This window comes from Nonomuraea rubra (genome assembly GCF_014207985.1).
Lineage (GTDB): Bacteria > Actinomycetota > Actinomycetes > Streptosporangiales > Streptosporangiaceae > Nonomuraea > Nonomuraea rubra.
This window is the reverse complement of sequence record NZ_JACHMI010000001.1, coordinates 9145438-9200665: the sequence shown is the minus strand read 5'-3', so window position 1 is coordinate 9200665 and position 55228 is coordinate 9145438. Positions and strand designations below refer to the sequence as shown.

The 55228-nt window shown below is 72.9% G+C and carries 54 protein-coding genes and 1 pseudogene (1 of these 55 cut by a window edge); 25 read left to right on the top strand and 30 right to left on the bottom strand.

Annotated elements, in window-relative coordinates; genetic code table 11:
• Positions 1–1178: the 5' portion of a potassium-transporting ATPase subunit KdpA gene (gene kdpA, locus HD593_RS42025; RefSeq protein ID WP_185108028.1), read on the bottom strand. 484 nt of this gene lie to the left of the window's left edge; the window shows 1178 of its 1662 coding nt (coding positions 1–1178); it begins with the start codon at positions 1176–1178; its stop codon lies beyond the left edge, outside the window.
• Complete coding sequence (kdpF, locus tag HD593_RS62515; protein ID WP_185108026.1) at positions 1178–1267, bottom strand: K(+)-transporting ATPase subunit F; 90 nt, start codon at positions 1265–1267, stop codon at positions 1178–1180. The genes kdpA and kdpF overlap by 1 nt, the downstream gene beginning before the upstream one ends.
• A gap of 268 nt (positions 1268–1535) precedes the next feature.
• Between kdpF and HD593_RS42010 the strand changes: the two genes are divergently transcribed.
• On the top strand, positions 1536–2312 hold the full coding sequence (locus HD593_RS42010; protein WP_185108024.1) for an SDR family NAD(P)-dependent oxidoreductase: 777 nt from the start codon (positions 1536–1538) through the stop codon (positions 2310–2312).
• A 5-nt stretch (positions 2313–2317) separates the two neighbouring features.
• On the opposite strand, the gene HD593_RS42005 is transcribed toward HD593_RS42010, so the two are convergent.
• Complete coding sequence (locus tag HD593_RS42005) at positions 2318–2614, bottom strand: DUF3817 domain-containing protein (protein ID WP_312904105.1); 297 nt, start codon at positions 2612–2614, stop codon at positions 2318–2320.
• Positions 2615–2762: 148 nt separating this feature from the next.
• Between HD593_RS42005 and HD593_RS42000 the strand changes: the two genes are divergently transcribed.
• Both HD593_RS42000 and HD593_RS41995 read left to right on the top strand, forming a co-directional pair.
• Positions 2763–4076 (top strand): cytochrome P450, encoded by a 1314-nt coding sequence (locus tag HD593_RS42000; RefSeq protein ID WP_246547008.1) that lies wholly within the window; start codon positions 2763–2765, stop codon positions 4074–4076.
• Between the two features lie 14 nt (positions 4077–4090).
• A complete protein-coding gene (locus HD593_RS41995) occupies positions 4091–4774 on the top strand; it encodes a TetR/AcrR family transcriptional regulator (RefSeq protein WP_185108022.1) in 684 nt (227 codons plus the stop codon).
• On the opposite strand, the gene tcuA is transcribed toward HD593_RS41995, so the two are convergent.
• Positions 4733–6202, bottom strand: coding sequence for an FAD-dependent tricarballylate dehydrogenase TcuA (gene tcuA / locus HD593_RS41990; protein WP_185108020.1), 1470 nt, complete (start codon positions 6200–6202; stop codon positions 4733–4735). The genes HD593_RS41995 and tcuA overlap by 42 nt on opposite strands.
• Positions 6203–6299: 97 nt before the next feature.
• Here tcuA and HD593_RS41985 point away from each other — a divergent pair, with 97 nt between their 5' ends.
• From HD593_RS41985 to HD593_RS41945, 10 genes and pseudogenes are all read left to right on the top strand, one after another.
• On the top strand, positions 6300–7304 hold the full coding sequence (locus HD593_RS41985) for a Bug family tripartite tricarboxylate transporter substrate binding protein (RefSeq protein WP_185108018.1): 1005 nt from the start codon (positions 6300–6302) through the stop codon (positions 7302–7304).
• The gene (locus tag HD593_RS41980) at positions 7301–7825 is read left to right on the top strand and encodes a tripartite tricarboxylate transporter TctB family protein (protein WP_185108017.1); all 525 of its coding nucleotides are present in this window, start codon (positions 7301–7303) and stop codon (positions 7823–7825) included. Before HD593_RS41985 ends, HD593_RS41980 begins: the two co-directional genes overlap by 4 nt.
• Before the next feature lies 1 nt (position 7826).
• A complete protein-coding gene (locus HD593_RS41975; RefSeq protein ID WP_185108016.1) occupies positions 7827–9344 on the top strand; it encodes a tripartite tricarboxylate transporter permease in 1518 nt (505 codons plus the stop codon).
• A gap of 4 nt (positions 9345–9348) precedes the next feature.
• Positions 9349–9558 (top strand): annotated as a pseudogene (locus HD593_RS65400) (GntR family transcriptional regulator); the annotation flags it as partial.
• A gap of 15 nt (positions 9559–9573) precedes the next feature.
• The gene (locus HD593_RS41970) at positions 9574–10029 is read left to right on the top strand and encodes a GntR family transcriptional regulator (RefSeq protein ID WP_221525256.1); all 456 of its coding nucleotides are present in this window, start codon (positions 9574–9576) and stop codon (positions 10027–10029) included.
• Between the two features lie 435 nt (positions 10030–10464).
• Positions 10465–10920 (top strand): MarR family winged helix-turn-helix transcriptional regulator, encoded by a 456-nt coding sequence (locus HD593_RS41965; RefSeq protein WP_185108015.1) that lies wholly within the window; start codon positions 10465–10467, stop codon positions 10918–10920.
• Positions 10917–11849, top strand: a complete 933-nt coding sequence (locus HD593_RS41960) for an ABC transporter ATP-binding protein (RefSeq protein ID WP_185108014.1) — start codon at positions 10917–10919, stop codon at positions 11847–11849. The genes HD593_RS41965 and HD593_RS41960 overlap by 4 nt, the downstream gene beginning before the upstream one ends.
• The gene (locus HD593_RS41955; protein ID WP_185108013.1) at positions 11809–12669 is read left to right on the top strand and encodes an ABC transporter permease; all 861 of its coding nucleotides are present in this window, start codon (positions 11809–11811) and stop codon (positions 12667–12669) included. Before HD593_RS41960 ends, HD593_RS41955 begins: the two co-directional genes overlap by 41 nt.
• A 77-nt stretch (positions 12670–12746) precedes the next feature.
• Positions 12747–13820: a Gfo/Idh/MocA family protein gene (locus HD593_RS41950; RefSeq protein WP_185108012.1), complete on the top strand. Its 1074-nt coding sequence runs from the start codon at positions 12747–12749 to the stop codon at positions 13818–13820.
• Between the two features lie 16 nt (positions 13821–13836).
• The gene (locus HD593_RS41945; protein ID WP_312904102.1) at positions 13837–14382 is read left to right on the top strand and encodes an NUDIX hydrolase; all 546 of its coding nucleotides are present in this window, start codon (positions 13837–13839) and stop codon (positions 14380–14382) included.
• Here HD593_RS41945 and HD593_RS41940 read toward each other — a convergent pair.
• Both HD593_RS41940 and HD593_RS41935 read right to left on the bottom strand, forming a co-directional pair.
• Positions 14281–14994 (bottom strand): histidine phosphatase family protein, encoded by a 714-nt coding sequence (locus tag HD593_RS41940; RefSeq protein WP_312904100.1) that lies wholly within the window; start codon positions 14992–14994, stop codon positions 14281–14283. The genes HD593_RS41945 and HD593_RS41940 overlap by 102 nt on opposite strands.
• 6 nt (positions 14995–15000) lie before the next feature.
• Positions 15001–15909 carry an SDR family NAD(P)-dependent oxidoreductase gene (locus HD593_RS41935; protein ID WP_185108011.1) on the bottom strand — a complete coding sequence of 303 codons (909 nt, stop codon included), beginning with the start codon at positions 15907–15909 and terminating at the stop codon, positions 15001–15003.
• 60 nt (positions 15910–15969) lie between these two features.
• On the opposite strand from HD593_RS41935, the gene HD593_RS64735 reads away from it, so the two are divergent.
• Positions 15970–16941, top strand: a complete 972-nt coding sequence (locus HD593_RS64735; protein ID WP_185108010.1) for an AraC family transcriptional regulator — start codon at positions 15970–15972, stop codon at positions 16939–16941.
• Here the strand turns inward: HD593_RS64735 and HD593_RS41925 are convergent.
• The 3 genes from HD593_RS41925 to HD593_RS41915 all read right to left on the bottom strand — a co-directional run bounded on the left by HD593_RS41925 (position 16886) and on the right by HD593_RS41915 (position 20097).
• Entirely contained in the window at positions 16886–18334 is a 1449-nt protein-coding gene (locus HD593_RS41925) for an MDR family MFS transporter (RefSeq protein WP_312904098.1), read from the bottom strand. The genes HD593_RS64735 and HD593_RS41925 overlap by 56 nt on opposite strands.
• Before the next feature lie 300 nt (positions 18335–18634).
• Positions 18635–18940, bottom strand: coding sequence for a hypothetical protein (locus HD593_RS41920; protein WP_185108007.1), 306 nt, complete (start codon positions 18938–18940; stop codon positions 18635–18637).
• 134 nt (positions 18941–19074) lie between these two features.
• Complete coding sequence (locus HD593_RS41915) at positions 19075–20097, bottom strand: LacI family DNA-binding transcriptional regulator (RefSeq protein ID WP_185108005.1); 1023 nt, start codon at positions 20095–20097, stop codon at positions 19075–19077.
• 108 nt (positions 20098–20205) lie between these two features.
• On the opposite strand from HD593_RS41915, the gene HD593_RS41910 reads away from it, so the two are divergent.
• Genes HD593_RS41910 through HD593_RS41900 form a run of 3 tightly spaced genes read left to right on the top strand, consistent with a single transcriptional unit; the run spans position 20206 to position 23379 of the window.
• A complete protein-coding gene (locus tag HD593_RS41910) occupies positions 20206–21123 on the top strand; it encodes a carbohydrate ABC transporter permease (RefSeq protein WP_185108003.1) in 918 nt (305 codons plus the stop codon).
• A gap of 1 nt (position 21124) precedes the next feature.
• The gene (locus tag HD593_RS62510) at positions 21125–22021 is read left to right on the top strand and encodes a carbohydrate ABC transporter permease (protein WP_221525255.1); all 897 of its coding nucleotides are present in this window, start codon (positions 21125–21127) and stop codon (positions 22019–22021) included.
• A complete protein-coding gene (locus HD593_RS41900) occupies positions 22021–23379 on the top strand; it encodes an ABC transporter substrate-binding protein (RefSeq protein ID WP_185108002.1) in 1359 nt (452 codons plus the stop codon). The genes HD593_RS62510 and HD593_RS41900 overlap by 1 nt, the downstream gene beginning before the upstream one ends.
• A gap of 9 nt (positions 23380–23388) precedes the next feature.
• On the opposite strand, the gene HD593_RS41895 is transcribed toward HD593_RS41900, so the two are convergent.
• The 4 genes from HD593_RS41895 to HD593_RS62505 all read right to left on the bottom strand — a co-directional run bounded on the left by HD593_RS41895 (position 23389) and on the right by HD593_RS62505 (position 28385).
• On the bottom strand, positions 23389–25602 hold the full coding sequence (locus tag HD593_RS41895) for a serine/threonine-protein kinase (RefSeq protein ID WP_185108000.1): 2214 nt from the start codon (positions 25600–25602) through the stop codon (positions 23389–23391).
• Positions 25603–25715: 113 nt separating this feature from the next.
• Positions 25716–26327, bottom strand: coding sequence for a class I SAM-dependent methyltransferase (locus tag HD593_RS41890; protein ID WP_185107998.1), 612 nt, complete (start codon positions 26325–26327; stop codon positions 25716–25718).
• Entirely contained in the window at positions 26324–26917 is a 594-nt protein-coding gene (locus HD593_RS41885; protein ID WP_246547006.1) for a TIGR04282 family arsenosugar biosynthesis glycosyltransferase, read from the bottom strand. Before HD593_RS41885 ends, HD593_RS41890 begins: the two co-directional genes overlap by 4 nt.
• Positions 26835–28385 (bottom strand): glycosyltransferase 87 family protein, encoded by a 1551-nt coding sequence (locus tag HD593_RS62505; protein WP_312904096.1) that lies wholly within the window; start codon positions 28383–28385, stop codon positions 26835–26837. Before HD593_RS62505 ends, HD593_RS41885 begins: the two co-directional genes overlap by 83 nt.
• 130 nt (positions 28386–28515) lie before the next feature.
• Here HD593_RS62505 and HD593_RS41875 point away from each other — a divergent pair, with 130 nt between their 5' ends.
• The gene (locus tag HD593_RS41875; RefSeq protein WP_312904094.1) at positions 28516–29610 is read left to right on the top strand and encodes an NAD-dependent epimerase/dehydratase family protein; all 1095 of its coding nucleotides are present in this window, start codon (positions 28516–28518) and stop codon (positions 29608–29610) included.
• Complete coding sequence (locus HD593_RS41870) at positions 29607–30257, top strand: glycosyltransferase family 2 protein (RefSeq protein WP_185107996.1); 651 nt, start codon at positions 29607–29609, stop codon at positions 30255–30257. Before HD593_RS41875 ends, HD593_RS41870 begins: the two co-directional genes overlap by 4 nt.
• 42 nt (positions 30258–30299) lie before the next feature.
• Here the strand turns inward: HD593_RS41870 and HD593_RS41865 are convergent, their stop codons facing one another.
• Positions 30300–33059: a helix-turn-helix transcriptional regulator gene (locus HD593_RS41865; RefSeq protein ID WP_185107994.1), complete on the bottom strand. Its 2760-nt coding sequence runs from the start codon at positions 33057–33059 to the stop codon at positions 30300–30302.
• Positions 33060–33219: 160 nt separating this feature from the next.
• On the opposite strand from HD593_RS41865, the gene HD593_RS41860 reads away from it, so the two are divergent.
• The gene (locus HD593_RS41860; RefSeq protein ID WP_185107992.1) at positions 33220–33567 is read left to right on the top strand and encodes a YciI family protein; all 348 of its coding nucleotides are present in this window, start codon (positions 33220–33222) and stop codon (positions 33565–33567) included.
• Between the two features lie 50 nt (positions 33568–33617).
• Here HD593_RS41860 and HD593_RS41855 read toward each other — a convergent pair whose 3' ends face one another.
• On the bottom strand, positions 33618–34667 hold the full coding sequence (locus tag HD593_RS41855; protein WP_185107990.1) for an alpha/beta fold hydrolase: 1050 nt from the start codon (positions 34665–34667) through the stop codon (positions 33618–33620).
• A gap of 267 nt (positions 34668–34934) precedes the next feature.
• Between HD593_RS41855 and HD593_RS41850 the strand changes: the two genes are divergently transcribed.
• From HD593_RS41850 to HD593_RS41840, 3 genes are all read left to right on the top strand, one after another.
• Positions 34935–35474, top strand: a complete 540-nt coding sequence (locus HD593_RS41850; protein ID WP_185107988.1) for a TetR family transcriptional regulator — start codon at positions 34935–34937, stop codon at positions 35472–35474.
• A gap of 284 nt (positions 35475–35758) precedes the next feature.
• Positions 35759–37372, top strand: a complete 1614-nt coding sequence (locus tag HD593_RS41845; protein WP_185107986.1) for an ABC-F family ATP-binding cassette domain-containing protein — start codon at positions 35759–35761, stop codon at positions 37370–37372.
• Positions 37373–37483: 111 nt separating this feature from the next.
• Positions 37484–37642, top strand: coding sequence for a hypothetical protein (locus tag HD593_RS41840; RefSeq protein ID WP_185107984.1), 159 nt, complete (start codon positions 37484–37486; stop codon positions 37640–37642).
• Between the two features lie 115 nt (positions 37643–37757).
• Here the strand turns inward: HD593_RS41840 and HD593_RS41835 are convergent, their stop codons facing one another.
• The 7 genes from HD593_RS41835 to HD593_RS41805 all read right to left on the bottom strand — a co-directional run bounded on the left by HD593_RS41835 (position 37758) and on the right by HD593_RS41805 (position 45906).
• A complete protein-coding gene (locus HD593_RS41835; protein ID WP_185107982.1) occupies positions 37758–38240 on the bottom strand; it encodes a flavin reductase family protein in 483 nt (160 codons plus the stop codon).
• Complete coding sequence (locus HD593_RS41830) at positions 38237–39460, bottom strand: styrene monooxygenase/indole monooxygenase family protein (RefSeq protein WP_185107980.1); 1224 nt, start codon at positions 39458–39460, stop codon at positions 38237–38239. Before HD593_RS41830 ends, HD593_RS41835 begins: the two co-directional genes overlap by 4 nt.
• Before the next feature lie 103 nt (positions 39461–39563).
• Positions 39564–40547 carry an AraC family transcriptional regulator gene (locus tag HD593_RS41825; protein ID WP_185107978.1) on the bottom strand — a complete coding sequence of 328 codons (984 nt, stop codon included), beginning with the start codon at positions 40545–40547 and terminating at the stop codon, positions 39564–39566.
• Between the two features lie 83 nt (positions 40548–40630).
• Positions 40631–41323, bottom strand: a complete 693-nt coding sequence (locus tag HD593_RS41820) for a TetR/AcrR family transcriptional regulator (RefSeq protein WP_185107976.1) — start codon at positions 41321–41323, stop codon at positions 40631–40633.
• Between the two features lie 33 nt (positions 41324–41356).
• Positions 41357–42739 carry an MBL fold metallo-hydrolase gene (locus HD593_RS41815; protein ID WP_185107974.1) on the bottom strand — a complete coding sequence of 461 codons (1383 nt, stop codon included), beginning with the start codon at positions 42737–42739 and terminating at the stop codon, positions 41357–41359.
• Between the two features lie 53 nt (positions 42740–42792).
• On the bottom strand, positions 42793–43941 hold the full coding sequence (locus HD593_RS41810) for a low temperature requirement protein A (RefSeq protein WP_185107972.1): 1149 nt from the start codon (positions 43939–43941) through the stop codon (positions 42793–42795).
• Between the two features lie 141 nt (positions 43942–44082).
• The gene (locus HD593_RS41805) at positions 44083–45906 is read right to left on the bottom strand and encodes a flavin-containing monooxygenase (protein ID WP_185107970.1); all 1824 of its coding nucleotides are present in this window, start codon (positions 45904–45906) and stop codon (positions 44083–44085) included.
• A gap of 155 nt (positions 45907–46061) precedes the next feature.
• Between HD593_RS41805 and HD593_RS41800 the strand changes: the two genes are divergently transcribed.
• Positions 46062–46616, top strand: coding sequence for a TetR/AcrR family transcriptional regulator (locus HD593_RS41800; protein WP_185107968.1), 555 nt, complete (start codon positions 46062–46064; stop codon positions 46614–46616).
• A 143-nt stretch (positions 46617–46759) separates the two neighbouring features.
• On the opposite strand, the gene HD593_RS41795 is transcribed toward HD593_RS41800, so the two are convergent.
• The 4 genes from HD593_RS41795 to HD593_RS41780 form a co-directional block, all read right to left on the bottom strand.
• Positions 46760–47434 (bottom strand): SDR family NAD(P)-dependent oxidoreductase, encoded by a 675-nt coding sequence (locus HD593_RS41795; protein WP_185107966.1) that lies wholly within the window; start codon positions 47432–47434, stop codon positions 46760–46762.
• 69 nt (positions 47435–47503) lie between these two features.
• On the bottom strand, positions 47504–47872 hold the full coding sequence (locus tag HD593_RS41790) for a DUF6223 family protein (protein WP_185107965.1): 369 nt from the start codon (positions 47870–47872) through the stop codon (positions 47504–47506).
• 45 nt (positions 47873–47917) lie between these two features.
• Complete coding sequence (locus tag HD593_RS41785) at positions 47918–49483, bottom strand: ABC transporter permease (RefSeq protein ID WP_185107963.1); 1566 nt, start codon at positions 49481–49483, stop codon at positions 47918–47920.
• Positions 49480–50367 (bottom strand): ABC transporter ATP-binding protein, encoded by an 888-nt coding sequence (locus tag HD593_RS41780; RefSeq protein WP_185107961.1) that lies wholly within the window; start codon positions 50365–50367, stop codon positions 49480–49482. Before HD593_RS41780 ends, HD593_RS41785 begins: the two co-directional genes overlap by 4 nt.
• Positions 50368–50576: 209 nt before the next feature.
• Here HD593_RS41780 and HD593_RS41775 point away from each other — a divergent pair, with 209 nt between their 5' ends.
• A complete protein-coding gene (locus tag HD593_RS41775) occupies positions 50577–51467 on the top strand; it encodes a LysR family transcriptional regulator (RefSeq protein WP_246547004.1) in 891 nt (296 codons plus the stop codon).
• Here HD593_RS41775 and HD593_RS41770 read toward each other — a convergent pair.
• The 4 genes from HD593_RS41770 to HD593_RS41755 are packed head-to-tail and all read right to left on the bottom strand — an operon-like array spanning position 51421 to position 55197.
• Positions 51421–52839, bottom strand: coding sequence for a lanthionine synthetase LanC family protein (locus HD593_RS41770; protein ID WP_185107957.1), 1419 nt, complete (start codon positions 52837–52839; stop codon positions 51421–51423). The two genes, HD593_RS41775 and HD593_RS41770, sit on opposite strands and share 47 nt — an antisense overlap.
• Positions 52836–53810: a T3SS effector HopA1 family protein gene (locus HD593_RS41765; RefSeq protein WP_185107955.1), complete on the bottom strand. Its 975-nt coding sequence runs from the start codon at positions 53808–53810 to the stop codon at positions 52836–52838. The genes HD593_RS41770 and HD593_RS41765 overlap by 4 nt, the downstream gene beginning before the upstream one ends.
• Positions 53803–54930 carry a phosphotransferase family protein gene (locus tag HD593_RS41760; protein WP_185107954.1) on the bottom strand — a complete coding sequence of 376 codons (1128 nt, stop codon included), beginning with the start codon at positions 54928–54930 and terminating at the stop codon, positions 53803–53805. The genes HD593_RS41765 and HD593_RS41760 overlap by 8 nt, the downstream gene beginning before the upstream one ends.
• A gap of 3 nt (positions 54931–54933) precedes the next feature.
• The gene (locus HD593_RS41755) at positions 54934–55197 is read right to left on the bottom strand and encodes a hypothetical protein (RefSeq protein WP_185107952.1); all 264 of its coding nucleotides are present in this window, start codon (positions 55195–55197) and stop codon (positions 54934–54936) included.
• Between the last annotated feature and the right edge of the window lie 31 nt (positions 55198–55228).

Sequence of the window (55228 nt, the reverse complement as noted above, 5' to 3'; positions counted from 1 at the left end):
ATCAGCCCGGCCACGAACACGGTGATCACGGCGAGGATCAGCATGCCGTACAGGCCCGCGCCGACGCCGCCGGGCGCGACCTCGCCCAGCATCATGTTGAACAGCGTCATCATGCCGCCGAACGGGGTGTAGCTGTCGTGGAAGGAGTTCACCGCGCCGGTGCTCGTCAGGGTGGTGGCGGCGCCGAAGGTCGCGGAGTTCGAGACGCCGAAGCGCACCTCCTTGCCCTCCATCGCCGCACCTGCCGCCTGCGGCACCGTCGCGCCGCCGGACAGCTCGAAGGCGTTGGTGAGCAGGACGCTCGCGAGGGCGAGGACGCCCATCACGGCGAGGATCGCGTAGCCCTGCCTGACCTGGCCGACCAGGCGGCCGAACGTGCGCGGCAGCGCGAACGGGATCAGCAGGATCAGGAAGATCTCGAACCAGTTCGTCCAGGTGGCGGCGTTCTCGAAGGGGTGGGCGGAGTTGACGTTGTAGAAGCCGCCGCCGTTCGTGCCCAGCTCCTTGATCACCTCCTGGGAGGCGACGGGGCCCCCGGTGATCGCCTGGGTGCCGCCGGTCAGCGTGGTGACCTCGTGCGGGCCGGCGAGGTTCTGGATCAGCCCGCCCGCGACCAGCACGAGCGCACCGATGAACGCGAGCGGCAGCAGGACGCGGAGCGAGCCGCGGACCAGGTCCACCCAGAAGTTGCCGATCGTGCCCGACTTGCGGCGGGCGAACCCGCGTACCAGGGCGATCGCCACCGCCATGCCCACCGCCGCCGAGACGAAGTTCTGCACGGCGAGGGCGGCCATCTGGGTCAGGTGGCCCATCGTGGACTCGCCCGAGTAGGCCTGCCAGTTGGTGTTCGTGACGAAGCTGATCGCGGTGTTCCAGGCGATGTGGTCGGTGACCGGAGCCATCCCGATGCTGAGGGGCAGCTTGTCCTGGAGGCGCTGGATGCCGTACACGGCCAGGATCGAGATCAGCGAGAACGCCAGCAGGCTGCGCGCGTAGACGCCCCAGCTCTGCTCGGCGTCGGCACGCACGCCGAGCAGCCGGTAGATGCCGCGTTCGACCATGTTGTGCTGCTTCGTGGCGTAGACGCGGTACATGTAGTCGCCGAGCGGCTTGTGCGTCAGGGCGAGCGCGACGATCAGGGAGGCGACGAAGAGCATCCCCGCGGCGGTCGTGCTCATCAGAAGCGCTCCGGGAACAGCAGGGCCGCGACCATGAAGATCACCAGGGCCACGACGACCACGAGTCCGGTGGCGTTCACGGCGCTCACAGCCGCTCCACCGCCTTCACGACCAGCCCGAAGACCACGAAGATCGCGATCGTCAGGGCGACGAAGACGACGTCTGCCATCCCCACTCCTCGGCTCGATGATGAGATCGCCGCCGCGCTCTCGCGGCGGCCGCATCACCAGAAAACGCCGAGATTTGAGGGGTTTTGCCGTTCTTGACGGGTTTCATACGGCGCCAGGCCGAATATTGACGGGCCTGCTACGGGAAGGATGCCGTTGCGATGTTCACGCTGCCCGAACGAGGAGACCCATGTCACGCGTCCTGATCACCGGATCCGCCGACGGGCTCGGCCTGATGGCCGCCCAGCTGCTCATCGGCGAGGGGCACGAGGTCGTGCTGCACGCCAGGAACGCGCGGCGGGCGGCCGACGCCGGAGCCGCCGCCCCGGGTGCCGCCGGGGTGCTGACCGGTGACCTGTCCAGCATCGAGGAGATGCGCTCGGTGGCGCGGCAGGCGAACGAGTCGGGGCCGTTCGACGCGGTGATCCACAACGCGGCCGTCGGGTACCGCGAGCACCACAAGATCACGACGGCCGACGGGCTCAGCCACGTGTTCGCGATCAACGTGCTGGCCCCGTACCTGCTGACCGCGCTGGTCACGCCGCCGCGGCGGCTGGTGTACCTCAGCTCGGGCATGCACCGCAGCGGCGACCCCGACCTGTCCGACCTGCAGTGGGAGAAGCGGGCCTGGGTCCCGGCGCAGGCGTACGCGGACTCCAAGCTGCACGACGTGCTGCTGGCCTTCGCGGTCGCCCGGCACTGGCCGCAGGTGCTCTCGAACGCGGTCACGCCCGGGTGGGTCCCGACGAAGATGGGCGGGCCCGGCGCGCCCGACGACCTGGGCCAGGCGCACCTGACCCAGGCCTGGCTGGCCGTGAGCGGCGAGCCGGCCGCCACGGTGAGCGGCGCGTACCTCTACCACAAGGCCCAGGCCGACACGCATCCCGCGGTCCACTCCCCGGACCTCCAGGACGGCCTGCTCGCGGCCTGCGCCGAGCTGACCGGGACACCGCTCCCGGCCCTCTGATCAGGTCAGGCGAGCTGCCCGGCCGCCGTGCGCGCCGCCATCCGCCGCTCGAACCACAGCGACGTGAACGGCGGCACCGCGCAGGCCAGCCCGAGCACCACCGCGCCCCGGCTCCAGCCCGCCTCCCGGGCCGACAGCAGCACCCCGGCCACGTACAGGACGAACAGCGCCCCGTGGATCGGGCCGAAGATCTTCACGCCGAGCTCGCCGGTCTCGGTCACGTACTTGAAGAACATCCCGACGAGCAGGCCCGCCCACGAGCACGCCTCGGCCACCGCCACAGCCCGGAACCAATGCAGCACGATCCACCCTTTCACCCGGTATCGCGCTCACTCTACAAGCTGTAGAGGACCGCGACTTCATCGGACAAACGTGCACGACATGCATTGATGCGCGTCGTGCACGTTTCGTGTGTAGAGTGGCGGCGACGATCGAGACGAGGACGTGGTGATGGCGATTTCCGACGAGCAGACCGACGGCCGGCGCGTGACGGAGTCCCCGACGGGGATCCGCCGCATGTTGCCGGCGGACCTGGTGGACCGGGGCGGCTGCCCGTTCGACCCGCCGCCCGGCGTACGGCAGCGGCGCGGCCAGGGAGCGGTCCAGCCGCTCCAGCTCCTCAACGGCGCCCCCACCTGGATGGTCACCGGCCTGCACGAGGCCCGCGCCGTCCTGGCCGACCCCCGCTTCAGCGCCGACCGGGTGCGGTACCCCGACGTCACCAAACTGCAGCCGCACGAGGTCGAGCAGCTCGCCGCCGCCTCAGGAAGCGGCGAGGGCGGCACCGCCGTCGCGCCGAAGGTGGACAGCCGCGCCGACGGGATGTTCGTCTTCATGGACCCGCCCGAGCACACGCGCCTGCGGCGGCTGCTGACCGGCCAGTTCACCGTCCGGCGGATGCGCGCGCTGGAGTCACGGCTGCGCGAGATCGCCGTGGAGCACATCGAGGCCATGCGGGCCGACGGCACCGAGGCCGACCTCGTGCCCGCGTACGCGCTGCCGATCCCCTCGCTGGCCATCTGCGAGCTGCTCGGCGTCGACTACGCCGACCGGGCCGAGTTCCAGGAGCGCACCGCCATCGCGCTGAACTCCACCACCCCCGACGACGAGCGGATGCGGGCCGGCCTCGAGCTGTACGGCTTCATCCAGGGCCTGGTGGCGGCCAAGCGGGAGAACCCGGGCGACGACATCCTGTCGGGCCTCGTCCACGACGCCGACCCGCCGCTGACCGACGCCCAGCTCACGGACATGGCCCTGGTGCTGCTCGGCGCCGGCCACGAGACCACCGCCAACATGCTCGGCCTGGGCACCTTCGCGCTGCTGGAGCACCCCGACCAGCTCGCCGCGCTGCGCGCCGACCCGGCGCTGATGGACAACGCGATCGAGGAGCTGCTGAGATACCTGTCCATCATCCAGCTGGGCGTCAGCCGGGTGGCCGTCGAGGACGTCGTGATCGCCGGGGTGAAGATCCCGGCGGGCGCCACGGTGATCATCGCTACGCCCGAGGTCAACCGCGACCCCCGTCACTGGGACGACCCCGACCGCCTGGACGTGCACCGGCCCCGCACCTCGCACCTGGCCTTCGGCCACGGCATCCACCAGTGCCTGGGCCAGCAGCTCGCCCGGGCGGAGATGAAGGTGGGCCTGACCGAGCTGATCACCCGGATGCCGGGCCTGCGCCTTGCCGTGCGCGCCGACCAGGTGCCGCTGCGCAACGAGATGCTCATCTTCGGCGTGCACTCCCTGCCGGTCACGTGGGCCTGAACGAGCCCGTTCCCGTGACCGGGCGCCGGGAGCGCAAGAAGCAGGCGACCAGGGCCGCCCTGCGCGAGGCGGCCCTGCGGCTGGCGCTGCGACACGGCGTGGAGCACGTCACCGTCGAGCAGATCGCCTCCGAGGCCGACATCGCGCTGCGCACGTTCTTCAACTACTTCTCCAGCAAGGAGGAGGCGGTGGTGGCGGCCGCCGCGGCCGGGGCGGAGGCGGTCATCGCCGAGTTCCGCGCCAGGCCCGCCGGCGAGTCGGTGCTGCGGGCGCTGCGCGAGGCGGTGCTCACCGTCGTCGACCGGGACCACGCGGCCGGCCACGACTACATCAGGGCGAGCCGGCTCATCCGCAGGACGCCGTCGCTGCGGCCTCACGAGCTGGCCGTGCTGGCCGCCCAGGAGAAGGCGCTCGCCGACGCCATCACCGGGCGCCTCAGTCCCGCCCCGGCCGGGATCTATCCGGCGCTGTGCGCGGCGACGGCGCTCACGGCGCTGCGCGTGGTGCTGGGCCGGTGGCTGGAGCACGCCGGCGACTCCGAGGAGGCGCCGCCCATGGCCGTCCTGCGCGAGGAGATCGACCAGGCCATCGCCGCCCTCGCGGCCGGCCTGGACCGCCCGGGGAGGCCACCTGAGGGTGACTCTGATGCCTCCGGATCAGGCCAGCGAGCCGGCGCGGCGGCCGAAGACGGCCCCTGAGGTGAGGCCCGTGCCGCCCGGGTAGTTGCCGCTGAACAGGCCGCCGAGCATCTCGCCGCAGACCAGCAGCCCGGGGATGGGGTCGCCGCCGCCGTCGAGCACCCGGCCGTGGGTGTCGGCGTGCAGCCCGCCGAAGGTGAACGTGATGCCGCATGTCACCGGGAACGCGTAGAACGGCGGCACCTCCAGCGGGATGGCCCAGTTCGACTTCGGCGGCGTCGTGGCGGCCGCGCGCCCGTCCAGCACGGACAGGTCGAGCGGCACCGACCGGTCGATCGAGGCGTTGAACTCCTCGACCGTCCCACGCAGCGCCGCCGCGTCCACGCCCATGCCCGCGGCCATCTCCTCGATCGTCTGCCCTGTCACGACGGACGCGCCCGGCATGTCGTACTCCTCGACCCGCAGCTTGGGCCGCGTGGTGGCGTCGAAGAGCTGGAAGGCCACGCCGCCCGGCTGGGCGAGGATGCGCGCGCCGTACTTGGCGTAGGTGAGGTTGCGGAAGTCGGCGCCCTCGTCGAGGAAGCGCCGCCCGTCGGCGTTGACCACGATGCCCAGCGGGTAGCCGCCGCGCGTGAGCCGGTTGGTGAGCTCGCGGTTGCTCTCGTTCTCCGCGTGCCAGGCGTCCCAGGCGACGCTGTGGCAGGTGCCCCAGTCGCCGTGCGTCCCCGCGCCGGCGGCGATCGCCGCCGCCAGCATGTCACCGGTGTTGTACGGCGTGCCCCGCACCTTCGCCCGCTGCCAGCCCTCCCCGAGGTGCTCGCGGCGCATCCCGGCGTCGGCCTCGAACCCGCCGGCCGCGAGCACCACCGACTCCGCGCGCACCACGCCGCCGCGGCCCTCCGCGTCCTCCCAGGTCACACCGGTCACGCGGCCGCCGTCGAGCGTCAGCTCGCGGGCTCGCACGCCGTAGCGGAGCTCCACCCCGGCCTGCCGTGCCGCCCGCGTGTGCTGTTCGATCAGGCCCTTGCCACCGCCGGTGCTGCCGACGGCCAGCCCGCCCCAGAAGATCTGCCGCCCGTCGCCGCCCGGGTACGCCTGCCGCTCGTACATCAGGCGGAAGCGCAACCCCTTGCCGTGCAGCCAGCGCAGCGTCCGGGCGCTCTCGGCGATCAGCACCTCGGTGAGCGCCTTGTCGTTGCGACCACCGGTGACCTTGGCCATGTCCGCCGCGAACTCCGCCGCCGGGTACGCGGGCAGCACGGTGCCGGCGTGCCGGTCGTCGGGGTCGAGCAGGCCGGCGAGGCCGCCGAGCCCGTCGTGCACGACGCGGAACGCTCCTGCGGTGTAGTAGCTGTTGCCGCCCGCCCCCTCCTCGGGGCCCTTCTCCAGCAGGAGAACGCGGCGCCCGCGCTCCGCGGCGGCGTGCGCGGCACTGAACCCGGCGTTGCCCCCGCCGACCACCACCACGTCGAACTCGTCGGGTTGCATCGTGTCCTCCAAAGTCTTGTTCTCAATTGCATGTGAGTGTATACAGTCGTACACCATAAATTCTGACAACGGGATCCGGGGAGCGGTGAAGAGCTTGATGACAGCGATCAGGCGGTGGGCCCCGCTCGTGGTCGCGCTGCTCGCGACCGGTGCGCTCATCGTCACGGCACCGGCGGACGACCAGCGGGCCGGCTCCGCGGTGGCCCGCGCGCTCGACGGCAGGCAACTACGCATCATGGCGCCCGCAGCGCCCGGCGGCGGCTGGGACCAGACCTCGCGGGAGATGCAGGCCGCCCTGCGCGACCTGGCCGGCCGCAGCGAGGTGTACAACGTCGCGGGAGCGGGCGGCACGATCGGCCTCAGCCAGTTCGTCCGGCTGAACGGTGACCCCAGCCAGCTCATGACGACCGGCCTCATCATGATCGGCGCGGTGGAGACCAACGACTCGCCGCACTCGCTCGCCGAGACCGTGCCGCTGGCCCGGCTCACCACCGACTACCAGGTCGTCGTGGTCGCCGCGAACTCCCCGCTCAAGGACATGAAGGCGGCGGCCGAGGCCATGCGCGCCGACCTGCCGGCCGTGTCGATCTCCGGCGGCTCGGCCGGCGGCGTCGAGCAGATCCTCGCCGGGCTGATGGCCAAGGCCGTCGGCGCCGACCCGGCGAAGGTCAGCTACGTCGCCCACTCCGGCGGCGGCGAGGCGCTCACCACCCTGCTCTCCGGCCGCTCGACCCTCGGCATCTCCGGGGTGTCGGAGGTCATGCCGCAGATCAAGGCCGGGCAGGTGCGGGCACTCGCGGTGTCCAGCCCGGACCGGCTGCCCGCGCTGCCCGACGTGCCCACCCTGCGCGAGTCGGGGCTCGACGTGGAGCTGCAGAACTGGCGCGGCGTGGTCGCGCCGAAGGGCATCACGCCCGAGCAGGAACGCGCGCTGGAGCAGCTGCTGCTCGACATGACCCGGACCGACGAGTGGCGTCAGGCGCTCGCCGACCGGGGCTGGGGCGACGCCACCCTGGCAGGCCCGGAGTTCGAGGAGTTCGTCAAGTCGGAGCAGAGCCGGGTGGCGCAGATTCTCAAGGAGATCGGATTGGGGCGATCATGACCACCGGGATGAACGAGCAGGCCACAGCGGCCGCCGAGCCGGAGCCGGACCTGTCCTGCGACAGGAGGACCGCGCTCAGCTCGGCGATCTTCGGCGGCCTCATGGTCGTGGCCGGGCCGGTGATGATCGTGGACGCGCGCCGCCTGCCCGGCGACGGCAGCGCGATGGGCCCCGCCGTGATGCCGTTCGCGCTCGGCGTGCTGCTCGCGCTCACCGGGTTCTGGCTGATGTGGCGTTCCCTGCGCGACCTGCGCTCGGCCGTCCGCGGGCACCCGCTGCGCAGCCACGCCGCGCTGCGGGTGGGCGGGCTGGCCGCCGCGCTCGTGGCCTTCGCCGCGGTGCTCCCGTTCATCGGGTACGTGGCCGCCTCGGCCGCCCTCTTCGTCGTCACGGCCCTGCTGCTCGGCGCGCCGCACGGCTGGCGGCTCTACGCCGGCGGATGGGCGCTGGCGGCCCTGGCCTTCCTGACCTTCGACCGCCTCATCGGGCTCACCCTGCCCACCGGACCCTGGGGGTTCTGACATGGAGCAGATCATGCTCCTCCTGGAGGGCTTCGCCGGCGCGCTGACCCCGATGCACCTGCTGTGGGCGCTGATCGGAGTGACGATCGGCACGGCGGTCGGCGTGCTGCCCGGCATCGGCCCCGCCCTCACCGTGGCGCTGCTGCTGCCGATCACGTTCAGGCTGGAGGCCTCCGCCGCGCTCATCCTCTTCGCCGGCATCTACTACGGCGGCATGTACGGCGGATCCACCACCTCGATCCTGCTCAACACCCCTGGCGAGAGCGCCTCCATCATCGCGGCCATCGAGGGCAACAAGATGGCCCGGGCAGGCCGCGCTGCCGCGGCACTGGCCACGGCGGCGATCGGCAGCTTCGTGGCCGGCACGATCGGCACCGTCGCCCTGACCTTCCTGGCGCCCGCCGTCGCCGGGTTCGCCACCGGCTTCGGCCCGCCCGAGTACGTCGCCCTGATGGCGGTCGCCTTCACCACCGTCAGCGCCCTCCTCGGCCCGAACCTGCTCAAGGGCCTGGCCGGCCTCCTCGTCGGCATCACCATCGGCCTGATCGGCATCGACTCCCAGACCGGGCAGCCCAGGCTGGTGTTCGGGATGGAGTCGCTGCTCGACGGCATCGACGTGGTGATCGTCGTGGTCGCCCTGTTCGCGCTCGGCGAGACGTTCGCCCGCGTCATGACCGGCATCGGCCGCTCCACCGTGCAGCCGCTGCGCGAACGCGCCACGCTCTCCCGCTCCGACCTGCGCCGCTCCTGGCCCGCCTGGCTGCGCGGCACCGCGCTCGGCTTCCCCATCGGCAGCCTGCCCGCCGGCGGCGCCGAGATCCCCACGTTCCTCAGCTACACCGTGGAGAAGCGGCTGTCGCGGCACCGCCAGGAGTTCGGCCGGGGCGCCATCGAAGGGGTCGCCGGGCCCGAGGCGGCCAACAACGCCGCCGCGGCCGGCGTGCTCGTGCCGCTGCTGACGATCGGGCTGCCCACCTCGGCCACCGCCGCGGTGATCCTCACCGCGTTCCAGTCGTACGGGCTGCAGCCGGGGCCCGCGCTGTTCGAGGAGTCGGGGCCGCTGGTGTGGACCCTGATCGCCAGCCTGTACGTCGGCAACGTGATGCTGCTGCTGCTCAACCTCCCGCTGGCGAAGGTCTGGGCCAGGCTGCTCACCATCCCTCCCCACCTGATCTACGCCGCGGTGCTCATGTTCTCCGCCCTCGGCGCGTACGCGGCCGGCGGCACCGCCGCGGACCTCGTCGTCCTGTGCGCGCTCGGCCTGCTCGGGCTGCTCATGCGGGAGGCGGGCATCCCGCCGGCGCCCGCCGTGGTCGGGCTGATCCTCGGGCCGATCGCCGAGCAGCAGCTGCGCCGGGCGCTCATCCTTTCGGAGGGCAACCCGTCCATCCTGGTCTCCGGGCCGATCACGATCGTGCTCTGGATCGCGGCGGCGCTGTCGCTGCTCGTGCCGGTGCTGCTGCCGGTCGTACGCAGGCGGCGCAGCACGCTGGCGCGCGCGGGCGGGGAGCCCAAGTGACTGCATACAACGGTATGCTTCAGCTCCGGTACGGCTGCGAGGTGAGGAGGACACCCTGTCCGAGGTCTACGACCGCCTGAGAGCCGAGATCGTCGACGGCACGCTGGCCCCGGGCGCGTCCCTCGTCGAGCTCACGCTCGCCGAGCGCTACGGCACCAGCCGCACCCCCGTACGCGAGGCACTGCGCCGGCTCCAGCAGGACGGCCTGGTCGAACGCGCGGACCGCGGCATGCGGGTGCGCACCCGCAGCCCCGAGGAGATCCTGGAGATCTACGAGGCGCGCATCGCGCTCGAGGCCACCGCCGCCGCCGGCGCCGCCCAGCGCCGCAGCGACTTCGACCTCGTCCGCCTCGCCCGCGTCCACAAGTCCATGATCGCCACCGCGTCCTCGGACCCGGCGGCCATGGCCGAGGCCAACCGTGCCGTCCACGAGGCGATCTGGGCGGCCAGCCACAACGGGACCATCGTCGACCTCCTCACCCGGCTCAACAACCACCTCACCCGCTACCCGCAGACCACCCTGTCGGCGCCCGGGCGGTGGGACGAGGCGATCGCCGAGCACGCGGAGATCATCGACGCCATCGGGGGGCGGGATGCGGATCGGGCTTATGGGCTGGCGCGCGAGCACATGACCAAGGCCCGCGAACTCCGCCTCCGCATCTACGCCGACACCCCGGACGCCTAACCCACCACCCACCCACCCACCCACCCACCGCGCCGCCCGCTGCCCCACCGCACCGCCACGCCACCTGCCCGGGCCGACCCCGGCCTCGCTGCCCGGCCGGCCTTCTGCCGGCTGCCGCATCCCGCCTACGCGCCTGCCCACCGTCTCACCGCGCCGCCCGCACCGCGCCGCCCGCACCGCGCCGCCCGCACCGCGCCGCCCGCACCGCGCCGCCCGCACCGCGCCGCCCGCACCGCGCCGTACGACGCTGCCCGGCCACTCCCTCCGGCCGCTCGCGCTCCTGCGCCGCTCGCGCTCCTGCGCCGCCCGTGCTGCGCCGCCTGCGGCGCCCCGCATGCTTGCCCGGACCCCATGCGTGTACGGCTTTGGTTCGGGTATATCCGGGCTGACCTGGGCACTTCCCAATACCTCCTAAGCAGAGCTAACATTTCGGATATGAGTGCGGAAGACCTGCCCGACGCTTTTGCCGCCGTCATCGGCGGGCTGAACCGGCTGATCCGGCGCAGGGTGCGCCGGCAGATGGCCGTGCCGCCGCTGCGGGGCGCGCAGGCCGAGCTGCTGAGGCTGGTCGAGTCGAACCCGGGCATCAGCGTCTCGGCCGCGGCCAAGGAGCTCTACCTGGCGGGCAACTCGGTGTCCACGCTGGTCAACCAGCTCACGGCCGCCGGCCTGATGCGCCGCGAGACCCGTAGCGACGACCGCCGCTCGGTCCGGCTGCTGCCCACTCCCGAGGCCGAGGCGCGGCTGCGGGCGTGGCAGGAGCGGCGGGCGGCGATCGTCCGCGAGCACCTGGAGCTGCTCGGCGAGGACGACAGGGCCGCCCTGGCCGCCGCGCTCCCGGCACTGCGAAGGCTGGCCGACAGCCTGCGAGAGGAGGTGACGGCGGAATGAGCGACGACGAGGAGCCGCGCGAGGTCGCGGCGAACGGTGACCAGCCGCACACGGCGGCGGCGAACGGTGACCAGCCGCACAGGGTGGCGGCGAACGGTGACGAGCCGCGCGAGGAGGCGGTCACGGTGACGGGGCTGCGGTACGCGTTCGGCCGGGCGACCGCTGTGGACGGGCTCGACCTGACGGTGGCGGCCGGGGAGGTGTTCGGGCTGCTCGGCCCCAACGGCGCGGGCAAGACCACCGCGATCCGCTGCGTGACCACCCTGCTGCCCGTCCCGCCCGGCATGGTGCGGGTCTTCGGGCACGACGTGACCACCGACCGGATGGCGGTGCGCAGGCTGCTCGGCTACGTTCCCCAGCAGTTGTCCGCCGACAGCAGCCTGACCGGCCGCGAGAACGTCTCGCTCTTCGCCCGCGTCTTCGACGTGCCCCGCCGCGAGCGCGCCGACCGGGTCGCCCAGGCGCTGGAGGCCGTCGGGCTCTCCGAGGCCGCCGACCGGATGGCGGGCACGTACTCCGGCGGCATGGTACGCCGCCTGGAGCTGGCTCAGGCGCTGGTCAGCGCGCCGCGCCTGCTGATACTCGACGAGCCCACGATCGGGCTCGACCCCATCGCCCGCACCGGCGTGTGGGACCACATCATGGCGATCCGCGCCGCCAGCGGGATGACCGTCCTGGTCACCACGCACTACATGGACGAGGCCGACCAGTACTGCGACCGGGTGGCGCTCATGCACCAGGGGCGGGTGCGCGCGCTCGGCACGCCGCGCCGCCTCACCGACGACCTGCGCGCCCGCCTCGGCGACGGCACGTCCCCGACGCTGGAGGACGTCTTCCGCGACGTCGCCGGCGGCAGCCTGGACGATCTCGACAGGGGGGAGTTCCGCGATGTCCGCCGCACCCGCAACACCGCAGCCCGCGTCGGCTAGCGGCCCGGCTCCCGCGGGGCTCGGGCTGCTGCTCGTCCCGCCGCGCTCCCGGCCCGCGTGGCGGCTGATCCCGGCCAGGGTCGCCGCGATGTGCGTGGTGGAGCTGCAGAAGCTGCGCCACGACCGTACCGAGCTGTACACCCGCGCCATCCAGCCCGCGCTGTGGCTGCTGATCTTCGGTGAGACGTTCACCCGCATCAACGTGATCCCGACGGGCGGCATCCCGTACCGCGACTACCTGGCGCCGGGGATCATCGCCCAGTCCACGATGTTCATCGCCATCTTCTACGGCATCCACATCATCTGGGAGCGCGACTCGGGCGTCCTGACCAAGCTCCTGGTCACGCCGACCCCGCGGGCCGCCCTGGTGGCGGGCAAGGCGTTCGCGGCGGGGGTGAAGGCGATCGTGCAGGCCGTGGTGGTGGTGCTCATCGCCGCGCTGCTGGGCGTGGCCCTGGACCTCAACCCGCTGCACCTGCTGGGGGTGCTGGTGGCGGTGCTGCTCGGCTCGGCGTTCTTCTCCTGCCTGTCGGTGACGATCGCCGGCATCGTACGCACCCGCGACCGCCTGCTCGGCATCGGCCAGGCCATCACGATGCCGCTGTTCTTCGCCTCGAACGCGCTCTACCCGACGTCGGCCATGCCGGGCTGGCTGCAGGCCGTCAGCGCGATCAACCCGCTCACCTACGAGGTGGACGCGCTGCGCGGGCTGCTGCTGGGCATCCCCTCGCACCTGCCGCTCGACTTCGCGGTGCTGATCGTGGCCGCGGCCGCCGGCATCACGGCCGCCTCGGCGCTGCTGGGCCGCCTGGCCCGCTGACGCGCTCCCGCGACCCCCGCGGCGTCCGAGTACGCTGCTGCCGAAGCGTTCCGGCTCCCCTAGGAGGTCTGGCCCTGATGACCACGACGTTCGGCGCGATCGGCAGCGGGCGGCGGACCCGGTTCTTCCTGCGGCTGGCCGCGGCGATGCCCGACCGGCTGCGGGTCAGCGGCGTCGTGACCCGCGGCGAGGAGCGGGGCAGTCAGATCACCGCGGAGTGGGGCGTTCCGGCCTTCCGGTCGGTCGGCGAGCTGCTGCGGCACGAGCGGCCCGACTACGTCACCGCCGCGGTGCCGTGGCCCGCGATGCCGGGCGCGATCCGCGCGGTGGTCGAGCACGGGACGCCGGTCCTGGCGGAGACGCCGCCCGCGCCGGACCTGGCCGGGCTGCGCGAGCTGTGGCGCGACGTCGGCGCCACCGGCCTGGTGCAGGTGGCGGAGCAGTACCTGCTGATGCCGGGGCACGCGGCCCGGCTGGCACTCGTGCGCGCGGGCGTGATCGGCGAGCCGACCTCCGTCCAGGTCTCCTCGACCCACCTCTACCACGCCGTGTCCATGATCCGCGGCCTGCTGGGCGTCGGGTTCGAGGCCGCCGAGGTGCGCGCGGGCGCGTTCGAGGCGCCGCTCGCCGACCCGCTGGGGCCCGGCGGCTGGACGGGCGACGGCACGCCGCAGCGGCGCACCACCACCCTCGCCACCCTCGACTTCGGCGGCCGGATGGGCCTGTACGACTTCACCGACAACCAGTGGTGGAACCCGTTGCGGATGCGCCGCATCGTGGTCCGCGGCTCGACCGGCGAGCTGGTCGACGACAGGGTGGTCCGGCTGCTCGACCCGGTGACGCCGGTGGAGTCGCACCTGGTGCGGCGCGACACCGGCGTGGACCTCAGCCTGGAGTTCCGCGACCTCAAGCACATCAGCTTCGACGGCCGCGTGGTCTACCGCAACCCGTTCGACGGCGCGGGCCTGTCCGACGACGACATCGCGGTCGCCGACATCCTGGAGCGTACGGGCGCCTGGGCCCGGCAGGAGGGCCCGGCGCCGTACCCGCTGGCCGAGGCCTGCCAGGACCACCTGATCAGCCTCGCCATCGGGGAGTCGGCCAGGACCGGCGGCCCGGTCACCACCGGCAAGGAGGCGTGGGCGGCGTGAGCGGCGGAGGACACCGGTGAAGAGGCTGCTCGCCCGGCTGTGGCTCGGCATCCGCGGGTCGATGCAGTGGCGGCTGCTCTACCTGTCCCAGGCCAAGTTCATGGTCGGCGTCACGGGCGTCGTCCGCGACCGCGACGGCAACGTGCTGCTGCTGCGGCACCGCTTCTGGCCCGAGCACCGGCAGTGGGGGCTGCCGACGGGCGGGGCCAAGCGCGGGGAGACGTTCGAGCAGACGGTCGTCCGCGAGGTGCGCGAGGAGACCGGCCTGGAGGTGAGCGTGGGGGAGCTGGTGCACCTCAGGAGCGGGTTCAAGCTCAGGATCGAGATCGCGTACGCGGCCGAGTACGCCGGCGGCGGCACCATGCGGCTGAACCCGCTGGAGATCCTGGAGGCCCGCTGGTGCGCCCCCGGCGACCTCCCCGACGGCCTGCTGGAGCCGCACCGCCTGCTGATCGAGTCGTCAGGTGGGCAGCGCGGCCGTGGTGGAGAAGGCCCCGTCGAGGTGCGCGGTGTCGTTGAAGCGGCGCAGGATCCACCGGGCCTCGGCCAGCACCAGGTGTGACATCGACGCGTTGTCGGCGCCGAGGAACGCGAACGGCCGCGACCCGGTGGCCGCGGCCAGCGCCTCGGCGATCACCCCGGCGTGGGTGACCACGACGACCCGCTGGTCGGGGTGGGCGGCGGCGAGCCTGCCGAGCACCTTGCGCACCCGCTCGGCGAACGCCTCGGCCGGCTCGGCGCCCGGGATCACGTCCCAGCGCTCCTCGGCGGCCATGCGCTTGGCGACGGGGTGCCCCTCGGCGACCATGCGCCGGAACAGCCCGCCCTCCCACTCGCCGAGGTGCACCTCGCGCAGCTCGGGGTCCGTCACCGGCGTCAGGCCCAGCCGGGCGGCGAGCGGCGCGGCCGTCTGGGACGTACGCCGCAGCGAGCTGACGTAGATCGCGTCGACGCGCTCGGCGGCCAGCCGCAGCCCCACCCGCTCCGCCTGCTCGTGCCCCTCGGGCGCGAGCCCGGGGTCGCCCTGGCCGTCGACCAGGGGGAACGGCCGGTCGGCGCGGGCAGGCTCGGACTCGCCGTGCCTGACCAGCAGGATCTCGGTGGCCCCTGGCGGCGTACGGAACCGGTTCTGCCGGTACTCGACCGGCCCGCTGTTCTCAGCTCCCACAATCACCGAACATTACTCTAGGCCAGCCTCCCGGGCGTAGTCCCAGAGGCGGTCGGCGGCGGCCGGGTCCACCGACCAGGCGGCGACGCCGGTCATCACGTCGGGGCCGCCGGGCACCACCTCGGCCTCCTGGTTGTCGTGCGTGAAGTAGCGGCCGGTCACCCCGTCCATCAGGGGGGAGGCGGCGAGCAGCACCGCGGTGGCCGCGCCCTGTTCCGGGGTGGTGAAGTAGCCGGGGGTCAGCAGGTTCCCCTCGTCGTCCAGGATGCCCATCGCCCGCTTGGTGCCGTCGTCGAGGTGGCGCTGCAGGCCGGTGTGCACGTAGCCGGGCTCGAAGGCGTTGGCGGCGATGCCGTCGCCGGCCCAGCGGCGGGCGATGCCGACCGCGAGCAGCACGTCGGCGGTCTTCGACTGCGCGTAGGCCACCCACGGGTCGTACGGGCGGCGCTCGAAGTGCGGGTCGTCGAAGTCGAACGGCTCCCGTAGCTGGGCCCCCGAGCTGACCGTGACCACCCGCGCGTCCCCGGCCTGCCGCAGGTTGTCGTGCAGCCCGGTGATCAGCGCGAAGTGCCCGAGGAAGTTCGTCGCCAGTTGCAGCTCCCAGCCGTTGGCGGCGACCTGGCGGTCAGGCAGGGCCATGATCCCGGCGTTCGCCACGATCGCGTGCACCGGCCCGCTCCACCCGGCCACGAACGAGCGCACCGACCCCGGATCGCTCAGGTCCAGTGCCCGCCCGTCGCCGGCCGGGTTCCGGCTGGCGACCGTGACCTCGGCCCCGGCTCCTCGCAGGGCCCGTACGGTCTCCAGGCCGATCCCGGAGGTGCCGCCGGTCACGATGATCCTGCGCCCGGTCAGATCGACCCCGGCGAGGATCTCGGCAGCGGTGGTCTTGGCGTTGAAGGGAGTGGTGATGCGCGTCATTACCACCACCGTAGGGACCCCGATTTGGACTTGGAATACTCGTGAGTCCACCATGGTTGCGTGAACGTCCAGCAAGCCGACCCCCTCGAAGACGTCCTCACGCTCATCGGCACGACCAGCCGCCTGTCGGTCGGGCTGGTCGCCGGTGGCCGGTGGGCGCTGTCGTTCGATCCCCCTGAGGGGATCAAGTTCAACGCGGTACGCCGCGGCCGCTGCCTGCTCACCGTGGACGGCGTGCCGGAGCCGATCCCGCTGGCCGAGGGCGACTGCTTCCTGCTCGTCCAGCCGCGCGCCTTCACCCTGGCCAGCGAGCCGGGGGTGCGCCCGCTCCCGGCCGGCCCCGTCTTCGCCGCCGCCACCGGCGGCGTGGCCCGCGCGGGGGAGGGCGAGGACGTGGTCTTCGTCGGCGGCCGGTTCGGCTTCGGCGAGCGCGCCCGGGAGCTGCTGCTGGACGTGCTGCCGCCGGTGATCCACGTGCCCGGCGGCACTCCCGAGGCCGCGACCGTACGCTGGGCGCTCGACCTGATCGACGCCGAGCTGCGCGAGCGCCCGCTCGCCGCCACCCTGGTCACCGAGCACCTCGCCCTGGTCATGCTGATCCACCTGCTGCGCCTGCACCTGATGACCGCCGGTTCCGGCGGGACGTCCGGCTGGCTGGCGGGGCTCGCCGACCCGGTCGTGGCCCCTGCCCTGCGTGCCATGCACGCCAGGCCCGCCCACGCCTGGACGGTCGCCGAGCTGGCCGGCGTGGCGGCGGTGTCCCGCTCGACGCTGGCCGCCCGGTTCAAGCAGGTCGTCGGGCGGGGGCCGCTGGAGTACCTGACCGGCTGGCGGATCGAGCTGGCCGCCGACCGCCTGCGCCGCGGCGACGAGACGGTGGCGGCGATCGCGAACGACGTGGGATACGGCTCGGTGAGCGCGCTGAGCAACGCGTTCAAGCGGATCGCAGGCGTGTCCCCGCGCGACTACCGCCTCGCTAGCCTTCCGCCTCGGCGGAGTGGTCCGCCCTGGCCGGCAGCAGCAGGGCGGTGACCACCACGGCCACGGACAGCACCGCGCCGATGACGAAGGCCAGCCGCATGCCGCCGAGGCTGGCGAGCGCCTCGGTGACGCCCGAGGACTTCAGCGCGTCGGCCCGCGCGCTCATCACGGTCACCACCAGCGCGGTGCCGAAGGCCGCCGACACCTGCTGCAACGTGCTCAGGATCGAGCTGCCGTGGGAGTAGAGCCGCGGCGGCACCGCCCCGAGCCCGAGAGTGAACACCGGGGTGAACGTCGCGGCCAGGCTCACCATCAGCAGCGCGTGCATCCCGAGAAGCTGCCAGAACGGCGTCGTCATCGAGACCTGGGTGAAGCCGGCCAGCGCGAGCATGATCCCGACCGCGCCGGGGACGACCAGCACCCGCCCGCCGAACTTGTCGAACAGCCGGCCGACGCTCGGGCCGAGCAGCCCCATCGCCAGGCCGCCCGGCATCACCAGCAGCCCGGTCTCCAGCGCGCTGAGCTGGCGCACGTTCTGCAGGTACAGCGGCAGCAGGATCATCGAGCCGAGCATCGACATGAACGCCACCGACATCATGATCAGCGCGACCGTGTAGGTGCGGTGGCGCAGGGTGCGCAGGTCCAGCAGCGGCACGCCGCGCTTCTGCAACGACAGCTGCCGCACCACGAAGACCGCGATGGTGACCACGCCGGCCGCCACGATCGCCGCGGCCATCCGTACGTCGCCGCCCTCGAACCTGCTCAGCCCGTACACCAGGCCGCCGAACCCGGCCGCCGCGGTCACCACGCTGAACCAGTCGATGGTGCCGGTGCGCGGCTCCCCGACATTCTTGAGCCGCCGCAGGCCGCCCCAGGCGATCAGCGCGGCGATGGGCAGCACCACGGCGAACAGCAGGCGCCACGTCCCGAACTGCAGGATCACCCCGGAGACCGTCGGCCCCATCGCGGGCGCGACCGAGATGGCCAGGGTGACGTTGCCCATCACCCGGCCCCGGTCGGACTCGGGCACCACCTGCATCAGCGTGGTCATCAGCAGCGGCATCATCACGGCCGTGCCGGACGCCTGGACGATGCGGGCGCCGAGCAGCACCTCGAACGTGGGCGCCACGATGGCCAGGGCCGTGCCGAGCAGGAACAGGCCCATGGCGGTGACGTACGCGCTGCGGGTGGAGACCCGCTGCAGGAACCAGCCGGTGATCGGGATCACGGCGGCCATGGTCAGCATGAACGCGGTCGAGAGCCACTGCGCGGTCTGCTCCGTGATGTGCAGCGCCGTCATCAGCCGCGGGATCGCGTTGATCATGATCGTCTCGTTGAGGATGACCACGAACGTGGCCAGCACCAGCAACCGGATCACGGGCGGGGTACGACCTGTGGCGGCGGCCTCGGGGTCGGTGGTGGAGTCGAGCTGTGAGCGGGACACGGCACCTCGATCGGGGCTGTCGGACACTATGCGGTCATGGCCGGCCTCGCGGCCTGCGGTCTCATACGAAGTCGTTGTCATACACAGACTGACCGGCACCGCTGACGAAACTCATCGACGACTCCCAACATTGCGGCAAGTGCTGCGAAATGTCACCTCCTTTTCACTCAGAGTGAAAGCCGATCTTCCGGGCATGCGGCGCGTCATCGACCCCCCGGAGGGCCGGGTGCCGGACGCGCTGAAGCCGGCCTGACGCTCGTCCAGGCCGGCTCGTGTATGCGGCGTCCTGCTGACGCCTCGTCACATGAGATCTGAGGTGAGGAAGCCGTTCTTGAGGAATCGGGCCTGCTTTTGTGCCAGCTCGCATTCTTCGGGGGTGAGCCAGCGATGCAAGATATGGGGGAAAAGGTCGATATCAATGGAGCTCGGGCGATACCCGCCGGGGTCGTCCACGCGCCGGTAACACACCTGGGGGAGCGCTGAGCTCACGGTTTCGGCTATTTGGGTGATCATGCAACGCGCGGGCCGTTCGCCATGCTCCGGATCGGATTCCCATTCCAGTGCGTGTTCGAACCATTTGCCCTTTTCGGGGGGTGCGCTATTCACGCTTTTATTATCCCCCCGGGGTGCGCACGACGGACAATGATGCAGATCTGCAATTTTGCTTGCATCTTGGTAACAGCCCGCCACGCCCAGGGCCGGCACCGTCCATGCGATGGGTCCTGGTGCACCTGACGGCATCAGCGGGACGGTGGCCCCACCGACTGCCTGGCGCGCAGTTCCGCCGGCAGCCGGTGCGCCCCGGCCCGTACCCTCTCGGCCAGCAGCAACTCCACCGCCAGCCGCCCGGCGCCGAAGTACGCCAGGTCCACGCTCGACAACCCGGGATGCAGCCACCGGGCGAGGTCGGAGTCGCCGAAGGAGATCACGGACACGTCGTGCGGGATGCTCAGCCCGGCCGCGCCGGCCGCCTGGTAGGCACCCATCGCCACCCGGTCGTTCATCGCGATCAGGGCCGTCGGGCGCACCCCCGTACCGAACAGGTGGGCCAGCGCCGTGCGGGCCTCGTCCGGTGTCCAGTCGCACCGTACGTGGCCGGCCAGCCGCGATCCGGCCGAGCGGAGCTCCGTACGGATGCCGGACAGGCGCCGGGCGCCCGAGCCAGGGAGAGCCTGGCCGGCCAGCCAGATGCCGGTGGTGTGGCCGGCCGCGGTCAACGCGGCCACCGCGGCCCGGCCCGCCTGAGTGTCGTCGGTGAGAACGGCCGGCGGCTGGGCGTCGTCGGCGAGAACCGCCGGGGCCCGGGTGCCGTCGGTGAGGACGGCCGGGGCCTGGGTGTCGTCGGTGAGGACGGCCGGGGTGCGCGGTGCCGGGCCGGCGGTGCGGACCGTGACGAGCCGCCGGCCGCGCAGGGCCAGGGGCGCCGCGTACGCCGCCGTCGCCGTGCTCACGTGAACGAACCCGCGCACACCCCGCGCCGCCAGCGCCTGAGGGCGGTCCGCGCCATGGGCCGCGAGCACCGCGTGCCCGTGGTCGCCGGCCGCGGCGACACAGCCCCGCAGGATCTCGCCGGCGGTGTGGCCGGTGGCGTCGGAGACGACCCCGATCGCCGGGGCTGTGCGGCGGTAGCCGAGGGCTCTGGCCGCCTGGAGCACCCGTTCCTCGGTGGCGGGGGAGATGCGCATGTCGCGGCGGCCCGACAGGACGAAGGACACGGTCGTGGGGGAGACGAGCGCCCGCTCGGCGACGTCCCGCAGGGTCACCCGCGCGCGATTAGCACCTCACGGTAAGTCCGGAGAATCGGTCGAACGCGCAGCACGGGGTAGAAACCGCCCGCCGCAGGGTCTACGGTGACCGGCGAAGGAGGAACCATGGCCACCCCCACCAGGCCGGCGACGATCGGCACCGCCAAGGGAGCGCGAGACGACACGCGGCTGGCGCTCCTGTTCATCCTTCCCGCGCTCATCGGCTTCCTGGTCTTCCTGCTCTGGCCGACGCTGCGGGGCATCTACCTGAGCTTCACCAGGTTCAACCTGCTCACCCCCGCCCGCTGGAACGGGCTCGACAACTACGTGCGCATGGTCCAGGACCCGGTGTTCTGGAACGCGCTGGGCGTGACCGTGTACTACGTGGTCGTCAACATCGCCGTCCAGACGGCGCTGGCGCTGGTCATCGCGGTGATGATGCAGCGGCTGACACGCAGGACGTGGCTGCGCGGCATGGTGCTGACGCCGTACCTGGTCTCGAACGTCGTCGCGGCGCTGGTCTTCCTGTGGATCCTCGACTATCAGCTCGGCATCGGCAACAGGGTGCTGGAGCTGATCGGGATGGACCGGATCGGCTTCCTGGCCGACTCCGCCTGGGTCATCCCGACCATGGCGCTGATCAACGTCTGGCGGCACGTCGGCTACACCGCGCTGCTGATCTTCGCCGGCCTGCAGACGATCCCGGAGACCCTGTACGAGGCCGGCCGCATGGACGGCGCGAGCGAGCTGCGCATGTTCCGCAGCATCACGCTGCCGCTGCTGCGGCCCGTCATGGCGGTGGTGCTGATCATCAGCGTGGTGGGGTCGTTCCAGGTGTTCGACACCGTGGCGATCACCACCAGGGGCGGGCCGGTCGACTCCTCCAGGGTGCTCCAGTACTACATCTACGAGATCGCGTTCAGCCGCTTCCAGTTCGGTTACGCCTCGGCGATGTCCGTGGCGCTGCTCGTCGTACTGATGATCATCACGTTCGTGCAGTACCGGCTCACCCGGGCCGGCACCTCCGACCTGGCGGGAGGGTGACGTGGCGACCACGACCGGGAAACCGCCGTTCGGCGTCCGCCGCACCCTCGCCTGGGCGTTCATGATCCTGGTGATGTTCGCCAGCCTCTTCCCGTTCTACTGGATGTTGCGTACCGCGCTGTCCGACAACAACGCCCTCTACGCGGGCGGCGACAGCCTGCTGCCCGTGCAGTTCTCGTGGGGCGGCTTCGAGCGGGTCTTCGGCCTCCAGACCGGGCAGGAGGCGATCGACGCGGGCGGCGCGGGGCAGCCGATCGCGTTCTGGCGCTACCTGCTCAACTCGGTGCTGGTCGCCACGATGGTCACCGCCGGGCAGGTGTTCTTCTCCGCGATGGCCGCCTACGCCTTCGCCCGGCTGCGCTGGCGGCACCGCGAGAAGGTCTTCGCCGTCTTCCTGGGCGGCCTGATGATCCCGGCGATCTTCACGCTGCTGCCGAACTTCGTGCTCATCAAGGAGCTCGGCCTGATCGACACCGTGCTCGGCATCGCGCTGCCCAGCATGCTGATGACGCCGTTCGCGGTGTTCTTCCTGCGCCAGTTCTTCCTCGGCATCTCGCGCGAGGTCGAGGAGGCCGCGCTGGTCGAGGGCGCCTCGAAGACACGGATCTTCTTCCGGCTCATCCTGCCGATCTCGGCCGCGCCGATCTCCACGCTGTCGATCCTCACCTACATCACCTCCTGGAACGAGTACTTCTGGCCGCTCATGGTCAGCTACACCGACAACTCGCGCGTGCTCACCGTGGCCCTCGGCGTGTTCAAGTCGCAGAAGCCGCAGGCGGGGCCCGACTGGGCCGGCCTGATGGCGGCCACGCTGGTGGCGGCGCTGCCGATGTTGCTGCTGTTCCTCTTCTTCGCGCGCCGCATCGTCAACTCCATCGGCTTCAGCGGGATCAAGTGATGCTCAGACGACTCCTCCTGACCGCGCTCCTGCTGACCACCGCCTGCGGCGGGGGCGGCAGCGGCGGCGCCACCGGCACCATCGAATACTGGCTCTGGGACTCCGCCCAGCAGCCCGGCTACCAGAAGTGCGCGGACGCCTTCCAGCAGCAGAACCCCGGCCTGCGCATCCACATCTCCCAGTACGGCTGGGACGACTACTGGTCCAAGCTGACCGCCAGCTTCATCGCCGACACCGCCCCGGACGTCTTCACCGACCAGCTCGCGAAGTTCCCCCAGTTCGTCGACCTGCAGGTGCTGCGCCCGCTCGACGACCTCGGCCCCACCAGCGACATCAAGGACTCCGACTACCAGCAGGGCCTGGCCGAGCTGTGGAAGGGCAAGGACGGCAAGCGCTACGGCGCCCCGAAGGACTGGGACACCATCGCGATCTTCTACGACGCCGCCGCGCTCAGGGCCGCCGGCATCGACCCCGCCACCCTGGACGAGCTGACCTGGAACCCGCGCGACGGCGGCACCTTCGAGAAGACGATCGCACGCCTGACCATCGACCAGAACGGCGTCCGCGGCGACGAGCCGGGCTTCGACAGGACGCGGGTCAAGACGTACGGGCTGGCCGCGAACGGCAGCGGCGGCGACAACTGGGGACAGACGCAGTGGTCGGCCTTCACCGGCAGCGCCGGCTGGCAGCCCACCGACCAGAACCCCTGGGGCACCCGCTTCAACCTGGACGACCCCGTCGTGCAGGACACCCTGAGCTGGTACTTCGGCCTGGTCCGGAAGGGCTACATGGCCAGTTTCGCCGCGATCGGCGGCAACAACGCGATCACCGCCGACACGCAGATCCAGTCCGGCCTCGCCGCGATGGGCCTGAGCGGCTCGTGGACGATCTCCTCGTTCACCAAGCTCACCGACGCCAGCGGCAACAAGCTCGACATCGGCGTGGCGCCGACCCCGATCGGGCCGACGGGGAAGCGGGCCTCCATGTTCAACGGCCTGGCCGACTCCATCACGACGTTCTCCAAGCAGCCGGAGAACGCCGCGAAGTGGGTGAAATTCCTGTCGGGGGAGGAGTGCCAGAACATCATCGGCCGGACCGGCGTGGTGTTCCCGGCCCGGCCCACGGGCACCGAGCTGGCCATCCAGTACAACCGGACCGAGCGGAACCTGGACGTCTCGGCCTTCACCGACCACATCAGGAACGGCACCACGTTCCCCCTGCCGGTGACCTCGAACGCGGCCGACATCACCGCCCTGATGCGGCCCGCCCTGGACGCCCTCTTCCTCGGCGAGGCCCCCGCCTCCTCGCTCACCGGCCTCAACCAGCAGCTCAACGCGCTGTTCGAGGTGGCGGGATGAGCCGATGGCCTAGGGGGAGGCCGGGCCGAGGCTCCAGGCGGTGATGGTGCCGCCGCGGTCGCCGGCGGCCAGCCAGGTCTCCCCGGCGTCCTCGGCGACCGCCACCGAGTAGACGCGCCCGCCCGGAACCTTCAGCGGGTCGCCGAGCTGCTCGCCGCTGCGCAGGTCCCAGACGCGGATCGTCCCGTCGAACCCGCCCGAGGCGACCACCGCGCGGCCCTTCACCCTGCCCACCGCCAGGCCGGCGACCTCGGCGGTGTGGCCGGAGAACGAGGCGATCTCCTGGCCGCTGCGCAGGTCCCAGACGCGGACCAGGCGGTCGGCGCCGCCGCTGATGCCCACCGGCGCGCCGTCCAGCGAGGCGGTCGCCACGGTGAAGACGTCGTCGCCGTGGCCGCGGAAGGTCGCGCCCATGGCGCCGGTCTCCAGGTCCCACACCCGCGCGGTGTCGTCGGCCGACGCGATCACCGCGAAGGGGTGCCCGTCCATCGTGCCGGTCGCGACCCCGAACACCGGGTCGCCGCCCGCCGCCTTGGGCTGGGGCCCGGAGTCGTTGCCCGTCTTCGGGTCCCATACATGGATTTTCCCGGCCTCGTCGCCGCTGACCACCACCGTCTTGCCCGCCACCTGCGCGGGCGCGAGCGCGTAGACGATCTTCTGGTGGCCCTGGTAGATGGGCCCGAGCGGCTCGTCGCCGGCCGCGCCGGAGACGACGACCCCGCCGTTCTGTAACCGCCTGAACGTGGCCGCCTGCCCGTCCACCTCGCCCACGTCGATGGCGGCGCCCGTCTCCTCGCCGCCGGAGTTCTGGATCGTGGCGAGCTCACCGGCGCGCGTGCCGAACTTCCACACCTTGGCCACGCCCTTGGTGCTGCCTGCCAGCACGGCGCGCTGCCCGTCGTAGGTGCTCACGGCCACCGTGTTGACCTCGCCGCCGAGCGTGGCCCGGGCCACCCTCCTGCCGTACGGGCGGGCGGTGACGCTGGGGGTCGCCGATTGCGTGGTGGCGGTCGTCGTGGCCGGCGTGGCCGAGGGGCCGGACGCCGTGGGGGAGCCGCCGTCGCCCCAGCGCAGGGCCACCACGATCACGCTCACGAGCACCGCCACGGAGGCCGCCGCGCCGACCACCACGAGCTTGGATCTCTTGCGGGAGCCGCCGGGCGGCTGCTCGCCCGTGGGCGGCGGTCCCGGCGGTGGCGTTCCGGCGGGTCCGGCATGCGAGGGCCCGGCATAGGTGGGCCCGGTGTAGGAGGGCCCGGCGTGCGGGGGCCCGGCCGGCGTCACGGCGGTGGGATCCCACGCGGGTGCCGCTCCGGTCGGTGGTGCTCCGGCCACCGGGGCTCCGGCCGGCGGAGTTCCGGCCGGTGGGGCCGCCGTGCCAGGGGATGCCGCGGCCGAGGGACCGGTGACGGGTCTGGGCGCGGTCCGGTCGTGGCCGAGGAGAAGGTGCAGCGCCTCCGCCGCCGTCGGACGTTCCTGCGGCGCCTTGGCCAGGCAGCGGGCGAGCAGGGCACGCAGCGGCTCGGGCACGCCGTCCAGATCCGGCGGGGCGTTGAGGATGCGGTACATCACCGCGGGCACCGTGTCCCGGCCGAACGACGGGCGCCCGGTCGCGGCGAAACCCACGGTCACCGCCCAGCTGAACACGTCGGACGCGGGCTGCCCCGGCTCGCCGGCGATCACCTCGGGCGCCATGTACGTCGGGGTGCCCACCGAGCCGCCGGTGAGGGTCATGTCGATCGCCCGCGCGATGCCGAAGTCGATCACGCGGGGGCCGTCGGAGCCCAGCAGGACGTTCGACGGCTTGAGGTCACGGTGGACGACCCCGGCCCGGTGGATGGCCGCCAGCGCGGTCGCGGTGCTGACCGCGACGCGGTCGAGCGCGCCTCCTGACCTGGGCCCGTGCTCGCGGACGGAGTCCTCCAGCGACGGCCCGTCGATGAACTCCGACACGATGTACGGCCTGTCGCCGTCGACCGCCACGTCCAGCACGCGGGCCGTGCAGAACGCCGCCACCCGCATGGCCGCGTCGACCTCGCGCAGGAACCGCTCCCGCGCCTCGGTGTCACCCGCCAGCCTGGCGTGCAGCACCTTGATCGCCACCCGCTCGCCCGAGGCGTCCTCTGCCAGGTAGACGACTCCCTGCCCGCCCTCGCCGAGACCTGCGATGATGCGATAGTCACCCAGTCGGGTCGGCTCGCCGGCACGCAGGGGGCGGAACATGGTTCTCGACGATACACGCTCGGCCATTCCACGGCGATCCCGCACGTACGGGCCCTGCCGAGCCCTCTCCGGCCCTGCACGTACCGAACCTGTCGAGCCCTCGCCGGCCCGTCCTAGGAGAGCCGTGCGAACCAGCGGTCGTGTGCCGTCCAGCAGCCGGCCGCCGCGAACCCCCCGGCCAGCGCGACGCGCCCGATGTCGTCCGCCGAGACGGTCGCCCAGCCGAACCACGGCCCGGCCACCGGCCCCCGGCGTAGCCGGAGCCGGTCCACCCGGCTCCGGGTCCCGGGCGGCGCGACCTCGGCCAGCACGGCGCCGCCCGGCCGGAGGAGCTGCCTGACCCGGTGCAGCAGCGCCGCCGGGTTGCCGCCGATGCCGATGTTGCCGTCGGCGAGCAGCGCGGTGGCCCAGCGGCCGCTGTGGGGGAGGTCCTCGAAGACGTCCCTGAGCAGGGCGAACCCGCCGGCGCGGCGGGTCAGGGCGACGGCGCGCGGGGTGATGTCGATGCCGAGCGAACGGAGCCCGCGCCTGGTCAGAGCCACCGTGAGTCGCCCGGGACCGGAGCCGATGTCCAGCGTGGGGCTGGCGCAGCGGCTCAGGAACTCCTCGTCGCCGTCGATCGGCTCGAACCAGCGCGCGGCCTCCAGCGGCACACGGGTGCCGTCGACGTACTCGATCTCGACGCTCTCCCCGGCGAGCGCGTCGGCGTAGATCTCGCCGATCACCGGCCCAGCTCCCGCAGTGCGGCGGCGAAGTGGGAGGAGGGCGCGTCGGCGGCGACGGCGGCGGCGTCGGCGGCGGTGTCGACGTCCGTCAGCTCGGGCAGGTGGTGCACGTCCAGGCCGGCGCGTTCGAGGCGGTCGAGCTGGTGCTTGCCGGTCTCCGGATGCGACATCGGCACCCCCAGCAGCAGCGCCGGGTCCGGACGCCGCAGGCCGAGCAGCCAGAAGCCGCCGTCGGCCGCCGGGCCGTACACCGCGTCGTGCCGCTCCAGCGCCCGCCCCGCCTCGCCGAGCAGGGCGGGCGTGACCTGCGGGGTGTCCATGCCGATCAGCACGACGGGGTCAGGGCGCAGACGGTGGGCGTCGGCGAAGGCCGCCGCCAGGCGCTCGTCCAGGCCCGCCCCGCGCTGCGGCACCACCACGAACCCCGGTGGCAGCCAGCGGCCGGGCAACCCGTCCAGGGCGAGCACCCGCTGGGTCGCAGGCGTCGCGGCCACGGCGCGCACGCTGTCACGCAGCGCCGCCTCGGCGAGCGCCGCGGCCTCGGCCGGGCTGTACGGCGGGCTCAGCCGCGTCTTGACCCGCCCCGGCAACGGTTCCTTCGCGATGATCACTATCTGGGCGCTCAGTGTGCTCAGTCCTCACAGGGATACGGGCGGAAGGCGGCCAGGCGGCCCGGCCATCAGAACGGTGGCTCGGGCGCGCGGCCCGGCCATCAGCACGGTGGCGCAGGCGTGCGGCCCAGCCGATCAGTACGGCCAGGGCGGCGGCCGCGTAGAACTGCGAGCCGGGGCCGGCGGCGTAGGCGACGGCGCCTGCCAGGGCCACGCCCAGCCACTCCCACCGGCCGTCCATGGCGACCAGCGCGACGACCAGCAGCGCGTACCAGGAGTAGCCGGGGGTGAACAGCAGCAGGAGCGAGCCGCTGACCAGCAGCGCGCCGCGCCAGGGCCGGTCGGGATCGCCGTACCGCAGGACGAACAGGGCGATCAGGCCGAGGGCCGCGACCGCCGCGTACGGGGCCCACGAGTCCGGCAGCACCAGCCGCAGGACCGCGTACCGGCCGCCACCCCCGTCGTAGCGCTCCTCCTGGAGGTATCCCGGCAGGTAGCCCAGCACGGAGCCGCCCGAGGCCAGGACGTACGGCAGGTAGGACAGCCCCACCACGAGCGCGGCGGGCACCACGGTGACGGCCACGCGCCGCCACACCCCGCCACCCGTGAGCCGCCCGGCGGGTCGGCCCATCGGCCCGCCCGTGTGTCGGCCCGTGAGCCCTCCGGACAGGGCGCCGGACAGTGCGCCGGACAGGGCGCCGGGCAGCGCTGTCGCCGGCAGCAGCTTGGCCGCGATGGCGGCGCCGAGCAGCGCCCCCCGGGCCCGGCCGGCGCCGACGGCGCAGAAGGCCAGCACCACCAGCAGCACGCCCAGCATGTCCACGTGCGCGTTGTTCACGGCCTCCACCGGCACCGCCGGGCACCACGCCCAGTACGCCGCCCGCCGGGCCCCCGCCACCCGGCACAGCGCCGCCAGCGCCAGCACGGCCATCACCCAGCCGCCCACCTGCAGGGCCTTGTGCCGCGAACCCTCCGGCGACAGCCAGTGCACCAGCAGGAAGTAGCCCTGCGCCGCCGGCGGGTAGATGGTCGGCTCCGTGGGGCGGTTGATCCGCGTGCAGCCGCCGTCCGGCAGGGGATAGCGGGCGGCGCAATCGGCGGGGAAGAGCCAGCCGTCGCGCAGCCCCGCGAGCTCCAGGGCGGACGGCGGGTGATCGTAGGGGGAGACGCCCGCGGCCTGCACCCGGCCGTCCCAGGCGTACCTGAAGGAGTCGGTGCTGTTGCTCGGCGGCGCCGCCAGCCCGGTCGCGGCCAGCACGATCCCGCCGGCCACGACCAGCGGGCCGAGCCGGCGCTCGGGAACCCGCCGCGCCACCCAAACGGCGGACGCGAACAGCGCCCACGCCGTCAGGTACCAGCCCAGCCCGGAGGGCTCGGTCACCGTCCTGACCAGGACGGCTGCCAGGGCCGCGAGAATCCCGCCGACGGCGAGCTGGTACCGGCTCACAGGCGGCAGCCTCGCACGCCGGAGCCCGGCCGGGACCGCCGCGGCCACCGCCGTTCGAGGTCCGTAACAACCCTTACGGACCGCTTACGTCGCTTCAGACCGCCCCGGGCGGAGGGTTACCGTCGGCGGCGTGAGAGTGATGGTCACCGGCTCGGCCGGTTTCATCGGCGGGCACGTGACCGAGACCCTGCGCGCCGCGGGCCTCGACGTCATCGGCCTGGACCTACGGCACAGCGCCGACGTGCGTGACGCGAGCTTGGACCCGCGGCACGGTGCGGACATGCGCGACGCGGGCCTGGACCTGCGCCACAGCGCCGACGCGCGCGAGACCGGCCTGGAGCGGCACTGCGGGGACGTGCGCGACGCCGCCCTCCTGGACACGCTGCTGCCGGGCGTCGGCGCCGTCGTGCACCAGGCCGCCAAGGTGGGTCTCGGGGTGGACGTCGCCGACCTGCCCGACTACGCCTCGGTCAACGTGTACGGTACCGCCGTCCTCCTCGCCGCCATGGCAAGGCACGGGATCGAACGCCTGGTCCTGGCCTCCTCGATGGTCGTCTACGGCGAGGGCCGCTACGCCTGCGCCATTCATGGCCAGGTCAGGCCGGGTCCCCGGGCCGTGCACGACCTGGAGCGGGGCCGGTTCGACCCCGCGTGCCCGCGGTGCGGCGAGCCCCTGCGCTGCGCGGAGATCGAGGAGGACGCCCCCACCGACCCACGCAACGCCTACGCCACGAGCAAGCTCGCGCAGGAGCACCTGGCCGCCAACTGGGCCAGGGAGACCGGCGGGAGGGTGGCGGCGCTGCGCTACCACAACGTGTACGGCCCGCGCATGCCCCGCGACACCCCCTACGCGGGCGTGGCCGCGATCTTCCGCTCCGAGCTGGCGGCAGGCAGGGCGCCGAAGGTGTTCGAGGACGGCCGCCAGCTCCGCGACTTCGTCCACGTGCGCGACGTGGCCAGGGCGAACCTTGCCGCCCTGGCCGCACCGGTCCGGCCGGGCGAGCTGCGGGCCTGGAACATCGCCTCCGGCACTCCCCGCACCGTGGGAGAGATGGCCCGCGCGCTGGCCGCGGAGCGGGGCGGGCCCAGCCCCCTGGTCACGCGCGAGTACCGGCTGGGCGACGTCCGGCACATCGTCGCCTCGCCCGGACGGGCGGCGGCCGAGCTGGGGTTCCGCGCCGAGGTCGGCTTCGAGGCGGGCATGAGGGAGTTCGCCGGGTCATGACGATCGACGTGATCCTGCCGTGCCTGAACGAGGAGGCCGCGCTCGGCTGGGTGCTCGGCCGCATGCCCGACGGCTACCGCCCCATCGTGGCCGACAACGGCTCCACCGACCGTTCCGCGCAGGTCGCCCGCGATCACGGGGCCGAGGTGGTCCACGAGCCGAGGCGCGGGTTCGGCGCCGCCTGCCACGCCGGGCTGCTGGCCTCCTCGGCCGAGCTGGTCTGCTTCATGGACGCCGACGCCTCGCTCGACCCTGCCCAGCTGCCCCGGGTGGCCGCGCCGGTGCTCGGCGGGCGCGGTGACCTCGTGCTCGGCCGGCGCGTCCCGAAGGCCGCGGGCGCCTGGCCGCCGCACGCCCGGCTGGGCAACGCCGTCCTCGCCGCGAACCTGCGCCGCCGTACGGGGGCGCCGCTGCACGATCTCGGCCCCATGCGGGCCGCCAGGCGTTCGGCGCTGCTGGCGCTGGAGCTGACCGACCGCCGCTTCGGCTACCCGCTGGAGATGGTGCTGCGTGCCGCCGCGGCCGGGTGGCGGATCGCCGAGGTCGAGGTGGACTACCTGCCCAGGACGGGACGTTCCAAGGTGACCGGCACCGTGCGCGGGACGCTGCGCGCCATCGCCGACATGCGACGCGTCATGAGCGCGTAGGCCCGGAGCCCGCGTCATGAGCGCGTAGGCCCGGAGCCCGCGTCAGGAGCCGGTCAGCATCCCGCGCAGCTTGCTGCGCGAGTCCACGTCGAGCTTGGTGAACACCTTGCGCAGGTGCCACTCGACGGTACGCGGGCTGATGAACAGCTCGGCGCCGATCTCGGAGTTCGTCTTCCCGCCGGCGGCCAGCCGGGCGATCTGCGCCTCCTGCGCCGTGAGGACGTGCTGCTCCTCGGCCGCCTGACGGCGTACCGGCTCGCCGAGGGCCAGGAGCTCGCGGCGGGCACGGTCGGCGAAGGCCCTGGCGCCGAAACCGTTCAACAGCTCGTAGGCGGTCTGCAGGTGCTCGCGCGCTTCGGCGGGCCGGTTCTCGTGGCGAAGCCACTCCCCGTACACCAGGTGGGTGCGGGCGAGGTGTACGGCGACCCGGCTGCGCCGGAGGTGCTCGATGGCCTCCCGGTACAGGCGGTCGGCGGTCGCGCCGCCGGACAGCAGCGCCCTCGACCTGGCCAGCAGGCCGAGCGCCCACTCGGTGCCGCTGGCGAGGGTCCGCTCCTCGAGCTGCCGCAGCGCGGTCGCCGCCGCCTCCTGGGCTCCGGCGCGGGCTCCGGCCTCGACCAGCTCGACGAGGGAGAACCCGAACACCCCCAGGTCGTCGAACGCGTACGCCTCCTCCGCGCCGGCCAGGGCGTCGTGGAAGCGGCCGAGACCGTTGTACACGACGGCGTTCAGGTAGGGGCGCACGCCGATCGCCCGGCCCTCTTTCCAGGTGCTCGCCCACTCGGCGCCGGCGTCGACCACGCCCACCACCTCGGCGTTCGCGCCGCGCCAGGCGTGCAGCAGCAGCGAGGCGTAACCGAGGTGCGAGTTGCCGGTCACCCTCAGCAGCGCGTCGGACTCCTCGATCAAGGTGGAGGCCGCGCCGAACTCGCCGGCGTGCACGTGCACGGCGGCGCGGTAGGTCAGGGCCAGGGGCAGGAAGTATAGCGCGCCGGCCTCGCGGGCCGTACGGACCGCGTGCGCGGCCAGCTCGTGCCAGGTCTCGTCGTCGTACATGTCGCCGGCGGCGGGCCAGGCCAGCCAGAGCCAGCGCATGATGTCGTCCCCGCGGCGTCCCGCGTCCTGCCGGAACGCCCGCAACGCGCGCCTCAGCAGCGGCGCCCCCGCGACGTAACCGTCGGCGAACCGGGTCGCCAGGCCGTCGAGCAGCGCGTCCGCGAGCCGCGGCGGCCGCGGGCCGCGCGGCGCGGTGCGGGCGGCCTCGGCCACCCGCCGCAGCAGGCCCGGCTCACCGAGGCGGCCGGCGAACACCGCCGAGCCGATCGCTTCCAGGTAGGCCTCGCGCGCCTGCCCCTCGTCGGTCCGTTCCAGCCGTCCGGCCGCGTCGAGCAGCAACGGCGCCGCGTCACCGCTGCGCCTGCGGGCGAAGACGATCTGGGCGCGGAGCCGGATCAGCCGCCCGCGATGGAGCTCGCCCAGCGGGCTCATCTCCGCGGCGGACAGCAGCTCGAGCGCCACGTCCGGAGCCCCGGCCTCGAAGGTGGCCTGCGCGGCGGCCACCGCCCGCGCTCCGCGCCTGGCGGGATCGGGCGTCAGCTCGGTCGCGCGCTTCAGGAACGCGGCCGCCGCCGCCAGGCCGCCGCGCGCCTGGGCCCGGCCGGCTGAGCGCTCCAGCTCGCCGGCCACGGCCTCGTCGGGCTCGACCGCCGCGTGGGCGCGATGCCAGGCGCGGCGGTCCGGGTCGGAGTCCGGGTCGGTCGCCTCGGCCAGCGCACGGTGCACGTCCTGGCGTTCCTCGGGGTCCGCCGCCCGGTACGCCGCCGAGCGCACCAGCGGATGGCGGAATCGCGCCCGCGTGCCGAACTCGATCAGCCCAGCACTCTCGGCCGCCGCCGCGGCGTCCGCGCTGATCCCGAGCCGCCCGGCCACCCGTCGCAGCAGCGAGACGTCCCCCACCGGCTCGGCGGCCGCCACCAGCAGCAGCCGTTGCGTCGCGCCCGGAAGCTCCTCGATCCGGCGCACGAAACTCTGCTCGATCTTGTTCGCCAGAGGTCGCGCGTCAGGCCGCCCGAACCCGCCGGCCAGCTCGGCCACCGTCAGCCCCCGGGGCAGCTCCAGCAGCGCCAGCGGGTTGCCGCGGGTCTCGGCGACGATCCGGTCCCTGACCCGCTCGTCCAGCCGCCCGGGCACCACCGAGTCCAGCAGCGCGCGAGCGTCGTCGTAGCCCAGGCCCCTGACCGCCAGCTCCGGCAGCCCCCGCAGCTGGTCGCCGCCCGGACCGGCCGTCGAGGTGCGCACCGCGAACACCAGCGCCACCCGCTCGGCGAGCAGCCGGCGCGCGACGAAGGCCAGCGTCTGCGCGGAGACCTGGTCGAGCCACTGGGCGTCGTCCACCACGCAGACGAGCGGCTGCTTCTCCGCCACCTCGGCCAGCAGGCTGAGCACCGCCAGGCCGACCAGGAAACGGTCCGGCACGCTGCCCGCGCTGAGGCCGAACGCGACGGCCAGGGCCTCCCGCTGCGGGGCGGGCAGCCGATCGAGCTTCCCGATCATCGGCAGGCACAACTGGTGCAGCCCGGCGAACGCCAGCTCCATCTCGGACTCGACGCCGGCCGCCCGCAGGGTCTGGCACCCTGTGGCGTTCGCCATCAGGTAGTCCACCAGCGCGGACTTTCCGACCCCCGCCTCGCCGCGCAGCACCAGCACCTGGCTGCGGCCCTCCCTGGCCTCGGCGACCAGCCGATCCAGCGCCTGGCACTCGCTGCGCCTGCCGCGCAGGCCGAGCCGGGGAGCGCCGCTCACATTCACCACCCCGTGCAGGTCAAAGTGAGCCAGACCTGGGAATTCGGCTCATCCCAATTATGCACCGGGGCGCTACGGTTCGCCTGATCCGGTCATGGACAGGTGCCCGCCTGTCCATTTCGGGCATGCTCGTTCGTCGTCAGGACTGAGGAGGTTCACGATGAAGTTCGCACTGCTGCTCTTCGATCCGGAGAACTACTGGGAGTCGGTCTCGGAGGAAGAGATGGGGGCGGCGCTGGCCGAGCACGCGGCGTTCGCCCAATACCTGCGGGAACGCGGCATCGCGTTCACGGGGGAGGCACTGAAGCCCGCCACGGAGGCCAGGTCGCTGCGTCCCTCGGACCGGGGGCCGGTCTCGGCCCCCGGGCCGTTCGTGGCGCTGAGCCAGGATCTGGCGGGCTACTACCTCGTCGAGTGCGCGGACCTGGAGGAGGCCGAGGAGATCGCGCGTCACTGCCCGCTGGGCGCGGGCCTCGAGATCCGCCCCGTCTGGGAGGCGCCGTCCTGACCGGCGCCACGCCGGCGACCACGTGGGGGTGGCCGAAGGCGGAGGCGGGCTCAGAGGCGGTCCGCGTCGACGACGGCCTGGGCGAACGCCGTGGGCGCCTCCTGCGGCAGGTTGTGCCCGATGCCCTTGAGCGTGCGGTGCTCGTAGGCGCCGGTGAACATCTCCCGGTAGGCCGAGCCGTCACCCGGCGCGGCGGTGAAGGGGTCGAGCTCGGCGTCCAGGGTGATCGTCGGCACCTTGATGTGCGGCCGCGCCTGGAGCCGCCGCTCGACGGCGTCGTAACGGCGCTCGCCCGCGGCCAGGCTCAGCCGCCAGCGGTAGTTGTGGAGCACGATGGCGGCGTAGTCGGGGTTGTCGAAGGCCGCGGCCGTGCGCTCGAAGGTGGCGTCGTCGAAGTCCCAGGTCGGCGAGACGGTGTCCCAGACGAGCCGGGCCAGGCCGTTGCGCTTGTCCCTGTCCTCCATGGCCTGCCGGCCCCGGTCGGTGGCGAAGTAGTACTGGTACCACCAGGCGTACTCGGCCTTCGGCGGCAGCGGGGCGAGGTTGGCCTCGAGGTTCGTGATGAGGTAGCCGCTCACCGACACCAGGGCCTTGCAGCGCTCCGGCCAGAGGGCCGCGATGATGTCGGCGGTCCTCGACCCCCAGTCGAAGCCGGCGAGCACGGCCTGGTCGATCCTGAGCGCGTCCATCAGCGCGAGGATGTCGAGGGCGATCGCCGACTGCTGGGCGTTGCGGAACGTCTTCGCGGACAGGAACCTCGTCGTGCCGTGACCGCGCAGGTAGGGCACGATCACCCGGTAACCCCGCGCCGCCAGTTGCGGCGCGACGTCCACGAAGCTGTGGATGTCGTACGGCCAGCCGTGCAGGCAGATCACCACCGGCCCCCGGGCCGGGCCCGCCTCGGCGTAACCGATGTTCAGCAGCCCGGCCTTGACCTGCTTCAGCGAGCCGAACGACGGGTGCGGGCCGGTGGCGACCGCCGGCGACGGCGGGGCCGCCTTCCGGGCGGCGGAGGCCGCCTGCTCCAGGCCCGCCAGCGAGGCGACGGTCGCGCCGGTCGCCAGGCCGACGACCTTGCCGAAGGTGCGCCTATCGATCATGATGAGTCCTCCGTGTCGTGTCTCAGGTGGTGCGGCATTCCTCACTGTCCCGGGCGGCCGACCGGGGCACATCAGTCAGATGACGGTGAGACACCGGGAGCGGCGGCCAGGCGGAACCTCGCGTGGAGCGGTCCCCTTCGCGGCAGGCAGAGGCTGGGATCTTGAGTCATTCGACTGCCACCGTAAGCACCTCATCGGAGCCGCGGTTACAGCGGTTACCTTCTCAGCTGAGTGGCACCTGTCCTGGAGCGGAGTATCTTTGGGCAGGTGAGAGCAGACGCGATGCGCAACCTGGAACGCCTCCTGAGCACGGGCGCCCGCATGCTCGCCGACGACCCGTCGGCGACCATCTCCGCCATCGCGGCAGCGGCGGGCGTGGACCGCCGCACGGTCTACCGCCGCTTCGCCTCCCGCGAGGACCTCATGGCCGCGGTCTACGGAGCCCGCTACGACGCGGTCGAGGAGGCCGTCGAGGCCGCCAGGTTGCACGAGGCGCCGGTCGCGGTCGCGCTGCACCGGTACGTCGAAGGCATCATCGCCGTCAACCGCAAGTGGCCCGTGGAGACCAGCCGCATGCTCCGCGAGGAGACGCTCCGCGAGCGCCGCCGCCGGCTGATCGAGGAGGTGGACGTCTTCCTGCGCCGCGCCACCGACGAGGGCCTGCTGCGCGCCGACCTGCCGCCCGGCTGGGTGGCCACGGTCCTGCCGCCGCTGATGGAACAGGCCGCGGAGAACCTGTCCGGGCTGAGCGCCGCCCAGGCCGCCGACGTCGTGGTCGACACCCTGCTGCGCGGCGCCGGCGCGTAGCGGCTGCTAGGGTAAAAGACGATCAAGAGGTAGGAGAGACCGCGACATGGCAGGTGACGACGACATCTCCGGGTGATACCGGAGGTTGACGGGCCCCGGCAGGCGCACATGACCGCCGCCGACGCGGCCCCGGTCGTCGTTCCCCGAATCCCTGTCCCTCCACCGGGCGGCTTCGGCGCGCCCGTGCTCTCCCGCGAGGTCTTCTCCCATGTCCGAGGCGTTCATCGCCTGTTCCCCGCTGTCCTCTTCCCGGCCCTCTGATCTGGTGATCGGGGGGTCCGCCGATGAGTGACGCGCTGCTCGCCCGCGATCTCGTACGCACGCTGGGCGCGCGGCGCGTGCTCGACGGCGTCTCGCTCACCGCCGCACCCGGTCACCGGATCGGGCTGATCGGCGAGAACGGCGCGGGCAAGTCCACCCTGCTGCGGTTGCTGGCCGGCGTGGACGAGCCGGATTCCGGCACCGTCGTACGGCCCGCCGACCTGGGCTTCCTGCACCAGGAAACGCCGTTCGCCGGCGACACCACCGTAGCTGCCGTGCTCGACGACGCGCTGCGGGAGGCCCGTACGGACCTGGCCGAGCTCGACCGGCTCACCGGCGCGCTCGCCGCGGCCCCGGACGATGCCGCGCTGCTCGAAGCGTACGGAGCCCGGCTCGACCAGGCGCAACAGCGCGACTCCTGGGACGCCGACAGGCGCGCGGAGATCGTCCTCGACCGGCTCGGCCTGGGCGGCGTGCCGCACGGGCGGGCGCTCGTGTCGTTGTCCGGCGGGCAGCGGGGGCGGCTCGCCCTGGCGGCGCTCCTGATCAGGCAGCCCGCCGCGCTGCTGCTGGACGAGCCCACCAACCACCTGGACGACGACGCCGCGGCGTTCGTGGAGGAGCGGCTGCGCGGCATGACGGGGGTGGTCGTCGTGGCGAGCCACGACCGGGCGTTCCTGGACGCCGTCTGCACGGACCTGATCGATCTCGACCCCGCGGTGGACGGGCCCGTCCGGTACGGCGGCGGATACGGCGCGTACCTGGCCGAGAAGCACGCGGAACGCGAGCGCTGGGAGCGGCGTCACGCCGACGAGCAGGAGGAGCTCGGCGAGCTGCGCCACGCCGTCGCGGTGACGTCACGGCAGGTGGCGCTGGACGGGTTGCGCCGCGACAACGAGAAGATGGGCTACGGGCACCGCGCCGGCCGGGTGCAGCAGCAGATCTCCCGGCGGGTCCGCAACGCCGCCCGCCGGCTCGCCGAGCTGGAACGCGAGCAGGTCCCGGCCCCGCCGCCCCCGCTCCGCTTCCTGCCCCGCCCCCTGGTCGAGGAGGCCGCCGGCCCAGGGGAGGAGGAGGTTCCGCTGCTGTCGCTGCGGGACGTGCGGGTGCCCGGACGGCTCTCCATCGACCGGCTCGACCTGGCTCCGGGGGAGCGGCTGCTGGTCACCGGGCCGAACGGCGCCGGCAAGTCCACCCTCCTGGCGGTTCTGGCCGGACGGCTGGACGCCGGGGGAGCGGTACGGCGGCGGCCCGGGCTGACCGTCGGGCTGCTGGCCCAGGACTCCGTGTTCGAGCGGCCGGACCGCACGGTGCGGGAGACGTACGAGCGGGCACTCGGCAGGGAGCGGGCTGAGTCCGTGCCGCTGCTCTCGCTCGGCCTGATCGGCCGGCGTGACGTGGACCTGCGGGTGGGGGAGCTGTCGGTGGGCCAGCGCCGCCGGCTGGCGCTGGCACTGCTGGTGGCCGACCCACCCGGGGTGCTGCTGCTCGACGAGCCCACCAACCACCTGTCACCCCGGCTCGCGGACGAGCTGGAGGAGGCCCTGGGCGCCGGCGGGCCGGGCGGGATCGTGGTGGCGAGCCACGACCGATGGCTCCGCTCCCGCTGGCAGGGCCGCCGCCTCCACCTGCCATGATTCTCGTCACCGGCTTGACAGGTGACGCCCGCCCTGCCATCATCGTCACCATACGAACCGGTGACGCAAGCCGCGTCATCGGCGTTCTCAACCCGCTCAGAACGGAACATCATGGCTGTCGACCACACCGGCGTGCGGAGTGCCCGCTTCGCCCGGCTGCCCGAGCGGATCCGGCTGGAGGACACCGTCGAAGAGCGTCCGGCCACCGCGCCGGACCCCGCGCGATGGGCCTACGACGCGGACGAATGGCTCGTCCGGTACTGCGCGTGAAACTGGAGGGACCTCATGCTGCGCATCTCCGAACCGATGAGAGTGGTGATGGTGGCCGCGATCGTGGTGGCCGTCGCGCTGGGGTGCCTGGCTCAGGTGTTCTGAGCCCGGGCGCTCAGGCGCAGTCGGCCACGCTCAGCTCGGGCCAGAACTCCCGGTAACGGCCCGAGTGGAAGACGAGCGGCTCTCCCTCGGCTCGCTGGTAGCGCTCCACCGCCCCGACGAAGATGTGGTGGTCGCCGCCGTCGTGCACCCGCTCCGTCCGGCAGACGAAGCCGGCCAGCGTCCCTGCCAGCATCGGCAGCGGGGCGGCGACCAGCTCCACCCCGGCGAACTTGTCGGCGGCCGGCGTGGCGAAACGCCTGGACAGGTGGTCCTGGCCGGCGGCCAGGACGTTGACGGCGAACCGCCCGGCGCGCAGGAAGAGCGGCGCGCTGGGCGCCCGCTTCGACAGGCACCAGAGCACCAGCGGCGGATCGAGCGAGACCGAGGTGAAGGAGTTGACGGTCACGCCGGCCCGCTCCCCGCAGGCGGTCGCCGTCGTGATCACCGCCACCCCGGTTGCGAACTGCCCGAGGGCGTCACGCAGCGACCTCATGCCGCGACCCTGCTCAGGTAGGCCTCGGCCCGGGCGGCGTCCATGAACCAGTCGGCGTAGTCGGCCGGGTCGTCGAAGCCGTTGACGAACCGGGAGGCGATCTCCGGACGTTCCCCCGCGGCGCCCAGGAGCGCCAGGTGGTGCGGTTCGGCCGGCGCCAGCAGGGCGTTGGTCCAGTTCGTGACGTGCTGGGCCTGCGCCCAGAAGAGGTCGAAGGTCCGCCGCATCCAGTCCGCGTCGAACGGCTGCCCGCCCCGCTCCACGATCGCCCGCAGGTACGTGTCCGCGCACTTGGCGGCGTTGTTGCTGCCCTGCCCGGTGATCGGGTCGTTGAGCACCACCACGTCGGCGACGCCGAGCACCGGCGCGCCGGAAGGCAGGACGGCGACGGGACGGCGGACCGTGGGGGCGAAGCGGCCGGTCAGGACCGCGTTGGCGTCGGTGAGCTCGATCCCGGCGCAACGCTCGGCCTCCCACGGGAAGAACGTCTCCAGGATCCGGCGGCTGCGCGCCAGGTGCTCGGCCGGGCCGCGCACGTCGCCCCAGCAGTCCATGGGACCGCCCGGCACGCCCTCGAACACCATGATCTCGCAGGGGCCGGTGTGCGTGAGCGCGGGGAAGACGAAGTACTCGCCCACGCCGGGAAGCAGGTTGAAGCAGACCGCCGAGTGCTCGGGGCGGGGAGCCAGGCCGTTGACGTAGGTGACCGCCAGCGCGCGCTGCGGCGCCGCGTACGGCGACCGCTCGGGGTCCCGCTCGAACAGCGAGGCGATCTGCCCCTTCCCGGCGGCGACCAGCACCAGGTCGTACCGGGCCGCGTACCCTTCCAGGTCTTCCGGGGTGGCGTCGTGCAGGACGAGCTTGCCGCCGAGCCGTTCGAACTCGCCCAGCCAGGCCGGCATCTTCAGCCGCTGGTCGACCGAGCGGGCCGGGACGTGCAGCCGCGCCGCCCAGTCGAGGGCCTTGCCGCCCTCGGGGCTCGGAACCGTGAGCGCGATGCCGTCGATGGGCGGGCAGACCTCGGCCCACCAGTCCAGGCCGAGCCTCCGCTCGTGGGCCTGCGCGGTGCCGAACATGGCCTGGCCGGACATCACCCGGCCGTCGCGGATGGACTCGGGGGTGCGGTTGGAGACCACGGTGACGTCGTAGCCGTGCTGGAGCAGGCCGATCGCCAGGTGGAGGCCGGCCTGGCCGGCGCCGACGATGAGGATGTCGCGCATGGTGGAGGTGTCCCTTCGGAGGTTTCGGGTGGAGGTCGTGATCGGCGCCTGACAAGAAAGTACGGCCGGCGTGCCCGGCCGGGCCATCCGCTGAGCGCGGATCTCATCCACCTGACGCGGAACCCCTGCGCAGCGTCTCCGACGGCGGCTGCCCGTACCTCTCGCGGTACTGGGCGGCGAAACGTCCCTGGTGCAGGAAGCCCCATCGGGCGGCCACGGTGGTCACCGTGACCCTGGCGGGATCGGCCGTCCTCAGCTCGTCGTGCACCCGCTCCAGCCGTACGCGCCTGAGGTGGGCCATGGGGGTCAGCCCGAGATGCGCGCGGAAACCCTCCTGGAGGGAGCGGCTGCTGACCGCGACGGCGCCGGCGACGTCGGCGGTGGTGAGCGGGAGGTGCGCGTGCCCCTCGATGAACTCCATCGCCCGGCGCACGACCTTGGGCAGCGCGGGCGGTCCCGGCGCGGTCAGGCGTTCCCGGTAGTTGGAGGGCTGCATGGTCAGCAGCAGGGTGATCAGGGCGTTCTCCAGGTGCGCGATGGCCAGCGGATGGCCGGACAGCCCGTCGTCGCGCTCGGCCTCCCTGACGAGCAGGTCGGCCAGGTCCCGCCAGGACCGGGTCCAGCCCATCGTCAGGTCCATGCCGAGGCCGAAGACGATCGGGTCGCCGAGCCGCTCGCCGAGCAGCTGCTCCAGCGCGCGCTCGATCGCGGTTCGCTCGAACTTGACCAGGAGCTGGGGGCAGCCGGCGGCCCAGCGCATGTCGAGGTGGCGGGTCGGTGACGGCAGCGAGGCCAGCGACGGGGTGGAGACGATCTCCTCACCGCCGGCGCGGATCAGGCTGCGGCCGGCGAGCGGGATCATGACCAGGAAGAACGTGTCGAGGTCGCCTGGTTCGATGTGCACGTCGGCCCCGTAGTCGAGGTAACTGACGCGGACCGAGCCGAACTGGACGGAGTTGAACCGGGCCGACAGCAGGTCCGCGTCCCCGGCCAGGTCCAGCCGGTGCGGGCAGAACACCTTGGCGACCTCGCCGCGGACCTCGTCGAGGTCGGAGCTGGCGAAGACGGCACGATTGCTGAGGAGCACACCAGATGATCGTGTTCGCCGCCGGCGGCGTTCCAGGTAAAAGGACGCACAACCATCGTGCGCCGCGGCGGCGGCGGCCCGCCTCAGGTGTGGTTCGCGGCGCGGTCCAGGAGCTCGTCGAGCAGGCCCCGCTCGCCCGGCGAATACAGGCCGGGCACCTCGTCGAGCACGGCTTTCAGGCCCACGGCCCGCTGCGCCACGCCCGGAGCGTCCGCCGGGGCCGCCGTGGTGATGGCCGCGAGGATGGCCTCGCGCACGCGGCCGGGGAGTGCGGCGTCGCGCTCCTCGGGAGGGGTGCCGATGAGGGTGAGCGTGAGGCCGACGCCCGCGGCGTGCACCATGGCGACGGCCGCCTCGACGCCGATGGAGAGCCGGCCCGCGACGGCGATGCGCTGGACCAACTGGTGAAGCCGCTCCAGCGACTGCTCGATGACGCGCCTGCGGGAGCCGGGGCTGGGCCGGCCGTACATGAGCAGGTAGTGCTCCGGGTTCTCCAGGCCGAAGCCGACATGCGTGTCGAAGCCGCGGCGCAGGTCGTCCACGGGGTCGTCGGACAGCTCCTGGCTGTACTTCTTCTCCAGGTAGCGCGCGAACCCGTCGGCCGCCACCGCTTCGAGCAGCCCGTCCATGTCGGTGAACAGGCGGTAGAGCGTGGGTGCCTGAACGCCGGCCGCGGCGCCGACGGTGCGCGTCGTCACTCCCTCGCGGCCCTTGTCGCGCAGCAGCGTGGCCGCGGCGTCGATGATGCGCCGGCGGACCTCTTCCCGATCACTCATGAATCAACGATAACAGAATTCTGGTAACAAGAGTCAGGAGGCCATGGCCAGGCCGGACGACGCGGCGCCGGCGAACTCGTCGTCCACCACCACGACCTCCCGCCCGCTCCTGGCCAGCAGCGAGGCCGCCGCGGTGGCCCGGTAGCCGCTGCCGCAGTGCACCCAGACGGCCCCGGCCGGGATGTCGCCGGCGCGGGCCGCGAGCTCGGGCAGCGGCACGTGCACGGCGCCGTCGAGGTGGGAGGCCCGCCACTCGTTGCCGAGCCTGACGTCCAGGATCACGCGGGGGGCGGGCAGCCCGGCCGGTACGTCACCGGCGAGCGCGGCGGCCAGCCCGGCGAACGTCGCCGTGGGCAGCGACCGCACCTGCGCCGGATCGGCGGCGAGCGCCCGGGGCGTGCCGGCCGCCGCCGCGGAGACGTGGTCCACGCCGATGCGTACGAGCTCCCGCCGCGCCTGCGCCACCTCCTCGGGCGTCCGGCCGACCAGCGTCAGCGGCGCGCCCCTGCCGATCAGCCAGCCGAGCCAGGTGGCCATCGGCCCGTCCAGCCCCAGGCTGATCGTGCCGGCCAGGTGGGCCTCGGCGTACGCGGTGCGGTGACGCAGGTCCACCACCCACTCCCCGGCCCGCAGCCGCGCCCGCAGCTCCTCCGGGGAGATGAGCGCCGGCGGGCGCAGATCGACCGGCGCGGGGCCACGCAGGTTGAGCACGCCCATGTGCGCGTAGTAGGCGGGGTAGGCGTCGAGCCCGGCCAGCGTCTGCGTGACGAACGCGTCGGCGGCGAGCCGCAGTGCCGGGTTCACCTGCCGCTCGCGCTCGATGGTGGAGCTGTCGCCGGAGGCCTGGGCGGCCGAGCAGAAGCTGCCGAAACCGTGGGTCGGCCAGATCGCGGCGCCGCCGGGCAGCAGGGCGGAAAGCCTCCGCACGGAGGCGTGCTGCTCGCGCGCCAGCGTGGCGGCGTGCTCGGCCCCCAGCAGGTCCGTACGGCCTGTCGTGCCGAACAGCAGAGAGCCACCGGTGAAGACACCCTCGACCGCCTCGCGGTGCTCCAGCACGTACGACAGGTGGTGGAAGGTGTGGCCGGGCGTGGCCAGGGCACGCAGCCGCAGCACGGGCGAGACCTCGACGACGTCCCCGTCGGACAGCGGCAGGTGCGGGAACGGCGCCTGGTCGGCCGCCGCGACGCCGTAGTGCGCCCCGGTCAGCCTGGCCAGCTCCAGCCCGCCCGAGACGTAGTCGTTGTGCAGGTGCGTCTCGACGACGTGCGTGACGCGCACGCCTGTGCGGCCGGCCAGGGAGAGCACGCGGTCGACGTCCCGCTGAGGGTCGACCACGACGGCGGACTGCCCGTCGGTGGCCAGATAGCTGTGGTCACCCAGCGACGAGGTGGCGATGACATGGACGTCGGCACTCATGAGTGCTCCTATACCCCCGGGTCAGGCGATGGTTCACCCGGGGTGAGCACGCGTCACGCCGGTCGCGAGTCCCAGAACGCGGCGCCGCCGACCACCACCGCCGCCAGGCCGGCCAGGGCGAGCGGGGGCACGAGTGACGGCGCCAGCAGGACGACCGGCGCGGTGACGACGAGCACGGCGATGGCGGCGAGCCTGCTCGCCGGTACGCGGCCGAACACCACCCGCTGGAACACCGCGTGCCCGGCCAGGAACAGCGCGGGGCCGCCCAGGACGGTGAGGGCGGTGCCCGGGCTGATCGGCCCGAGCGGGTGCGCGATGGCCAGCTCGTCGCCGACGGCCGCGACGATGATCCCGGCCACGATGGGGATGTGGCTGTAGGTGTAGGCCGACCGGCCCAGCCGCCCGGTGTCATCGGACTCGGCCACCTTCTCCGCGGCGGCCTCGGCCGAGCGGTCGAAGTACACCCACCACATGGCCACGCTGGTGAGGAACGCGATGGCGAACGCGGCCACCGTCGCGACGGACAGGTGATCGCCGCCTGCCAGGGTCAGGCCGGTGACCAGGATGGACTCCCCGAGGGCGAGGATCACGAAGAGCTGGCAGCGTTCGGCCATGTGGCCGCTGTCGATCGACCAGTCGGCCGTGGTGGCCCGGGGCAGGAACGGCAGCCGGTAGCCGTGCCAGGGCGCGGCGTACTCCGCGGCCAGCGCCACCACCCACAGCACCACCTGCGCCGTCCCACCGGCGAACGCGCCGCCGACCCACAGGACGGCGCTGATCACGTGCCAGCCCAGGATGAGCCGGAAGGTATGCCCGATGGGCTCGTGCCGGGCCGCGAGCGCGACCACCAGCGACCGGCCCACCTGGAGCACGACGTACGCGGTGGCGAACCACAGGGCGCGCGGCCCGAACGCCTGGGGCAGCGCGGCGGCCATGGCCAGCCCGGCCAGCATCATGGCGGCCAGCGTCAGCCGCATGGTGGGGTGGTCGGGGTCCAGGTAGTTCGTGGTCCAGGTGGTGTACATCCACGCCCACCACACGGCCAGGGTCAGCAGCAGGGTCTGCGCCGCTCCGGCCGCGCCGAGATGATCGAGGAGGAGGTGGGAGAGCTGGGTGATGGCGAACACGTACACGAGGTCGAAGAAGAGCTCGACGGGCACGACCTTGGCGGCCTGGCCGCGCGGTCGGAGGATGCCGGCCATGGCCGTCCTTTCGATCGGGGTTCTCAGCCCACCAGCGACTCGGGCCTCGTCGACTTGCAGTGTAATGGCGTAATTGTCACCTGATCTCCGCCGGCCGGAAGGCCGGGCCGTCCGATCGCCACAGCGGACGCGCCCGGATGTTCATCGGTCGCCCGCCAGCACCTCCTCCATGCCGCCCTCGGCGCGCCAGCGGCGCAGCAGGTCGTGGAAGGCGACGGGGCCGGGCCCGTACGTCATGCCGCCCGGGCGGGGCTTGCCCTCGTTGTTGTAGTAGCCGGGCGTACACTCGGCCTGGAACCGGCTGTTGTCCGGCGCCAGCTCCCGGATGGTGGCCACCCACGCCTCCTCGGCGTCCTTGCTCGGCTCGACCACGGCGACGCCGCGCCGGCGGGCCTCGGCGACCACGGCGCCGATGTGGGTGGCCTGCTCCTGAAGGATGTGCACGAAGTTGACCGCGGAGGCGTTCTGCAGGGGGCCCAGGTGGAACAGGTTCGGGAAGCCGTGGCTGTAGAAGCCGTGCAGCGTGCGCGGGCCGCCCCGCATCCAGGTGCCGAGCAGCGGCGCGCCGTCCCGGCCGTACACCGGCAGGGCGCCGGAGACGATGCCGGAGACGCCGACCTCGAAGCCGGTCGCGAAGATGACGCAGTCCACCTCGTACTTCCGCTCGCCGACCACGACCGCCGACTCCGTCATCGCGGTGATGCCGCCGTGGTCGGCGGTGTCGACCAGGGTGACGTCGGGCCGGTTGAACGTCTGCAGGTAGTGGTCGCTGAAGGTCGGCCGCTTGCACATGTAGCGGTACCAGGGCTTGAGCAGCTCCGCGGTGGCGGGGTCCTCCACGATCTCGTCCACGCGGGCGCGGATCTCGTTCATCTTCTGGAAGTCGGCGAGCTCGTCGAGGTAGGCGCGCTGCCCGGGTGACAGGGTGGTGTCGACGGTGCCGGCCAGCAGGTTGCGTTGCAGCCGGGCGGTGCTGGTCCAGCCGTCGTCGATCAGGTCCTGCTCGGCGTGGCCGCCGGTGACGACGGTGAGGAAGTTCTCCATCCGCTCGCGCTGCCAGCCGGGCTTGAGCGAGGCGGCCCAGGCCGGGTCTGTGGGGCGGTTGTCGCGTACGTCGACCGAGGAGGGGGTGCGCTGGAAGACGTACAGGTGCTGAGAGTCGCGCCCCAGGTGCGGGATGACCTGGATCCCGGTGGCGCCGGTGCCCACGACCGCGACGCGCTTGTCGGCGAGCTTGTGCAGGCCGCCGTTCTGGTCGCCGCCGGTGTAGCCGTAGTCCCAGCGGCTGGTGTGGAACGTGTGTCCCTTGAAGGTCTCGATGCCCGGGATGCCGGGCAGCTTCGGCTGGGCCAGGGTGCCGGCGGACATCACGACGTAGCGGGCCAGGAAGTCGTCGCCGCGGTCGGTGCGTACCTGCCAGGCGCTCGCGTCGTCGTCCCAGCGCAGCTCCGTGACGCGGGTGTGGAACATCGTGTCGCGGTACAGGTCGTACAGCCCGGCGATCGCGACGGCGTGCCGGCGGATCTCCTCGCCGGACGCGTACCGCATGGTGGGCACGTGGCCGACCTCTTCGAGCAGCGGCAGGTAGACCGTCGCCTCGATGTCGCAGTGGATGCCCGGGTAGCGGTTCCAGTACCAGGTGCCGCCGAAGTCGCCGGCCTCGTCCAGCATCCGGATGTCCGCCACGCCCGCCTCGCGGAGCCTGGCCCCGGTGAGCAGCCCGCCGAAGCCGCCCCCGACCACCAGCGCCTCGACCCGGTCGCGGACCGGCTCCCGCTCCACCCGTTCGGTGTACGGGTCGGCGGCGTAGTAGCCGAACTCACCGCGGGTGCCCTGGTACTGGGCGTTGCCGTCGGGCCGCAGCCGGCGGTCGCGCTCGTGGCGGTACCTGGCGCGTAGTTCGTCCGGGTCGAAGCCCAGTTCCGCGACGGCGAGGTGGGCGGGCGGCGTCGGAGAGTGGTCCATGGATGACCTTCCGAATCGGGAGTCTGGAGCGGAGATCACAACCGGACAGTCCTGTCCGGTCACAAGATAGCCCGCCTGACTGATCACTGTCGAACGCGCGGACGGCATGACGTCAAGAATGTGGACAATATTGTCCGGTTGATAGTGTGACAGTCATGTCCGTGGCACGTCCGGTGAACAAGGGGCCCCGCGTCGCCGCCCGCAACCGCGCGGCGCTGATCGCGGCGGCCCGCGAAGTGTTCGCCAGCGTCGGCTACGACGCGCCGCTCAGCCTGGTCGCTCGCACCGCGGGGGTCGGCCAGGGCAGCCTCTACCGCCACTTCCCCGACCGGATCACCCTCGCCCTGGCCGTCTTCGACGACGGCGTGGCCGAGCTGGAGGCCCTGGCGGGGGAGCCCGGCGCCACGCTCGACGACGTGCTCACGCTGGTCACCGAGCAGATCATCGCCACCACCGCGTTCATCGACATGGTCGACGCGAACACCGCCGACCCCCGCGCCCTGGCGATGCGCGACCGGGTGCGCGACGTGCTGGCCGACAAGCTCGCCGAGGCCCAGCGGGCGGGAACGGCCCGCGCGGACCTCGACGGCGACGATCTGCTCCTGGCGGTCAGCATGCTCGCCGGCGTCCTCGCCAAGAGGCCCGCGCCGGCCCGCCGGGTCGCGGCCGCCCGGGTGTGGTCGCTCCTACGCCGGGGCATGCACGCCTGACCGCCCCGGGCCTCGGTGTGGCATCACGGTGTGGCATCACGGTGTGGCATCACGGTGTGGCCTCACCTCGGGGCCGGGCTCCCGGGCGCAGCTCACCGGGCGGCCGGCGCGGCCCGCCGTTCAACGATCGCCGTCATGGGTGGCTAGCCGTGGGACGCGGCCGAGAGCTCCTGCCAGTCGTCCCAGGTCTTGAGCCGGCCGGCGTAGACCTGCTGGATCATCGGATAGATGCCCACACCGAAGATCACCCTCAGTGGTGGGTCGTCGGAATCGACGAGCTTGAGGAGCGCCCGGGCCGCGGCGGCCGGGTCCCCGGGGGCAGCTTGCCGGTCATCGCGCCGAGCCGCCGGCGGACGTCGTCGTAGACCGGGTCGGTCCGCGCCGCCGAGCGGCATGGTGATGATCCCCGCGGCCGAGGACAGCTGCACGATGTGCCCGGAGCGCTGCTCGCGCAGGTACGGCAGCGCGGCCTGGATCACCCACACCGCGCCGAACAGGTTGGTCTCCAGCTGGTCGCGCAGTTCCTGCTCGGTCAGCTCCTCGACGGCGCCGAACTGGGCGTAGCCGGCGTTGTTGACGATGACGTCCAACCGGCCGAAGTGCTTCTTGGCCTGCTCGACGGTTTCGAACACGGCCTTCCTGCCGGTCACGTCCAGTTCGAGCGGGAGCACCGCGTCGCCGTAGCGGTCGACCAGGTCGTCCAGGCCGGTGATGGTCCGGGCGGTCGCGGCGACCCTGTCACCGCGGGACAAGGCGGCCTCGACGAACTGGCGGCCCAGGCCGCGCGACGAGCCGGTGACGAACCAGACCTTGCTCATGATGTTTCCCTTCCACCTCGTGTTCGTGTGCCACGAGGCGACGAATCCCGGATCGGAGGGGGCGAAAGGTCAGGCGGCCGATCGGCGGGCGGAGCGAGCGCGCGCCAGCCCGCCGAGGACGATGGCGAGCACGCCCAGCACCAGCGCCACGTAGCCCCCGACGGTTCCGTTGCCGGTGCCGGGACCGCCATCGGCGGTGAGGAGTACCGCCCCGCCGATGACCGTGCCGGCCGGCCCCGCCGCCAGGGCGACGACGGCCCCTCTGCTCCCGATGCGGCCGGCGGGGCGGGCCAGGGCGAGCGCGCCGGCGACCACGCCGGCCAGGCCCAGCAGCGCGGCCGCCAAGGACCAGAGCCGGTCGGCGGTCAGGGCGGAGGGGGTGACACCCGGCGACGGGGCCGCGGCGGCGATCTCGGCGAGCACGGACTGGATGGACATGGGAGGAGATCCCTTCGTTCTGGAGGAAGAAGGTCATGCCGGCCGCTACGAGGACAGGGCGCGCCGGTCGAGCCCCGCCAGCCCTGCGGCGGTGAGGAGCCCCGCGACCGCGAGCATGATCAGGATGGGCAGGACGGTGAAGTCGCCGCCCGAGACGATCATCGGCAGGTTGGGGAAGGGCACGAAGAACCTGGCGGCCCAGTAGTCGATCCCGATGATGGGCCCGAGGACCTCGCCGAACAGGTTGACGAACAGGAAGGCGGCCCACGAGATCGCCGCCGCGGCCCTGGGCAGCAGGCCGAAGGCCAGGATGCCGACCCCGGCGAGCACCCAGACGGCCGGCACCTGGATCAGCGCGCCGCTCAGGACCTTGCCGGCCTGTCCGGACACCAGCCCCATGGTCAGGCCCGCGGCGCCGAGGACGACGGCGCTGCCGAGCACCGCGAAGGCCAGGTGGGAGCAGGCCCAGCGCATCCGGCCGACCGGGGTGGACAGGAGCAGTTCGGCCCGCCCGGAGCTCTCCTCGTCGCGCAGCCGCAGCAGCACGAGGAGCGGGTAGAGGGCCGCGACGTAGCCGAGGCCGAGCACGATCAGCCAGAGGTAGGCCTCGGTCATCGTGGCCTCGGGAGAGGCGGTGTAGCGGCGGAAGAACTCCTCGACGGCGGCTCCCTGCCTGGCGACCTCGGGGATGGACAGGGCCAGCGCCCCGAGGACGAGCCCGGCGGCCGCGTACCCGGCGGACCAGCCGATCAGCAGGCCCCGCTGCATCCGCCAGGCCAGGGCGAGCGGGCTGCGCAGCCGTACGGAGTGAGCGGGGCCCGGACGCTCCGGGATCAGGCCGAGACCCAGGTCCCGCCTGGCGTTGAGGCGGAAGGCGAGGGCCGCCGTGACCGCGAAGAGGGCCAGGCTGAGCAGCAGGACGGCCACGTTGTCGTCCCCGTACGGCCGGACCAGGTGCGACCAGCCCTGCGGCGAGAGCCACTTCAGGGCGGTCAGGCCGCTGCCGTCGGCGATGAAACGCAGGCAGTAGCTCACGCCCAGCCCGATGGCGGCGAGGCCGATCGCGGCGCGGGTGCCCTGGGTGATCTGGGCGGCCAGGGCACCGACGCCGACGAAGACCAGCCCGGCGGCGGTGATCGCGGCGCCGAAGGCGAAGGAACCCGTCGTCCCGGCGCCCGTCATGACCATGGCCGCGGCGGTGACCAGGCCGGCCAGGACGGCGCAGGCCGACGTCACGAGGAGCGCGGCCGTCAGCGGCGCGAGCCGGCCGATGGCACCGGAGCCGGCCAGCTCGGCGCGGCCCGACTCCTCCTCGCCGCGGGTGTGCCGGACGACGGTGAGGATCATGATCAGGCCGAGGACGGTGTAGATGGCGTCGGCGTTCTTCCACACCGCCATGGCGGCGACCGAGGAGGCGTACACCTCTCCGGCGAACGCGGTGAGCGCCCGGTTGGCGCTCATCTCGCGGGCGAAGGCGCCGAGGTCGGGGATGCCGGTCGCGTAGCGGTTGAGCTGGCCCGCGGCCAGGACGGCGAGCAGCAGGATCCAGACGGGCGCGACCAGGCGCTCGCGGCGGGCGATCAGCCTGACCAGGGTCCACGTGCCGGTCATGCCGCACTGTCCTGCGTGGAGTAGTGACGCATGAACAGGTCCTCCAGGGACGGCGGCCGGCTGGTCAGGGCGGCGATCCCGGCCCGGGCCAGCAGCAGCATCACCTTCTCCAGGTGGTCGCTGTCCACCTGGAAGCCGACCCGCCTGCCCTCGACGGTCAGGTCGTGCACGCCGGGCAGGTGGGGGACGGGGCCGAACAGCTCGGCGGTGATGGTCGTCATGGTGAGGTGGCGCAGCTCGGCGAGGGTGCCCGACTCGACGTCGCGGCCGGCGCGGATGATGCTGACCCGGTCGCACAGCGCCTCGACCTCGGACAGGATGTGGCTGGAGAGCAGTACCGTCCGGCCGCGTTCCTTCTCCTCGGCGACGCACTGCTGGAAGATCGCCTCCATCAGCGGGTCCAGGCCGGACGTGGGCTCGTCCAGGATGAGCAGCTCGGCGTCGGAGGCGAAGGCGGCGACCAGGGCGACCTTCTGCCGGTTGCCCTTGGAGTAGGTCCTCGTCCTCTTCCGGGTGTCGAGCTCGAACCGCTCGACCAGCTCGGCCCGCCTCGCGGGGTCCAGGCCGCCGCGCAGCTCGCCGAGCAGGTCGATCACCTCGCCGCCGGTCAGCGACGGCCACAGGCTCACCTCGCCCGGCACGTAGGCCAGCCGGCGGTGCAGCTCGGCGGCGTCCCTGAAGGGATCCCCGCCCAGCAGGACGGCGGAGCCGGCGTCGGCGCGCATCAGGCCGAGCAGGATGCGGATCGTGGTGGACTTGCCGGAGCCGTTCGGGCCGAGGAACCCGTGGACCTCACCGGTCCGGACGGTCAGCGTCAGGCCGTCCAGGGCGTGCGTGCGTCCGAAGCTCTTGCGGAGGTCTTCGACGGCGATCACGACGTTCATGGGGGGCTCCAGTGGACGGAGTGTTGCTACGCTGGCGACAAGGTCGGCGCGCACGTCCTGCCGGCCGATTTCCACTGTGCTGAGGCGCCGGATCCCGATCAACGCCGGGCTTCGAGCACCCGCGATAACGCACGGGTTATCAACGCTGGACGAGAGCCTGAAACGCTGGACGAGAGCCTGGATCGAGCTGGAGTCGGGCCACGATGGAGATGCGTGATATAGCGATCTTCCTGGTGCTCGCCGAGGAGCTGCACTTCGGCAGGGCCGCCGCCCGGCTGCACGTCTCCCAGGCCCGGGTCAGCCAGGCCATCGCCGAGCAGGAACGCCGCCTGGGCGGCACGCTGTTCGACCGCTCCAACCGCCGCAACATCCAGCTCACGCCGCTCGGCCGCCAGCTCCACGGCGAGCTCGGGCCGGCCTACGCCGCCCTGTGCGACAGCATCGAGCGGGCCCGCCTGGCCGCCCGGGGGATCACCGCCGTGCTCCGCGTCGGCATGTTACCGATGAACGTCCACGACCTGCGCCCCTACTGGGCCACCTTCCGCGCCCGCCACCCCACCTGGGAGCTGCGCTTCAGCCATCCGCCCTTCCACGACGTGTTCGGCTGCCTGCGCCGTGACGAGATCGACGTCCTGGTCGCCTGGCTGCCCGTCGAGGAGCCCGATCTCACCGTCGGCCCCGTGCTCTTTTCAGAGCCGCGGGTGCTGGCGGTGGCCGCCGGGCACGAACTCGCCCGGCGCACGTCGGTCTCGCTGGAGGTGGTGAGCGACTTCCGGCATGCGGACACCGAGATCGGGCCGGCCTACTGGTTCGAGGGGTATGTGCCGTCCCGGACCCGGAGCGGCCGCCGCATCGAGCGCGGCCCGCTGGTGCGCAACCCCAACGAGGCCCTCACCCTGACCGGCCTGGGCGAGGTCGTGACCATCTTCCCCGCCCACATGGCCCGGTACGGGGTCAGGCCGGACATCGCCTACCTGGCCGTGCAGGACATGAGCCCGCTGGCGTACGCGCTGGTGTGGCGAACGGCGGCGGAGAACGCCCCGATCCGGGCGCTCACCCGGACCGTGCGGGACCTCGGCCCGCTGGAGACGGGCGGCTGAGCGGCACCCGCAGTGGGGGCGAGTGGGCGCGCCGCCTCTGCGTGGTGTCGGGCGGGCGCCGGCTCGATCCCGAGGAACTGGCCCAGCTTCCCGACGGCACGGCAGCGGAGGCGTGATCGAGTGCCCACCGCACCGGCAGCAGCACGGACGGGACCTGGGGCGAGAAGCGGCGGAGGTAGAAGTAGCCGATCCCGGCCAGGCCGAGCATCAGGCTGGGGGTTTCCGCCGTGTGGGTGCCGCACGGCCAGGGGAACCCCGTGTCCGCGTACCGCTGTTGCCCGTGGGCCGCGACCAGCGCCGGGACGTCCGTTCCGACGGCGTCCGCTCCGAGCAGCGCGCGGGCCTCCTGGAAGGGCTCGGCGTTGCCGGTGAGCCCGTGGCAGAGGGAGAAGTTCGTGCTGCCGCTCTCCACCAGCGGCCCCGTCGCCCGCTCGGTGGTGGCCAGCGCCGTGATCGCGTCCTGCCCCCACCGCGGCTCGCCCAGGTGGGCGTACGCGTGCAGGCGCGACAGCGCGATGCCGGGAGCGCCGTGGCACCACAGGGTCGCGTAGGTGCGGGCGCGGCGGTTGCCCGGGTTCTCCCGGAAGTCCGGCCAGTTGCCCTCCTCGCGGTTCAGCCAGCGGTTCTCGTAACGCATCGCGTTGCGGGCGCCGGCCGCGAACCGTTCCTGCCCGGTCAGCAGGAACGCCTCGACGAGGGCGACGGCCACGCCCGCCGCCCCGTGCGAGATGCCCGTGAGATCACGCTGGTTGCGCACGCCGGGCGAGCGCCAGGACCATCCCGTACGGCCCTTCGCGGCCGAGCCCAGCAACCGGTCCGCGGCCCCGGCCGCGGCCTCGGCCATCGTGCGGTCGCCGATGCGGCGGTACGCCAGGATCAGCGCGAGGACCGCGCCGGCCGTTCCCGACATGAGGTCGTACTGGCGCTCTCCTGGCTCCTCGACCAGCCGGCCGACGTCGTGGGACAGGGCGATCCCCGCCTCGGCGCACTCCGCGGAGCCCAGCAGTGCCCCCACGCGCAGGGCGGCGGCCGCGAGGCCCGCCCATCCGGCGTAGAAGCCGAGGCGGGCGACGGGTTCGACCTGGTCGCGCCGGGAGATCGCATGCCGCATCGCCGCGAGCGCGGTGGCGCGCAACCGGCCCCGGCCGCTGTCCTGGCCGACGGTCGCGGCGAGCTGGGCGAGGAACAACGCCACGCCCGCGCTGCCGCCGTACAGATCGGGGCCGAGTGCCTGGTAGGTCAGGGCCCTGCCGGGGCCGTTCAGCAGGTTCACCGGCTCGGCGCCGACCCAGTTGCAACGTTCCCCCGACCAGACGGCCTCCGCCGCCAGCCGTTCGCCGATGGCCACCGCGGCCCGCAGGTCGCCGGTCATGGCGCCGTGGCCAGGGCTGGGGCGGGACGGGGGTTCAGGTGCGGGGCGTCCAGATCGATCCCGGCGCGGGCGAAGTGCTCTTCGACGGCCGCCAGAACGTCCGGCGTGCCCGATTCGTGCGCTCGGACCATCGCCTCGGCGAGCAGCCGGCAGCGGTGCTCCCCGAAGCTCTCACCGGTTGCCGGGTCCTCGGCCAGGCCGAGGCCCGGCGCCAGTTCCGCGGTGAACACGGGGGTACACGGGGAGAGGAAGCCGCCGATCTCGGCGCGCAGCGCGGCTATCGGCTCGGCCAGCGCGGGGAACTCGTCGCCGGCCAGGTAGACGACCGCCGCGTCGCACCGGGTGAAGGCGGCGGGGTCGTTGAGCACCTTCAGACGGAAGGCCGCGTCGGCGGCGTTGAGCAGGCGCGTCGCGGCCGCGACGAACGGGACGGCTCCGTCCGCGCGCAGGTTCCAGTACAGCCGGAGCATGCTACGGCCGGGCACCGCCTCGATCGGCCTGTCGGCGCACACCAGGTGGAACCCCGGCGACAGTTCGGGCAGCTCCTTGGGCAGCCTCATGGCCACCCACTCGCCGCCGCCGATCAGCTCGGCGGCGTCCACGGTCAGCTCCAGTCCGTTCTTGACGACCATCGTGCCGCGCCGGTCGGCTCCCCGTACCCGCCATCCCCGTTCGAGAGATCCTCTGCCGCTGTTCGCCGCCGACAGGGCGGCGGCGAACGCGCGGCGGCTCGCGGCGGAGCCACGCGCGGTCCAGCTCTCGGGCATGGCCCGGCCGCGACGGTAGAAGTCGTTGTACAGCTGTACGGACAGGAGGTGCACGAGGTGGCCCCGGGTGGCCTCCGGGCTGAGCAGCCGGGCGGCGCGGGCGGGCAGCCGCGGCGACGGCTTGCCGAACCAGGCGTAGCGGGCCGGCAGGTGGACGCGCGTGGCCGCGACGGCCCCGGCCACCAGCAGACGGACGTCACTCATCGCTTCTGTCTCCTCCAGCGAGGGCTTCGGGTGCGGGCTCCGGGTGCAGGCCGAGCAGGTGCTCGATCGCCTGCTCGGGCTGGACCAGCACGTTCTCGGCGAGCTGGGTCAGGCACACCACGGTCGCGTTGACGCGGGCCGCGCCCTGGGTGCGTTCGTAGGCCGTCTGCAGCAGGCGGGCACCGGCGTACCGGACGCTGCGGACCAGCGCCGCGTCCGCCGCCGCGGCGTCCCACCCGCGGGTGTCCGTGTAGGCCGCCCAGAAGGCGCGCATCGACGTGCGCATCCGCGCCAGCGGGTGCTCGGCCAGCTCCAGGTAGCGGTCCGGCAGCTCACGGCCGGCCAGCGGGATGGAGGTCAGCCAGCAGCCCAGGTAGGCGCCGAAGACGGACCCGGTGTCCCAGCAGGCGTCGCCCAGATCCCCGAACTCCCAGTCGACGAGCACCACCCGGGTACGCCGCCGCGACCGCCCGGCCGCGACGGCCAGGCAGTTGTCCCACTTGAGGTCGTGGTGAACGAAGGCGTCGGCCCGCCAGCCGTCCCGCAGCCCGGCGAGCGCGGCACGCATCGGCGCGGACGACTGGAGGATCCGTACCAGCTCGACGCCCGCGTTGCTCATCTCGCGGTAGAAGGCGGGGCCGGGACGGTCGAGCGCGAGCACCCACGGGATCCTGCCGGAGAACCGTCCCGGCCTGGACCGCACCGCCTCGGCGGCGCGGTCGTGCAGATCGGCGAGAGCCACCCCGAGCCGCGTCCCCATGGAGGCGGGGAACCGGCGGGCGCGCGCGTGGTACGAGGTGAGGTCCAGCGCACCCGGCAGGGACTGCAGGACGAGCACCCCGCCGTCGGGATCGTAGGCGTGGCAGCGCGGCACGGCGTCGCGGATCCCGCCACGCCGCCGCCCCAGCGAGCCGAGCAGGTCGTAGACCGCCGCCTCGTGCGCGAGCGAGCCGCCGCCCTGCTTGACGAACAGCTCGACGGACGGCTCGCCGCTCACCAGGACGTTCTGGTTGCGGCGAGACACGTCGGCCAGCGTGAGGCTGCCGTCGACCACCGCCTCATGGGGCACGTACCGCCGATCGAGCAGGTAGGCGATGAGCTCGGGTAACGCGAGAACCATCGATCAGCAGACGAACTCGCGGGTGGGGCAGAAGGAGGTGGTGGCCGGATCAGGGCCGGGGTCGGGGCAGTCATTGGTGGGCGCGCAGGCCGGAATGTGCGGGTTGATGGAGCAGATGTAGTTCATGGTCTCGATGGCACGAAGGGGCATGGCCCGCCGCATGACGAACGGGGTGACGTCGGCTGAGGGCAGGTAGCGGGCGGCGAGGCCTCCCTTCAAGAAATCGGCTTGTGAGGTGAGGTGGGTGACACCGGCCAGCATGCCCATGGAGGTTCCTTCCTGTCGGTGGCGCCGGGGT

What these genes read in the sequence shown, in the direction of transcription:
- HD593_RS42010 (WP_185108024.1), top strand. Translation starts at nt 1,536, where the DNA reads ATGTCACGCGTCCTGATCACCGGATCCGCCGACGGGCTCGGCCTGATG.
- HD593_RS42000 (WP_246547008.1), top strand. Translation starts at nt 2,763, where the DNA reads ATGGCGATTTCCGACGAGCAGACCGACGGCCGGCGCGTGACGGAGTCC.
- tcuA (WP_185108020.1), bottom strand. Translation starts at nt 6,202, where the DNA reads ATGCAACCCGACGAGTTCGACGTGGTGGTGGTCGGCGGGGGCAACGCC.
- HD593_RS41985 (WP_185108018.1), top strand. Translation starts at nt 6,300, where the DNA reads ATGACAGCGATCAGGCGGTGGGCCCCGCTCGTGGTCGCGCTGCTCGCG.
- HD593_RS41980 (WP_185108017.1), top strand. Translation starts at nt 7,301, where the DNA reads ATGACCACCGGGATGAACGAGCAGGCCACAGCGGCCGCCGAGCCGGAG.
- HD593_RS41975 (WP_185108016.1), top strand. Translation starts at nt 7,827, where the DNA reads ATGGAGCAGATCATGCTCCTCCTGGAGGGCTTCGCCGGCGCGCTGACC.
- HD593_RS41970 (WP_221525256.1), top strand. Translation starts at nt 9,574, where the DNA reads ATGCGGGTGCGCACCCGCAGCCCCGAGGAGATCCTGGAGATCTACGAG.
- HD593_RS41965 (WP_185108015.1), top strand. Translation starts at nt 10,465, where the DNA reads ATGAGTGCGGAAGACCTGCCCGACGCTTTTGCCGCCGTCATCGGCGGG.
- HD593_RS41960 (WP_185108014.1), top strand. Translation starts at nt 10,917, where the DNA reads ATGAGCGACGACGAGGAGCCGCGCGAGGTCGCGGCGAACGGTGACCAG.
- HD593_RS41955 (WP_185108013.1), top strand. Translation starts at nt 11,809, where the DNA reads ATGTCCGCCGCACCCGCAACACCGCAGCCCGCGTCGGCTAGCGGCCCG.
- HD593_RS41950 (WP_185108012.1), top strand. Translation starts at nt 12,747, where the DNA reads ATGACCACGACGTTCGGCGCGATCGGCAGCGGGCGGCGGACCCGGTTC.
- HD593_RS41935 (WP_185108011.1), bottom strand. Translation starts at nt 15,909, where the DNA reads ATGACGCGCATCACCACTCCCTTCAACGCCAAGACCACCGCTGCCGAG.
- HD593_RS41910 (WP_185108003.1), top strand. Translation starts at nt 20,206, where the DNA reads ATGGCCACCCCCACCAGGCCGGCGACGATCGGCACCGCCAAGGGAGCG.
- HD593_RS41900 (WP_185108002.1), top strand. Translation starts at nt 22,021, where the DNA reads ATGCTCAGACGACTCCTCCTGACCGCGCTCCTGCTGACCACCGCCTGC.
- HD593_RS41895 (WP_185108000.1), bottom strand. Translation starts at nt 25,602, where the DNA reads ATGTTCCGCCCCCTGCGTGCCGGCGAGCCGACCCGACTGGGTGACTAT.
- HD593_RS41870 (WP_185107996.1), top strand. Translation starts at nt 29,607, where the DNA reads ATGACGATCGACGTGATCCTGCCGTGCCTGAACGAGGAGGCCGCGCTC.
- HD593_RS41860 (WP_185107992.1), top strand. Translation starts at nt 33,220, where the DNA reads ATGAAGTTCGCACTGCTGCTCTTCGATCCGGAGAACTACTGGGAGTCG.
- HD593_RS41855 (WP_185107990.1), bottom strand. Translation starts at nt 34,667, where the DNA reads ATGATCGATAGGCGCACCTTCGGCAAGGTCGTCGGCCTGGCGACCGGC.
- HD593_RS41845 (WP_185107986.1), top strand. Translation starts at nt 35,759, where the DNA reads ATGAGTGACGCGCTGCTCGCCCGCGATCTCGTACGCACGCTGGGCGCG.
- HD593_RS41840 (WP_185107984.1), top strand. Translation starts at nt 37,484, where the DNA reads ATGGCTGTCGACCACACCGGCGTGCGGAGTGCCCGCTTCGCCCGGCTG.
- HD593_RS41835 (WP_185107982.1), bottom strand. Translation starts at nt 38,240, where the DNA reads ATGAGGTCGCTGCGTGACGCCCTCGGGCAGTTCGCAACCGGGGTGGCG.
- HD593_RS41830 (WP_185107980.1), bottom strand. Translation starts at nt 39,460, where the DNA reads ATGCGCGACATCCTCATCGTCGGCGCCGGCCAGGCCGGCCTCCACCTG.
- HD593_RS41820 (WP_185107976.1), bottom strand. Translation starts at nt 41,323, where the DNA reads ATGAGTGATCGGGAAGAGGTCCGCCGGCGCATCATCGACGCCGCGGCC.
- HD593_RS41815 (WP_185107974.1), bottom strand. Translation starts at nt 42,739, where the DNA reads ATGAGTGCCGACGTCCATGTCATCGCCACCTCGTCGCTGGGTGACCAC.
- HD593_RS41810 (WP_185107972.1), bottom strand. Translation starts at nt 43,941, where the DNA reads ATGGCCGGCATCCTCCGACCGCGCGGCCAGGCCGCCAAGGTCGTGCCC.
- HD593_RS41805 (WP_185107970.1), bottom strand. Translation starts at nt 45,906, where the DNA reads ATGGACCACTCTCCGACGCCGCCCGCCCACCTCGCCGTCGCGGAACTG.
- HD593_RS41800 (WP_185107968.1), top strand. Translation starts at nt 46,062, where the DNA reads ATGTCCGTGGCACGTCCGGTGAACAAGGGGCCCCGCGTCGCCGCCCGC.
- HD593_RS41795 (WP_185107966.1), bottom strand. Translation starts at nt 47,434, where the DNA reads ATGAGCAAGGTCTGGTTCGTCACCGGCTCGTCGCGCGGCCTGGGCCGC.
- HD593_RS41790 (WP_185107965.1), bottom strand. Translation starts at nt 47,872, where the DNA reads ATGTCCATCCAGTCCGTGCTCGCCGAGATCGCCGCCGCGGCCCCGTCG.
- HD593_RS41785 (WP_185107963.1), bottom strand. Translation starts at nt 49,483, where the DNA reads ATGACCGGCACGTGGACCCTGGTCAGGCTGATCGCCCGCCGCGAGCGC.
- HD593_RS41780 (WP_185107961.1), bottom strand. Translation starts at nt 50,367, where the DNA reads ATGAACGTCGTGATCGCCGTCGAAGACCTCCGCAAGAGCTTCGGACGC.
- HD593_RS41775 (WP_246547004.1), top strand. Translation starts at nt 50,577, where the DNA reads ATGCGTGATATAGCGATCTTCCTGGTGCTCGCCGAGGAGCTGCACTTC.
- HD593_RS41770 (WP_185107957.1), bottom strand. Translation starts at nt 52,839, where the DNA reads ATGACCGGCGACCTGCGGGCCGCGGTGGCCATCGGCGAACGGCTGGCG.
- HD593_RS41765 (WP_185107955.1), bottom strand. Translation starts at nt 53,810, where the DNA reads ATGAGTGACGTCCGTCTGCTGGTGGCCGGGGCCGTCGCGGCCACGCGC.
- HD593_RS41760 (WP_185107954.1), bottom strand. Translation starts at nt 54,930, where the DNA reads ATGGTTCTCGCGTTACCCGAGCTCATCGCCTACCTGCTCGATCGGCGG.
- HD593_RS41755 (WP_185107952.1), bottom strand. Translation starts at nt 55,197, where the DNA reads ATGGGCATGCTGGCCGGTGTCACCCACCTCACCTCACAAGCCGATTTC.